Below are 42,731 nucleotides of genomic sequence, written 5' to 3' on the forward strand. Positions count from 1 at the left end.
AATACCCATACTTTGAGTAGTATGGGCATTTAAAAAGTAGAAAAAACGGTTTTGACACGAGCCGTATGTTATCGTTAATTCATTCATTAGAATGATTGATAATGAAAGTCTCATAGAAATGAATCAGTCTTATATACTTTCGAGTATATTTGGAAATTTATGTATATGAGAACCCAACGAGCTTTAGCCGTTGGAGTGTCAGTTTCTCTGTCATGTTTTCTTTCACTTTCATCGTGATTCTGGGTTACTGTTCAGAGGTAGGCACTTTTGGAACCGAAAGTGCCGTAAGATAACGTGGTGGTAGCGGGAATTTGCCGTATTTAAATGCGAAGCCACGGCAAATTCCGTTACTGGGCACGTGCGCGTGAACAGTAACGATTCTGAAGCTTCTTAAAAAAATTCCCCGCGTACAGAAACCGGAGCGATCCTGTTTTTTGAGTTTGGAAAAAGAGTTGTAAGTTTTCTGATAATTGTATACAATAGTAGAAGATATAGTTTAAAAAAGATTGAAAGAGAAGTAGAGTAATGATGGCAAAAGAAAAACAGATTAACAGACGAGCATTGTTTGCAGATGAGACACAGGATTATCGGATTCCAGAGGAACCGGATTCCGGGGAGATGACAGAACTGCGATTTCGGACGGGAGCTGGTGAGGCACAGCAGGTATTCTGCGTGGTGATGGAGACTGACGAGCGTCTGGAAATGAAAAAAATAGCTTCGGATGGACGGTTTGATTTTTTTCAGACGACGATGAACGTCGGGGAGGATGCCATTCATTATTGCTTTTTTGTGCAGGGCGAGGGTGATGCCTGCTTTTTTGGACGACTCGGGGCTTCCAAGCATGCGGAACTCTGTGGACCGTTTGTTATCACTCCCGGCTTTCATACGCCGGAGTGGGCAAAAGGCGCGGTGATGTACCAGATTTTTGTGGATCGCTTCTGCAATGGAGATCCAAACAACGATGTGAAGGAGCGGGAGTACGTCTATATCGGGCGGCCGGTTCACAAGGTTGAGAACTGGGAGCAGAATCCGTCGACGATGGATGTCGGCTGTTTCTATGGCGGAGATTTGAAGGGCGTTCGCGAGAAACTCGATTATCTTCAGTATCTCGGCGTCGAGGTCATTTACTTTAATCCACTTTTTGTATCCCCGTCCAATCACAAGTACGATAGTCAGGACTATGAGCACATTGATCCGCATTATGGAGTCATCGTGAGCGACGGCGGGGAGGTTGTTGCAGAGAATGCAGTCTCCAATGAGAAGGCAACCTGCTATCAGAGACGCAGTGCCGATCCGGCGAATCTGACGGCGAGTGATCAGCTGTTTGCGGATCTCGTGAAGGAGATGCACGAGCGCGGGATGCGTGTCATCATCGACGGCGTGTTCAATCACTGTGGTTCGTTTAACAAGTGGCTCGACAGGGAGAAAATCTATCTGCATCAGGGCGGATATGAGGCGGGCGCCTATCTGAGCGAGAAGAGCCCTTATCGCAGTTTCTTTCATTTCAATAATGAAAACGCAGATGCATGGCCGGACAATGGAAGCTATGACGGCTGGTGGGGACATGACACCCTCCCGAAGCTCAATTATGAGGAGTCTCCGAAGCTGTATGAATATGTGATGCGGATTGCGCGCAGATGGGTCTCAGAGCCGTTCTGTGTCGATGGATGGAGACTGGATGTGGCGGCAGACCTCGGTCACAGCAGTGAGTTCAATCACAAGTTCTGGAAGGATTTCCGTGCAAATGTGAAGCAGGCAAATCCGAATGCGGTGATTCTTGCAGAGCACTACGGCGATCCGAGCAGTTGGCTTCAGGGCGATGAGTGGGATACGATCATGAACTACGATGCGTTCATGGAGCCGTTGACTTGGTTCCTGACAGGAATGGAAAAGCACAGCGACAGCTCGAACAGCGCGCTCTATGGAGACGGAGAGAGCTTTTTCCGCTCGATGCACTATCATATGAGTCGGATGCAGGGACAGTCGGTGATGACGGCGATGAATCAGCTCTCGAATCACGATCACAGCCGTTTCCTTACGAGAACGAACCAGATGGTCGGGCGAATCGGGACGATGGGTGCGGAGATGGCATCGGTTGGCGTGAATTACGGAGTCTTCCGCGAGGCGGTCATGGTGCAGATGACATGGCCGGGAGCACCGACGCTGTACTATGGAGACGAGACCGGAGTCTGCGGATGGACCGATCCGGATAACCGCCGAACCTACCCGTGGGGGCATGAGGATTTTGAGCTGATTGAGTTTCATCGATATATGATCGATCTGCACAAACGTCTTCCGGCACTCAGGAGAGGTTCGGTCAAGGAACTGCTTGCGGATCGCCAGCTGATCGCTTACGGGCGGATGCGCGGGGAGAACAAGTGCGTGATTGTGATCAACAACCGCAGAGACAGCCGTGTCGTTCATGTGCCGGTCTGGGAGCTTGGAATCTCGGATCAGGAGCCATTGACGAGAATGATGCTCTCGCATGCGCAGGGCTACAATGCCGGACAGATCGCCTATCACGCGGAGGATGGCGTGCTGACGCTTGAGCTTCCGGCGAGCAGTGGAATTCTGCTGACGACCGGACGGTATTGAGATTTGGAAATCGTTCCAGTTTGTGCAATGCATGAACTGGAATTGAGATCAGAGGTTACTGTTCAGAGTGGTTGTGTTAAAAAAATTGAAAAAAACACTTGATTTTTTGAAAAATCCATGATATGATTTTACTCGCTTGTTAAGGTCAGTATGGATGGGTTCCCGAGTGGCCAAAGGGGGCAGACTGTAAATCTGTTAGCTGTGCTTTCGGTGGTTCGAATCCACCTCCATCCATTCGCAAAGCATTTCGATGCTGAGCGGTGCGCCGTAGTGGCGGAACTGGCAGACGCACAGGACTTAAAATCCTGCGGGACTAATCTCCCGTGCCGGTTCGATTCCGGCCTACGGCATTTTGATCTTGACAGCGGGCCTTGGTAGCTCAGTTGGTAGAGCAGAGGACTGAAAATCCTCGTGTCACTGGTTCGATTCCGGTCCAAGGCACTGAGGGAAACCTCAAAGGCAAGATTTGCGGGCGTAGTTCAATGGTAGAACACCAGCCTTCCAAGCTGGATACGTGGGTTCGATTCCCATCGCCCGCTTCACGAAAAAAATTGTAAAAAGTAGTTGCAATTTTCGCAAAAGTATGATACAATTCATTTCGTTGAAAACAACAGCATATGCGCGAGTGGCTCAGTTGGTGGAGCACGACCTTGCCAAGGTCGGGGTCGCGGGTTCGAGTCCCGTCTCGCGCTCTCTTAGAAGCGGATTCCGATCATTTCGGAGTCCGCTTTTTCGTTTATAGGAAATTAGAAATTGGAAATAGAAAACTAGAAATAGAAAATTAGAAATAGGAACCTGGGAAATTGCCGTATTTAATGAGAAGCTACGACAAATTCCTTTACTGGACATGTGTGCGTGAACAGTAGCAGGAAAAGAGGAAAAAGGAAAAGAAAGATGGACATCATATATTCAAAATGGAAAGAAGATCAGATTCAAATCGATAAGGTTCCGGAACCGGAGGCTGTGGTTTTGATTCCGGAGGAGGAAGAAGGGCTTCCGGTCACGGCGCTCGGCGCCTACGTCTGCTCGGGAAGTGAGATCGAGGAGGTGCACATTCCGATCGGTGTGAAAAAGATTGGCGCCTATGCGTTTTATGGCTGTCAGAAACTCAAGTCTGTTTATATGGGCGGGCGTGCTCTCGATCTTGGCACCGGGCTGTTCGCGGACACGCCGTCGATCCGTTTTCTCGATTTTACGGAGTTTGAGGGGGAGCGCTCCTGCTTTAAGGATATTCTCTCGGAGATCAGACAGACGCTTCGCGTTCGCGTGCACAAGGGTGACAAAGAGGCGCGCCTGATTTTTCCGGAGTATTTTGAGGAGTCCGTGGAAAATACGCCGGCGCGAATTCTTGTGACGGAGACGCACGGCTGTGGTCACCGCTATCGCTATTGTTTCGCAAACAGGGAGTTCCAGTTTGCGGGTTACGATGAGCTCTTTCCGCATGTGAAGGTGCAGGAGTCGGAGGAACTTGTGACTGAGCTTGCGATCGGCAGGATCCTCTATCCGTGGGGACTCTCCGAGAAGCGTCGTCAGATGTATCTCGATTATGTCCGAGAGCACTGGAAATGCGCGGGAAGCCTGCTGATTCAGGCAGACAGCCCAAAGCGGGATCAGGCCACGAATCTGGAACCGGGAATGTTGCCGTGGCTTGTTGAGACTGTGCTTGCAGATGAGACTAAGAATCCAGAAACGCTTGCAGAGAAGCTCGCAGAACTGATTGCGCTTGCACAGAAGTTTTCGGATACGGAGATGGTGAGCTGGCTGATGAATTACCGTCATTTCCACGCGGAAGCAGGCGTGGGAGTGGTTGCCGGGGAAAATGTGGGAGCAGATGCAGAAACAAACGTAAGTGCAGATGCCACAGCAAGTGCGGGGACGGTTGAGGCAGAACCGAGAACAAGAGCGCGCCGTCGCCGTTTTGAACTTTAAAGAAAAGGGAGGGGTCAACCATGATTGATCCGGTCAGACAGAGGCAGTTAGATGAGTTGAGTACCGTGGAACTCTGCACGAGAATTCTGATGAATTCAAGGAATGAGCTTTACCTGAATATGCGCTATCTCGATGTCTCTTTAAGCAGTCTCGGATTTGAGGCGGTGCCGGGATGCGGTGGGATCGGGACGGATGGTTTCATCATAAATTACGATCCGAATTACCTGTGTGGTCTCTACAAGAGCGGACGTGTGCATGTAAACCGCGCCTATCTTCATATGTTGCTCCACTGCCTGTTTTCGCATATGGATACGAGAGGAAAGAGAGAAGAGGAACTCTGGAACCTCGCGTGCGACATAGCGGTGGAGTCGGTGATTGATGGAATCTACATGAAATGTGTGCATGTCGCGATGATGCCGTTTCGGATGGACTGGTACGGGCGACTTAAGAAAAAACTGAAGGTGCTGAATGCGGAGGGAATTTATCGTGTTTTGAAAGAGGCGGATCTCAAAGACCAGCAGTACCGCAGAATGGCGCAGGAATTCTATGTCGACGATCACCGATTTTGGCAGTTGCCGGATGACGCGCCGAAGGACAGCATCGTGCGCCAGAATCAGTGGAGCGACAACCGGGACAAGATTCAGACCGAGATGGAGACGATGGGAAATCAGCAGGACGAGGACTCGAAGAGTCTTCTCGAGCAGGTTCAGGTTGAAAACAGGGAACGCTACGATTACAGGCGGTTTCTGCGCCGTTTCTCGGTGCTTCGCGAGGAGATGCAGGTTGATCCGGATTCGTTTGATTACATTTTTTATACCTACGGACTGTCACTTTACGGAAATATGCCTCTCGTCGAACCGCTTGAGTCGAAGGAGGTCAGTCGAATCGAGGATTTTGTGATCGTCATCGACACCTCAATGTCGTGCTCGGGCGATCTCGTGTGCCGTTTCCTTGAGGAGACTTACGATATTCTCTGTGAGTCGGACAGCTATTTTAAGAAGACGAACATTCACATCATTCAGTGCGATGAGGAGGTTCGGGAGGATCGGCTGATCACGAATCGCGAGGAGATGGAAGCCTACATGAGAGAGTTCACAGTGATCGGAAATGGCGGAACGGATTTCCGCCCGGCATTTGAGCATGTGAACCAGCTTGCAAACCGGGGCGAATTCCATCGGCTGAAAGGACTTTTGTATTTTACGGATGGAATGGGAATTTATCCGGTGAAGAAACCATTTTATGATACAGCTTTTGTGTTTGTCAAAGATCAGTATGTCGATATCTCTGTTCCGCCGTGGGCAATCAAGCTGATTCTTGAGCCGGAGCAGATTTTGGAGAATGATAGTCCTGTCTGAGACAGAGTGAAGGGATTTTATGAATTTCATGGATGAATTTCATGAATTAATCTCATGGATGAATCTCACGAATGAATCTCATGAATTTCGTGTTGGGACTGAGACAGGGAAAAATCACGTTTTGGAAAGTGGAGGAGAAGAATCATGAATATCAAACGTGCAAAACAGGAAATCAAGGATACAATCGAGGCGTATCTGGCGAAAGATGAGTACGGGGCATATGCGATTCCGTCGATTCGCCAGAGACCGATGCTTCTGATCGGACCTCCGGGAATCGGAAAGACGCAGATCATGGAGCAGATCTCTCAGGAATGCCAGATCGGTCTTGTCGCATACACGATCACGCACCACACGAGACAGAGTGCGATCGGACTTCCGTTTATTGAGCACAAGAATTACGGCGGAAAAGAGTATGCGGTGACGGAGTACACGATGAGTGAGATTGTCGCCTCGATCTATGACAAGATTGAGCAGACTGGACTCTCCGAGGGACTTCTGTTCATCGATGAGATCAACTGCGTGTCGGAGACGCTTGCGCCGACGATGCTCCAGTTTCTTCAGGGAAAGACGTTTGGAAATCACAAGATTCCGCAGGGGTGGATCATTGTCGCAGCGGGAAATCCGCCGGAGTACAACAAGTCAGTGCGAGAGTTTGACATCGTGACGATGGACCGAATTCGTCGAATGGATGTCGAGGCAGATCTCGGTGTTTGGATGGAGTATGCAGTGCGCGCAAATGTGCATCCGGCAATCCGTTCCTATCTGGGAATCCGCAAGGAGAATTTTTGCCGGATTGAGACGACGGTCGATGGACGGATCTTTGCGACTCCGCGAGGCTGGGAGGATCTGTCGGAACTGATCTGGATCTATGAAAAGCAGGGCAAGAAGGTTGACCGCGAGCTTGTCGCAGAGTACATTCAGTTTCCGAAGATTGCGAAGGATTTTGCGAATTATCTGGAACTCTATTACAAGTATCAGAATGATTACCAGGTCGCTGAGATCCTTGATGGAAAGATCTCGGAGCCGGTTGTGGAGAAACTTCAGAAAGCGCCGTTTGATGAGAAGATCAGTGTTGTCGGACTGCTTTTATCCGGGCTCAATGATGGCTTCCGTGAGGTTGTCCGGACGCAGGAGCGGATGCAGATTCGGATGAAACAGATGAAGGAGCTTCAGATGTCGGGAGCGTTTGAGACGTCTGTGGTTTCGGCGGTTCGCGTGTTTGCGGAGAAGGTGGAAGCCTTTCGCGCCGACTGGGAGAAGCGTCTTGCGGACGGGCTTCTCGCAAGAACGGCTCTCGCCGATTGTCGGGCAGTCTCCGCAAAGATGGAGGCGGATCTTCAGGCTGTCCGCAGTGGGGACTTTGCGAATGGTGCAAAAGCCTGGGAGGCGATTCGCGAGCGTTTCGGAGCAGACAGCGATGCGTATGAGGATCTTGTGGATCGAAGCGGGGCGCGCCTTGAGCATGCGTTTGATTTCATGGAGGCGGCGTTCGGCGGAAGCCAGGAGATGGTGCTGTTTGTCACGGAGCTGAATACGGGATTTTACAGCGTGCAGTTCTTGCAGGAGTATGAGTGCGAGAGATACTATGAGTATAATCGGAATCTGCTGTTCTCTGAGGAGGAGAAGGAGATCGGGGAGTTGCTTTCTTAAAGATTTGGTGTGTTTCGGTTGTGAGTAGAGATCTATTCGAAGAAAATTTGGAATAGATAGAATAGACAAAAGGGATAAAAGAGATAGAAGCGCTCCTCCGGCGAGATAAGTTCTGCAAACGCGCTCTCGCTCCGGGTTCAATGTAGCGGTGCGTAAGACTGCAAAATACGCAGTCTAAGCACCGACATCTCACACGGGTTTGCAGAATCTTTCTCGCCTCCGGAGCTTCAGCAACATGAAGATCACATAGGTCGTTTGACAAGTTATATATTTTGAGCTTTGACGACACGACAAAAAAGAAAACATAAAAGATACAGATAAAAAACTCAAACTGAAAAGTTTAAATTATAAAAAGGGAGAGAATAACCATGATATTTCACACAATAACAGGGTTGGGGGGACTGACGTCTTTTCTGACTGCTACTGGGGATGCGACGGAGACGAGTGCTTCAACGCTCACGGATATTTTGGCGGCGACACCGGCAAGTGCGGAGATTCAGCAGGATCTTCAGCAGTTGAAGCCGAATGTGATTCTCGAGACAATTAAGGGCTGGACGCCGGGACTTTTTGCACTTGGTTACCGAATCCTTGCGGCGGCAATTATCATGTTCATCGGAACGAGGGTTGCACAGTTTGTGCGTGGGTTCTTAAAGAGAACGTTTCAGAGAATGGATCTCGATCTGAGTGTCAGCAAGTTTTTGCTGTCCGTTGTGAATGCCGGAATCTATGCGATCTCTGCATTTATTGCCCTCGATAAACTCGGTGTTCCGTCGGCGTCGATCGTCGCTCTGCTCGGTTCTGCCGGTCTGGCAATCGGTCTCTCTCTCCAGGGAAGCCTTGCAAACGTCGCTGGCGGAATCCTGATTATGATGACAAGACCGTTTAAACTGCATGACTACATTGTATTTGGCGGTATGGAGGGAACGGTTCAGAGTATTGGACTTGCCTACACGACGCTGACGACTGTGGACAACAAGAAGATCACAATTCCGAACGGAAGTATTTCAAACGGAACGATCGTCAATGTGACGGCTCAGGAGAAGCGTCGCGTGGATGTGTCGGTTGGAATTTCTTATGAGTCGGATCTGAAGCTGGCGAAGGATGTGCTTCGTGAGATCTATGAGAATGACGAGTGGATTCTCAAGGACGAGGATATTACCGTGTTTGTGTCAGAGCTTGCAGACAGTGCCGTGATGATCGGCGCGAGAGGCTGGGTCAAGACTCCGGATTATTGGAGTGCCTACTTTGATATCACCGAGAAGATTAAGCTCGAGTTTGACCAGGCGGGAATTGAGATTCCTTATAACAAGATGGATGTGACGATTAAGAAGGAGAATTAAAAAATTTTTTTCGTACACTCTTGCAAATATGAAAAACATGTGTTATATTACGAGTAGAACATAATGATGACGGGGCTGGAAATGAACGTGATGTCCACACATAGTGCGGACAGATATTCAAGAGAAAGCCCCGTTTCTTATAAAAAATAATTATGAGAAGTTATCAGGAAACGATTTCACACAAGAGATCAATATGGACTTTCGGAATCTCGATCGCAAAAACAGGTGCGAGAGAGACTCCGGGAGTACATCAATATCAGGTAGGTGATTAAGATGGCAAAGAGAGATTATTATGAGATCCTTGGAATAGACAGAAGTGCAGATGCAGGCACGATCAAGAAGGCATACCGGAAACTTGCAAAGAAGTACCATCCGGACAGCAATCCGAACAATGCAGAGGCAGCGGAGAAGTTTAAGGATGTGACGGAGGCCTATGAGATCCTCAGCGATCCGGAGAAGAAGAAACTGTACGACCAGTACGGTTCGGCAGCTTTTGACGGAACCGGTTCAGCAAACGGCGCAGGTGGTTTCGGCGGTGCAAACGGAGGCTGGCAGGAGTTCCATTTCAATGGCGGAAGCGGTGGAATGGATGATATGTTTGGCGACATCTTCGGCAATATGTTCGGCGGTGGCGGTGGAAGCAGTCGAAAGAGCCGTGGATTCAGTGGGTTTAGCGGTTTTAGCGGAGGTCACTTCGGCGGTGGTTTCGGTCAGGAGGGATTTGGCGGAAGTCGTTCGCGTCGTGGAAGCGATCTGACGGCAGAGATGACGATCAGCTTCGATGAGGCAGTCTCTGGATGCGACAAGATGGTCAACTTAAAGGGCGCAGACGGAAGAACCCATACGCTTCAGGTTCACATTCCGGCAGGTATTGAGAGTGGAAAATCGATCCGCCTGAAAGGAAAGGGCAATCCGGGCAGTGGAAATGCCGAGGCAGGAGACCTTTTAATCAAGGTGACGGTTCTCGAACGTGCTGGATTTGAACGCAAGGGCATGGATGTCTACACGACGGTCTCGATTCCGTTCACGACGGCAGTCTTCGGCGGGGAGGCAGTGATTCAGACGCTCTCCGGAAAAGTTTCGTGTAAGATTAAACCGGGAACCCAGTCTGGCTCGAAGATTCGTCTGAGAGGAAAGGGCATTGTCTCGATGAAGGATGCTTCCGTGCATGGAGATCAGTATGTGACGGTTCAGATTGAAGTGCCTCAGAACCTGAGTCCGGAGGCAAAGCAGAAACTCAAAGAGTTTGAGGAGATCTGTGAGGGAAGCAGGGTTTCCTATTAATTAATTTTTAAATAGGAGTGGGGACATCCACTCTGAGTTATAATATCAAGAAGAGGACATAAAATGGGACAAAATCCCGGAATGTGTCCTCTTTTTCCTTTTTGTGGGAGCATCCTGTGTCCGTGCTCCGGGGAAAGAGTGACACATTTAATTTATTTTGTTCAGAATAGACAGGAAAAATGGGAAATGCGTGGAAATTTTACTTTATTTTGTAAGGGAAACCAGAAAAAGAGACCGTATTTCCCGTACAGTTGTGCGTGTGGCACACTATAATGCTTGACGAATTAAACTGTCGATGTTACAATAAAAGTCAGCGGCGAAGATTAGCTTCAGGCTATTATCTTCGCCTTTTTTTCTTTCAGCAGGAGCAGGTCTTGATATCTTTGTTTTCATATCATCAGATAGAGATCAGATAAGGGAACGATTTTGCAGAGAGAAGATGGAAAGTTACTGTTCAGAGGTAGGCACTTTTGGAATCGAAAGTGCCGTAAAATAACGTGGCGGTAGATGGAATTTGCCGTATTTAAATGCGAAGCCACGGCAAATTTTGTTACAGGGCACGTGCGCGTGAACAGCAACGATGAAGATTTTGCCAGTTTGGAGTGCGTAGGATTGGCAGAATCTGTTTTATGCAATAGAAAGGAAGGAGAATATTTGCAATGAGAAAAAACACAGCACGTCTGGCAGCACTTGCGCTCGCATCAGCTATGGCACTGACTGCATGCGGAGGAAGCTCCAGCCAGAATACCGGCAGTAATGACGGCGGAAAAACAGATGCAGGAAACACATCTGCGATCAAGGATCTGGTAACTTACGAGGCTACGATTCGTGAGCAGGAGGGATTCTTTATCCTGAACACGGAGAAGGCAGCAGATCTGAATGTACTGTGTAATATGTACTCTCCGCTTCTGGAGGTCGATGAGAACGGACAGCTTCGCGCAGCTGTTGCGAAAGAGTGGGGCACCGAGGACGGTGGTCTTACCTGGACCTTCAAACTCAGAGACGACGTAAAATGGGTAGACATCAATGGAAATGAGAAAGCAGACTGTACAGCACAGGACTGGATCACCGCAATGGAGTGGATTTTAAACTTCCACAAGAACGGCGGAAACAACTCTTCTATGCCTCTGGCACTGATCGCAGGCGCTGAGGACTACTACAACTACACGAAAGATCTTCCGGAGGCAGAGGCAAAGGCTCTCGACACTTCCAAGATGCTTGAGATGGTTGGCATTGAGGCACCGGATGACTACACTCTGGTTTACCATTGCACAACGAACGCTCCGTATTTCGATACTGTGATGACTTCTGCATGCATGTATCCGATCGCTCAGGGTCTGATCGATGAGCTCGGCGTTGACGGCATGATCGGTATGACGAATGAGAATATGTGGTACAATGGACCGTACTTCGAGACCACCTTCACGATGAACAACGAGAAGATCCTCTCCAAGAACGACGCTTACTGGGATAAGGATGCAACCCTGTTCGATACCGTTACGATCCGTATGGTCGATGCAACCCAGCAGTATCAGCTGTGGCAGAACGGCGAGCTTGACAACATCTCCCTGTCTGAGGCAGATTTGAGAACGATTTACGATGACGAGAACAACAAAGACCACGCATATCTGGCTGAGACCCGTCCGAAGAAGTTCTCCTATCAGATGCATTTGAACTATGCAAAGAACAATGAGGATGGAACTCCGGATACCAACTGGAACACCGCAGTTGCAAACGAGGCATTCCGTCTTTCTATGTACTACGGTCTGGACTTAACGAAGTACTGGTCAAGATCCAACTTCATCAACCCGCTCCACAACGAGAACGTATGCTACACGATGAAGGGTCTGTTAAAGTACTCTGATGGAAGAGACTACACCGATAAGGTTCAGGAGCTTCTTGGCATGCCGGAGTCTGACGGTGAGCACATGAGAAGATACGACAAGGAGAAGGCTGAGGCTTACAAGAAGCAGGCTATGGAAGAGCTGAGCGCACAGGGCGTTACCTTCCCGATCCAGATCGACTACTACATCGTTTCCGGTGACCAGAATGCTTTGGATACCCAGACGATCATGAAGCAGATCTTCTCTGAGTGCCTTGGCGATGACTATGTAAACTTCAACATCAAGACCTTCGTATCCAGCGTAACGAAAGAGGTTATCCAGCCGGGTATCCATTCCTACTACATCAGTGGATGGGGCGCAGACTACGGTGATCCGGCAAACTTCCTCGATCAGGAGCGTTATGACTACGACGGCGCTTACTACTCCAAGAACTACTCCAGAATCAATCAGGCAACGGATGAGAATCTGATTGCGACCTACAAAGAGTTCTCTGACATGGTAGAGAAGGCTGGCGAGATCTGCGACGATATGGATCAGCGTTACGATGCGTTTGCTGAGGCTGAGGCATATATGCTTGAGCATGCCCTGACGATCCCGGTTCAGTACGAGACCCAGTGGCAGTTGACGAAGGTCAATGATTACAGCAAGATGAATGCGATGTACGGCGCACAGAACTATACTTACAAGAATTGGGAGACTTCTACCACTCCGTATACAACTGAGCAGTATGAGGCTTTTGCAGCGGAGGCGAAGTAATAAGATATGACAAAATACACAATCAAACGACTGTTACAGTCACTTGTAACAGTCCTGGTTGTGGCAACGATTGTATTCCTGCTCATGCGGATGCTTCCGACGGACTACTACTTTACAGAGGACCAGGTCATGAAGCTCACGGAGGAGCAGAAGAACGATCAGTTGTTAGCAGCCGGACTGTTAGATCCGATCGGACAGCAGTTGCTCCGTTTTTACGGACAGCTTCTGCATTTTGACTTCGGTGTTTCCCGTCGAATTCAGACGGGTGCTCCGGTTCTGAAGGTAATCGGAACGAAATTTGCAATTTCCATGCGTCTCGGATGTACGGCGCTGGTCATCGCCCTGATCATTGGTGTGTTCTTAGGCGTGATGCAGGCCCGTCACAAGGACCGCATTTTCGACCACATTGGAACGGCATACACCATTTTTGTAAACGCAGTTCCGCCACTGGTGTCCTACTCCCTCGTGCTTGCGTTCGGTGCTCATGTGCTGAATTTACCGACGCTCTACTCCACGAGAAATGTTGGAAAATCCAGTATTCTTCCCATCGTCTGTCTCGCTCTGGCATCCATCGCCCACTATGCGCTGTGGACCAGACGTTACATGGTTGATGAGTTGAACAAAGATTATATCAAGCTTGCCCGTATCAAGGGTATGGCATTTAAGGACATCATGGTAAAGCATGTGCTCAAGAATGCATTTGTACCTCTGGTACAGTATATCCCGGCATCATTCCTGATGACGATCAGTGGTTCTCTTCTGGCAGAACGTTTCTTCTCTGTTCCGGGAATGGGCCCGCTTCTGACTGATGCCATCACCCGTTATGATTTGAATGTGGTTCAGACCCTGGTAATCATTTATGCGGCTCTGGGAGTTCTGGGCGTGTTCCTCGGTGATGTGCTGATGATGCTTCTCGACCCGAGAATCAAGCTGGCGGATAAAGGAGGCAGTCGATGAGCGAACAGAATCAGAAACAGAATCAGAATCAGAATGAGAATCCAAGTAATGGATTTGAATTTGTGGAGTATTCTCCGGAGGCAGCAGAGCGCACCGGATACTCTGATTACTCCTACTGGAAATCGGTATTTCAGAATTTCCTCAAGAAGAAATCGGCAGTGTTCATGGCATTCGTGTTCTTTGCCCTTGTTATTTTTTCCTTTATTGCGCTGAAAATCGGAAAGTACGATTATTCTTCCGCGCAGATCATGTCAGATGCGTCTCTGGCGTTCACGTCCCCGAACGGAGAGTTCTGGTTCGGAACGGATAACCTCGGACGTGACTACTGGTGTCAGGTATGGTACGCAGCTCAGATCTCGATCAAGTTGGCGCTGATTGTTGCACTCGGCGAGTGCGTGATCGGTGTGACCATCGGATGTATCTGGGGTTATGTGCGCAGTCTTGACCGCATTATGACAGAGATTTACAACGTCATCAACAACATCCCGACGATCATCTACATGACGCTCGCAGCCCTGCTCTTTGGACAGAGCTTCCGCAACATGGCGATCGCGATGATTACGGTCGGCTGGCTTGTGATGGCGAGAAACGTGAGAAACCTCGTGCTGATGTACCGCGACCGCGAGTACAACCTGGCATCGAGATGTCTCGGAACACCGGTATGGCGAATTCTTGTGAAGAATATCTTCCCGTATCTGATCAGTGTGATCATCCTGCGTCTGGCTCTGTCGATCCCGCAGACGATCGCTCTGGAGTCCACACTGTCCTACCTTGGACTCGGACTCGACGTGAATACGCCGTCCCTCGGCATTCTCTTGAGGAATGCCCGCAACTACTTCTTGCAGTATCCGTACCTGCTGATTTTCCCGGCGGTCATCGTATCCCTGATTACCATCACCTTCTATCTGGTGGGAAATGCATTCTCGGATGCGGCAGATCCTAGAAACCATGTATAAGTAATGTGCAAGCATGTACATGGATAAGAAAAAAATTATCTACGAATTTGGTAATTTGGAAAAATTTGGAGGAAACGGATATGGCAAATGCTAATATGGAAAAAGCGCCGATTCTGTCCGCCAGAGACGTTGAGATTCAGTTCAGCCTGCGTGGCAAGAAACTGAAGGCGATCCGCAAGTGCTCCCTGGATCTCTATCCGGGAGAGACGCTCGCGATCGTGGGCGAGTCTGGCTCGGGCAAATCGGTATTTACAAAGTCCTTTCTCGGCATGCTCGATGCAAACGGAAGCATTGTCGGCGGAAGCATCCAGTATGACGGAAAGGATCTTGCAACTTACAAGACAGAGAAGGATTGGATGACGATCCGCGGAAAGAAGATCTCGATGGTCATGCAGGACCCGATGACTTCGTTGAACCCGTTAAAGAAGATCGGTCGCCAGATTGAGGAGAGTATTGAGCTCAATCAGGGAATCAAGGGACCGGAGGCAAAGGCGAAAGCTCTCGATATGCTTCGTAAGGTTGGAATTCCGGACGCAGAGCGCCGTTACAACCAGTATCCGCACGAGTTTTCCGGCGGTATGCGTCAGCGAGTTGTCATCGCGATCGCGGTTGCCTGTCACCCGGAGATCCTGATCTGTGATGAGCCGACGACGGCTCTCGACGTGACGATTCAGGCTCAGATTCTTGATCTGATCCGCAATCTTCAGAAAGAGCTGAACATGACGGTTGTCTACATCACGCATGATTTGGGCGTTGTGGCAAATGTCGCTGACCGCGTTGCCGTGATGTATGCGGGACAGATTGTCGAGTACGGTATGGTTGAGGAGATCTTCTACGACGCATGGCATCCGTACACCTGGGCTCTGCTGTCTGCACTTCCGCAGCTCGGCGTCAAGGGCGAGGCACTTCCGACAATCGACGGAACTCCGCCAAACCTTTTCAACGAGGTTAAGGGCGATGCGTTCGCACCGAGAAACAAGCGTGCACTCGCAATCGACTTTGTCGAGGAACCGCCGTTCTTTGAGGTGTCCCCGACGCACAAGGCAAAGACCTGGTATCTCGATCCGAGAGCGCCGAAGATTGAACAGCCGGATTCGATCCGCAGACTGCGCGAGCAGATGAAGTTAAAGGAAAGGGGGTAAGATGCGGTGGCTGAGAAAGAGAAATTAATTGAAATCAAAGATTTGCAGATTACCTTCGGAAGCGGAAAGAAGAAGTTCGTCGCTGTTGACCATGTAAATTTTGATATTTATAAGGGAGAGACGTTCTCGCTCGTAGGAGAGTCCGGTTCCGGAAAGACGACGATCGGAAGAGCGATCACCCGAATCAATCCGGTGTCTGCCGGTGAGATTCTTTACCGTGGAAAGCGAATCAGCGGAAAGATCTCGAGAGACCTTGACCGCGAGGTTGTAAAGACCTGCCAGATGATTTTCCAGGACCCGATGGCATCCTTGAATGAGCGTGCGAAGGTCGACTACATCATCTCCGAGGGTCTGATCAATTTCCACATGTACAAGGATGAGGAAGACCGTAAGCGCAAGGTCGCAGAGGCACTTCGAGAGGTTGGACTTCTTCCGGAGTTCGCTTCCCGCTTCCCGCACGAGTTCTCGGGTGGTCAGCGTCAGCGTATCGGAATCGCGCGTGCGCTGATCATGGAGCCGGAGTTTGTCGTAGCCGACGAGCCGATCTCCGCTCTCGATGTCTCAATCCGTGCGCAGGTATTAAACCTGTTAAACAACTTAAAGAAGAGCCGTGGACTGACGTATCTGTTCATCGCTCATGATCTCTCGGTTGTCCGCTTTATCTCTGATAGAATCGCGGTTATTCACAAGGGCCGTATCGTGGAGCTTGCTGAGGCTGAGGAGCTTTTCCTCCATCCGCTTCACCCGTACACGAAGGCACTTCTGTCCGCAGTTCCGATTCCGGACCCGGAGCTTGAGAAGAACAAGAAACTTCTCGTCTACGATCCGTCGATCCATGATTACAGCGTGGACGGACCGGTCTGGGAGGAGATCCTTCCGGGACACTTCGTTTACGGAAATCAGAAGGAGCTTGACGGTTACCGAAAGGAAATTGAGGAATCAAAGTAATGAAAAAGTGGTTGTCGCATTACCGAGCATATATGGTTCGCCCGATCCTTTACAAGGTCGTGGCGAGAAGCGCGATTGCAGTTGCAGTCCTGCTTTTATGGAACCGGTACGTCAACACGAGAGGACAGCTGTCTCTGGGAAGAGACGGCTGTTTTGTTGTTGGAGTGCTGTTTCTGGCGTTCGCGTGGTTTTCCTATCTGAAATTCGACGGAGTCTCCTTCCATCATTTGTTTGAAAAGCGGGAAGGGGAGAAGAAAAAGCCGGTCCGCAGGGGAACGAGTGACATCGTTGACTTTGCCGATGAGCACATCGTGTCGTTTGCGGAGTTAGGCGAGAGAGAGCAGGCACTTTGCAGTCTGACCGCAAATCTGATTGGCGCGGTGATCTTTGTGTTCGTCTCTGTTTTATTTTAAAACATTTATGTGGGAATCAAAAAATCCCTCTGTGTGGGTGTGAGAAGGGACTCGCATCCATACAGGGGGATTTTTTGATGACGAGTTCACAAAATGTTCACAAAAAATTAGCACTCACCTCTTGACATTGCTAATAATGCGTACTATATTACAGATAGAACAAAGGAGAGGGAAACAGAGAGGAAGATCAGGAAGCCCGAGAAGATCGGGGCGAGAGATTTTCCGAAAGGTTTCTAAAATATCTGGAGTTTGGAAGATGCCGGAAGGCATCGGAGATAAAACTTGCTGATTAAGATTTTAGATAGATAAAGGAGAGATGACTTATGTTAATGCCGAGTATTTTTGGTCAGAGTTTATTTGATGATTTTATGAGTGATTTCCCGTTTGACAACAGAGATATGGAGAAGATGGAGCGTAAGCTCTATGGTCATCATGCAAAGAATGTGATGAAGACCGATATTAAGGAAGTAGAGAATGGTTACGAGTTTGAGATTGATCTGCCGGGATTCACGAAAGATGAAGTAACCGCAGAGCTCAAGGATGGTTACCTGACGATCACCGCTTCAAAGGGTGTCGACAAGGATGAGCAGGAAAAGGATACTGGCAAGTACATCCGCAAGGAGCGTTATGCAGGTGCTTGCGAGCGTAGCTTCTATGTCGGTGAAGATCTGACCGAGGAAGACATCAAGGCTCAGTTCCAGCACGGAATTCTGAAGCTGTTCGTTCCGAAGAAGGAAGCAAAGCCGGCAGTAGAAGAGAAGAAGTACATTTCGATTGAATAATCAGATCGAATTGGTTTTTAGAACCATGAGGGATCGTGATCATTCGAGTGAGATTTGCTTCTGACAAATCTGCTGGATGAAAAAGAAAAGATGAAGTGTTGATGAGACAGCCGGTTGAGGAGAAATCCAAGCCGGCTGTCTTCTCATATGAAAATTCTTACATGAAAATACTTATGAGAAGACTCTAAAAAGTGTGCGTAGTTGGCACATTCTTTTTTATAAAAAAATTAGCACTCACCGCTTGACAGTGCTAACAACATGTGTTATAGTACTGACAGAACAAAGAGACAAAGAAAAAAGACAGATAAAGAAAAAGCAACAAAAGAGTAAAACGCAATAAGAAACAATAAGAAGACAGACAACAAAGTAAGACAGAAAGAAATACAAAAGAAACAGAAATAAGGCAGGAGACACATTTCCAATTACGGAGTGTCGACTTGAGTAACAGAAGCACCGAGGAATGGAGGCGAGTGTATGAATATCAATAAATTTACCCAGAAATCCATGGAAGCAGTGCAGAATTGTGAGAAGCTGGCATATGAGTATGGCAACCAGCAGATTGAACAGGAGCATTTGTTTTACAGTCTCCTCAAGCTGGATGACAGCCTGATTTTGAAGCTGTTGACAAAGATGGGGATCAGCAAAGAGCTGATTATGAACGAGGCTGAGCAGAAGGTAGCCGGTCTGCCGAAGGTAAGCGGTGGCGGTCAGGTCTATATCAGCAACGATTTGAATAAAGTTCTGATTCATGCGGAAGATGAGTCGAAGGGAATGGGCGATGAGTATGTATCGGTTGAGCACATTTTCCTCGCACTGATGAAGTATGCAGACAGAACGATGAAGGAACTCTTCCGTCAGCACGGAATCACGAAGGATACCTTTTTACAGGCACTGTCCACGGTTCGAGGCAACCAGAGAGTTGTCAGCGACAACCCGGAGGCAACCTATGACACGCTTGAAAAATACGGATATGATCTGGTGGAGCGTGCAAGAGATCAGAAGCTCGATCCGGTCATCGGTCGAGACAGCGAGATCCGAAATGTGATCCAGATCCTTTCTCGTAAGACGAAGAACAACCCGGTTCTGATCGGTGAACCTGGTGTCGGTAAGACCGCAGTTGTCGAGGGTCTTGCACAGCGTATCGTCCGCGGGGATGTTCCGCAGGGACTGAAAGACCGCAAGCTGTTTGCGCTTGATATGGGCGCTCTGATTGCGGGTGCAAAGTACCGTGGTGAGTTTGAGGAGCGTCTGAAAGCCGTTCTTGAGGAAGTCAAGAAGAGCGAGGGCAAGATCATCCTCTTTATCGATGAGCTTCACACGATCGTCGGTGCAGGTAAGACCGAGGGATCGATGGATGCAGGCAACCTCTTAAAGCCGATGCTTGCGAGAGGTGAACTGCACTGTATCGGTGCAACGACTCTTGACGAGTACCGCAAGTACATCGAGAAGGATGCAGCGCTTGAGCGTCGTTTCCAGCCGGTTCTCGTTGACCAGCCGACCGTGGAGGACACGATCTCGATTCTTCGAGGAATCAAGGATCGGTATGAGGTTTACCACGGCGTAAAGATTACCGACTCGGCTCTCGTTGCAGCGGCAGTCCTGTCGGATCGTTACATCACCGACCGTTTCCTGCCGGATAAGGCGATTGACCTTGTCGATGAGGCATGTGCACTGATCAAGACGGAGATGGATTCGATGCCGACCGAGCTTGATGAGCTCTCGAGAAAGATTATGCAGATGGAGATCGAGGAGACCGCGCTCAAGAAGGAGACGGATCGTCTGAGTCAGGAGCGTCTGGAGGATCTTCAGAAGAACCTCGCGGAACTTCATGATGAGTTTAGTGCAAAGAAGGCACAGTGGGAGAACGAGAAGTCCTCGGTTGATAAGCTGTCTTCCCTTCGTGAGGAGATTGAGCAGGTCAACCGCGACATCGCTCAGGCACAGCAACAGTATGATCTGAATAAGGCCGCAGAGCTTCAGTACGGCAAACTTCCTCAGCTTCAGAAGGAGTTGGAGGCAGAGGAGGAGAAGGTGAAGAACCAGGATCTGAGTCTTGTCCATGAGAGTGTGACGGACGATGAGATCGCGAGAATCATCTCCCGCTGGACGGGAATTCCGGTCAGCAAGCTGAATGAGAGCGAGCGAAACAAGGTGCTTCATCTGGACGAAGTTCTGCACAAGAGAGTTGTTGGACAGGACGAGGCAGTTGAGAAAGTGACTGAGGCAATCCTGCGCTCAAAGGCAGGAATCAAGGACCCGACGAAGCCGATTGGCTCCTTCCTCTTCCTTGGACCGACCGGTGTCGGCAAGACCGAGCTGGCGAAGGCTTTGGCAGAGTCGCTGTTTGACGATGAGAACAATATGGTTCGTATCGATATGAGTGAATACATGGAGAAGCACTCTGTGGCACGACTGATCGGAGCACCTCCGGGATATGTTGGATACGAGGAGGGCGGTCAGCTTACAGAGGCAGTACGCCGGAAACCGTATTCGGTTGTTCTTTTTGATGAGGTGGAGAAAGCTCATCCGGATGTATTCAATGTTCTGCTTCAGGTTCTCGATGACGGACGAATCACCGACTCGACCGGCAAGACCGTGGACTTCAAGAACACGATCCTGATCATGACCTCCAATATCGGTTCGCAGTACCTTCTTGACGGAATCGATGAGAACGGAGAGATTCGTCAGGACGCAAGAAACCTTGTCATGAATGACCTTCATGCACACTTCCGTCCGGAGTTCTTGAACCGTCTCGATGAGACGATCATGTTCAAGCCGTTGACGAAGGACAACATCGGTCATATCGTTGACCTGATGCTTGCCGATGTCAACAAGCGTCTGGCTGATCGCGAGCTGACGATCAAGCTGACTGACCGTGCAAAGGTTTATGTCACGAACAATGGCTACGATCCGGCTTATGGTGCACGTCCTCTGCGCAGATATTTGCAGAAGAATGTGGAGACTCTGGCAGCAAGAATCATTCTCGAGGGTGAGATCAGTGAGGGTCAGACGATCCTGATTGACACGACCGAGGATGGAAGCGCTCTGACTGCGAAAGTGGAGCAGGAAGCAAAGTAAGATTTAGATTTGAGATCGTTTAAGATTGATTTATTGATTTAAGACAAAGAGATTTGGCTAAAAAAATCCCCTGTACATCGCGATGGTGTGCAGGGGATTTTTTGTATTTTAAAAATTGCAGAAGATTTGATGATATCTCTGTAAATTTGGGGGCTTATTATTTGATCTCGGTGTACGGGATTCGGCTGATGCCCTCTTTCTCAGCTTCCTTTGCAACTGCGTTTGCGACAGCGAGTGCCACGCGCTTGTCAAAGGAGGACGGGATTACGTACTCGGTTGTCAGCTCTTCCTCCGGAATAACAGCTGCGATTGCGTGAGAAGCGGCAACCTTCATGCCCTCGGTGATGTCCTTTGCGCGGACAGCGAGAACGCCCTTGAACAGACCCGGGAATACGAGAACGTTGTTGATCTGGTTCGGGAAATCGGAACGACCGGTGCCGACAACGACAGCTCCGCCTTCCTTTGCCTCGTCCGGCATGATCTCCGGAACCGGATTTGCCATTGCAAAGACGATACCATTGTTCATCGTTGCAACCATCTCCTTGGTCACGAGCTTCGGCTTGGAAACGCCAACGAAGATATCAGCACCCTTGAGAGCGTCAGCCAGCTTGCCGTGCTCCTTGTTCTTGTTGCTGATATGGGAAATCTCCTCCTGACCGGAGTTTAAGTTCTCGTCACCCTCGCAGATGATGCCGTTGATGTCGCACATGATGATGTTGCCAAAGCCCATAGAGATCAGCTGTTTGCCGATTGCAACGCCGGCAGCACCTGCACCGTTGATGACAACGCGCAGTTCGCCCATCTTCTTACCGGTTACTTTTACAGCGTTTAACAGGGCAGCACCTACGACGATGGCAGTTCCGTGCTGGTCATCGTGGAAGATCGGGATATCGCAGACTTCTTTCAGCTTGCGCTCGATCTCGAAGCAACGCGGTGCGGCGATGTCCTCCAGATTGATTCCACCGAAGCTCTTGGAGATCAGGGCAATCGTTTGTACGATTGTGTCGGTATCTTTGGAATTTACGCAGATCGGGAAAGCATCGACATCAGCGAATGCCTTGAACAGAGCACATTTTCCCTCCATAACCGGCATTCCGGCAGAAGGACCGATGTCGCCAAGTCCGAGTACAGCGGTTCCGTCGGTGATGACAGCGACGAGGTTGCCCTTGCGGGTGAACTCGTAAGCGCGCTCCTCATCCTCTGCAATCAGAAGGCAAGGCTCTGCAACACCCGGGGTGTAAGCGATCGACAGATCCTCCGGAGTCTTTACGTCAACTCTGGAAACGACCTCGATTTTTCCTTTCCATTCTCTGTGTTTCTCAATCGCAAGCTGTTTCTTATCCATGAAAAAACTTCCTCCTCTTTAATGTATCTCATGATTTTACTCGTAGGGATCACAAGTAAATGAAAGGTTCCAATAAGTATTTCAATTAAGCACTTCAAGTAAGCGTTTCAATAAGTTCTTAAATAAGTGTTTAAGCGTTTATTTGGATAAATATTTATTTGGATTTTACGAGTAATCGATGGGAATTATAAAAGTATTTTAATCCACAATCAGGAAAGCGTCAATGACCGCTGTTTAAATCATAGTAAAAGATATATTGCTGAAGAACACCCTCGTATCCCGCATAGGAGTCAAATGGAAATCCGTCCGGATAGTGGGCGGTCAGCACCTGACGGATGTGGGTGTCGATCGGGAAGGCTTCGAGATGATGGAGTCCGAAGAGGCAGATGCAGTCTGCGACTTTTGCGCCGACTCCACAAAGTTTTAAGAGCTCTGCACGGGCAGAAGGATAGTCCATCTGGCGCAGTGCATCGAGGGAGACCTCACCGGAAACGATTGATCGCGCAGTCTCGACGAGATAACGACTCCGGTAGCCGAGCCCGAGTGCGCGAAATTCCTCCTCTGTCGCAGTTGCAAGCTGTTCTGGTGTCGGGAAGAGGTAAAAAGAGTCTGAGCAGGTGTCGGTGTCATTTGTAGGATCAATTTTTGTGCCGTAGTGGGTGCAGATCGTCTCGATGCACTTGCGGATTCGGCGGATGTTATTCTGCTGGGAGATGATGAAACTGATGATCATTTCCCAGAGATCCTGACGCAGAATCCGGATTCCATGGCCGTAAGCGACCGCGGAGCGGAGATAGGTGTCATCGGGATCGATGCTGGTCAGAAAACGGCTGTAATCGGTGTCGAGATCAAAATAAGATTTCCAGATTGTCTGAAAATCTTCCTCGGAACAGTCCATCAAAATGACGCTGTTTTTTTGGAATTCCTTAGAGGTTGAGAGCTCGTCACCGGATGTCTGTGGCTGGTTCTGTGACGGACTTTGTGCTTGATATGGACTTGGTGTCTGATAGGAGGGCTGTTCTTGCTTTAAGCGAAGGCGCCGTCCGTTTGCGATCACCTGAAAGGAGCCGTCTTCCTGCTCTGTCATGCGGAAACACTGACCGGAGGCGCTGATCTGATTGATCGAGAAATTAGTTCCGTCTACACGGATATATTTGTCGGATTTATGAGGCTGTGCGTGAGTTGTCATGGTTGTAATCTTCCTCCTGTTTGCTTGTAAAATGAGTGATGAATGGCTGTGGTTCAAAAATAATGGTTATGGTTCAAGAATGAAGAATGTAGTTCAAAAATATTGTTAAAAAATTGTGGTTGTTGTTTGAGAATACGTATCGGCAAAACAAATCGCCACCTGGTAGTAGTAGTAGTTGTTGTTGCTTGAGAGTTAAGGATCATGGGGAGGTGTGTCCTCGATTTTCGGGTAACAAAAAAGGAGCTCCCTTCCCCCACAGAAGGTTGCTCCTATTCACGATCAGAAACCGTTACATGATATAGTTTTTCTGGTATCCCCACACCAGCTACGGAAAGAAAAAGCGCCGGTCATCCGGTGCTTAAAGGGTTTCATTATGGAAACTCTTATCTGGCTTACCATTCCCCAATAGAAAACCAGAATGTCGCTCTCTTCGTACAAGAAATAATATACCATTTTTAAACAAAAATGTCAATGTGGTTTTGTGCAAAATATTGTATACATGAAAAACGCATTGACAAAAAACTGCAAAAAATGCATAGCGCAAAACTGGGATTTAATTATGCAATGTATAAAAAAATCAAAAACGGGCACACTGGAACCGATACCACGGTTTAACAAAACTCAGAAAAACATTGAAAAAAGATTAACGAAAAAGTGCAAAAAGAGCTAGGAAAAGTGAGGGAGATTCGATGGAGTTTTCGGCAGATCTGACAGCGAATCTGGATCATCTCAAACAGGTGCTCCAGACAGATAAAAATTTTGATGTTGTGTACCGGATGGCGGAGTTCGGTGGGCGCAGAGCCTGCCTGTTTTTCGTGGATGGATTCACGAAAGATGAGGTGCTCTTGAAGATGCTTCAGTCATGGTGGAGCATAAAACCGGAGGAAATGCCTTCGGATGCCAAGGGATTTTCGGAAAAATATGTGCCTTACGGGGAAGCGGGACTGGTCAAAGAGGATACGGAAATGATTGTTCAACTTCTCTCTGGCGTGACCTGTCTCTTTATCGACGGTTATGAGGAGTGCATGACGATCGACTGCCGGACGTATCCGGCGCGCGGAGTCGGGGAACCGGAGAAGGATAAGGTGATGCGCGGTTCGAGAGATGGATTTGTCGAGACGCTGATTTTCAATACAGCTCTGATCCGCAGGCGAATCCGCGATCCGAAACTCACAATGGAGATTCTGACTGCGGGGGAGAGTTCCCACACGGATATTGCGGTCTGCTATATGAAGGGACGAGTCGATGAAGATCTTCTCGATCGAATCCGAAAGCGGATTCAGTCCTTGAAAGTGGATGCGCTGACGATGAATCAGGAGAGCCTTGCGGAGGGAATTTTCCCGCATAAGTGGTACAATCCGTTCCCGAAGTTCAAGTTCTCAGAGCGCCCAGATACTGCGGCGGCGTGTATTCTTGAGGGAAATATTGTGATTCTCGTGGATAATTCCCCGGCGGCGATGGTGCTTCCGTCTTCGGTGTTTGATATTATCGAGGAGGCGGATGACTATTATTTTCCGCCGGTGACCGGAACGTATTTGCGCCTGTCGCGCATGATGACGGCATTCTTGTGCCTGTTTCTGACACCGACGTGGCTGTTGCTGATGATGCATTCGGACAGTCTTCCAAAATGGTTGGAATTTACAAAACTCTCAGACCAGGTTTATGTGCCGTTGATTTTTCAGTTGTTAATTCTTGAGTTTGCGATTGATGGTCTGCGTTTGGCGGCTGTCAATACGCCGAGCATGCTGACAACCCCACTGAGTGTGATTGCAGGTATCGTCCTCGGAGAATATTCGGTGAAATCCGGGTGGTTTAACTCGGAGACGATGCTTTACATGGCGTTTGTGACGATCGCCAATTACAGTCAGGCGAGTTTTGAGCTTGGATATGCACTCAAGTTTATGCGAGTGCTGATTTTGATTCTGACGAGCCTGTTTGATTTCTGGGGATTTTGGATTGGAGTTGTGGTCTCTGTGTGCGCGATTGTGTTCAATAGGACGATTGCGGGAAAGAGTTATATCTATCCGCTGATTCCGTTTCATTGGAAGGAACTCAAGAAGCGTTTCTTCCGCGGAAGATTGCCGGTGCTGAAGAAGAGTGAGGAGCGGTGATGGAAAAATTGCATGATGAGGAAGTAATCTAGGCTCCGCCGGCGAGTAAAGTCAGGCAAACTCGTTCTCACTCCGGGTTCGACGTAGCGGTGCATAAGGTTGCAAACTACGCAACCTAAGCGCCGACGTCTCACACGGGTTTGCCTGTACTTTCTCGCCTTGCGTCGCCATAGTAAATGAAGCAGGTGCAAAAAGATTGCCATTCAGACAAAAGTTTTGTAAACTAGAGCTTGTGAAGATATTGGATAGTTACAAAGGAACAGAATTAAAATACAGAGGAGGAGACAAATGAGCAGTATTCCGAAAGATCCGGTGATGTTGATGAGTTACTTAAATACACAGCTTCGCGATAATTATGCGTCCCTGGAGGAGCTGTGTAGAAGTCTTGATCTCGATCAGGCTGAGGTGGAGAAGAAACTTGCACAGATTGATTATCATTATGAGGCAGAGGCAAACCAGTTCAAATAAGTGTGAGGGTAAAAGTGTGAAAGTCCTCAAAAAGCCGGAAGCTGCAAAATCAGGGTGTAAAATATAGCGCAAACATTTAAGGCGATGGATGTATAAAAAACTCCTCCATGTCACATATTAAGGACATGGAAAGGATAAAGAGATTACCAGCAGATTTTTTGAAATGTGGGATTACGGGATGGTGTCTGGAAGTGATTTTTACTTCTGTGGAGTCGATTCTGAATCACGATTGGAGGTTGATGGGGCGGACTTCGCTTCTGATGTTTCCGATTTATGGATGCGGGGCGCTTTTAGGACCACTCGGAAGTCTGGCTGATCGGTGGATCGGGGAGAGTGATCTTCGGGTCACGGATCGGATGATTCGCCATGGGATGATTTACATGGTCCTGATTTTTACAGCGGAGTACATCTCAGGGAGTTTTCTGAGAGCGAGAGGAATCTGCCCGTGGGATTACACGGGGAAGGCCGCAAATGTAGATGGACTTATCCGTCTGGATTTTGCACCACTTTGGTTTGGCGCAGGGCTTTTGTTTGAGCAAATCACAAAAAAGAGAGGCAGATGACTTGTTTTTGCCTTTCTTTTTTTATATACTGAAGATTAAAATAGTGCTGAATTTCAAAGGGAAAACGTTCTTTTGAAATAGATTTTTTTTAGGGATGAGAACGGATTTTTCAGAAAGAATCTGTCAATGATGGGGATTGGATTGGTTTGAAATTCGGTAGAAAAACAAAGGGAAAGGATTTATTATGATACGCTTAATTCTGGTTGCATTTTTTCTCATCGCATTTTTGATTCTGAGTGCGATTCCACTTTTGATTGGAGAGCGTCTGGTCTACAAAAATGATGAGAAAAAACAGCAGGAATATTGTCTGAAAGTGGCTCAGGCAATGTTTCGTATGCTTCTGCGTCTGACCGGCAGTAAAATTACGGTCAAGGGAAGGGAGAGAATCCCGGAGGGAGCGGTGCTCTATGTGGGAAATCACCGCAGTTATTTTGATATTCTCGTCGGATATACGATGGTTCCGGGACTGACTGGATTTGTCGCAAAGAAGGAGATGGAGACCTGGCCGATCCTTGCGGATTGGATGCGCAATGTAAATTGTCTGTTTTTGAATCGTAAGGATATTAAAGAAGGACTGAAAACGATTCTCGAAGGAATCGAGAAAGTAAAATCAGGCGTTTCGATCTGGATTTTCCCGGAGGGAACGCGCTGTCAGGAGAAAGATCCGCTCAAGATGCTTCCGTTTAAGGAGGGAAGCATGAAGATCGCGGAGAAGTCCGGTTGTCCGGTGATTCCGGTTGCAATTACCGGAACGAGAGATATCTGGGAGAATCATCTGCCGTTTATCCGTCCGTCAAAGGTAACGATTGAATTTGGCGAACCGATTTACATAAAAGAACTGCCGTTGGCAGATCGGAAACATCTTGGAGCGCTGGCGCAGAACCGCATTCTTGAGATGCTGGAAAAGGAACAGAAGATACGGAGGGCATAATTGTGGACTTACAGGAATGCAGAAAAGAGTTGGACGGAATTGACCGTCAGTTGACAGAATTATTTGAGCGCCGGATGGAAATCTGTGGGCAGGTGGCACAGACTAAAATTGCTTCTGGAAAGGCTGTCTATGATGGGGAGCGAGAGAAGCAGAAACTTGATGCTGTGGAGGCGATGGCACACGGGGAGTTTAACCAGACCGCAGTGCGTGAGCTTTTTTCTCAGATCATGACGATCAGCAGACGGTACCAGTATCGCCTGCTTGCCGAGCACGGAAAGGGAGTGGATCTCGGATTTGAGAAGATTCCTGCGCTCAAGATGAAAGATGTTCGTGTCGTCTATCAGGGCGTGGAGGGTGCGTACAGTCACGGTGCGGCGCTTCAGTTTTTCGGGGAGGACGCAAATGTTTACCATGTGGAGCGTTTTCAGGACGCAATGAAGGAGGTCTCTGAGGGACGCGCTGACTATGCAGTTCTTCCAATCGAGAATTCTTCTGCCGGAGCTGTTGTGGATATGTATGATCTTCTGACTGGATTTAACAATTATATTGTTGCAGAGACATTTCTTCCGGTTAATCATGCTCTGCTTGGTCTGCCGGATGCAGAGCTTTCTGATATTCGCACGGTTTATTCGCATCCGCAGGCATTGATGCAGTCTTCGCGTTTTCTGAATGCACAGGAAGGATGGCGTCAGGTGAGCTGTCTGAACACCGCAGTCGCTGCGTGCAAGGTCGTTGAGGATAAGGATAAGAGTCAGGCAGCGGTGGCAAGCGAGATTGCCGGAAAACTGTACGGACTCAAAGTGCTCAAACCGTCCATTCAGAATAATCAGGGAAATACAACTCGATTTGTCATTCTTGCAAACCGCCCAATTTATCGTGAGGGCGCATCTCGAATCAGTCTTTGCTTTGAACTTCCGCATCACAGTGGAACACTTTACAACATGCTCGGCAATTTCATCTTCAATCATGTCAACATGGTCATGATCGAGTCGAGACCGATCCCGGGACGAAATTGGGAGTACCGTTTCTTTGTTGATATTGAGGGAAGTCTTGAGGATTCCGCTGTCGCTAATGCACTCAAGGGAATTTCCGCAGAAGCGTTAAATATGCGTATTTTGGGAAATTACTGATATTATTTTTTTAAAATTTCTTTGCTATTTTCTACTTGGATTTTACAGAGATTTAACAATGCTTCGGAATATTTCAGGTATAATGATAATTAATGCACTATGAATCACATAACTCAGAATAGATGTCCCCATAAATATCCTTTTCTATGGTAGATGGAGGATGACAAGATTTCTCGCAGGGGAGACACAACATAACGATTCGGGGAGGGAAGGATATGGTACGCACATTTGCTGCGATTGATGTGGGATCGTTTGAACTGGAACTTGGGATTTTTGAGATTTCCGACAAGAATGGAATTCGGGCTGTGGATCATGTAAAGCACATGATTGCGCTTGGAAGAGATACGTTCCGGGACGGAAAGATCAGCTACCGTCTCGTGGAGGAGACTTGCAGTGTCCTGGAAGACTTTGTTCGGATCATGAAGGAATATCAGGTCGAGGATTACCGCGCCTACGCGACGAGTGCGATGCGTGAAGCGCGCAACAGCCAAATCGTGCTTGAACAGATCCGTGTGCGGACAGGCATTGAGGTCAAGATTATCAGTAACTCTGAACAGCGTTTTATCAGCTACAAGGCGATCGCGGCGAAGGAGACGGAATTCCAGAAGATCATCCAGCAGGGAACAGCGATCGTGGACGTCGGTTTCGGAAGCATGCAGGTATCTCTGTTTGACAAGGATGCGCTTGTCACGACGCAGAGCCTTCCTCTCGGTGTTTTGCGCCTGAAAGAATTTCTTGCAAATGCGCGTGTGAGCGCGGAAGTGGAGCACTCTCTTGTCAAAGAACTTGTGGACAATGAACTGATGACGTTTCGCAAGATGTACTTAAAAGACCGGGAATTTAAGAATGTGATTGCAATCGGAGAGCCGATTCTGACCCTCTATTACAAGACCGAAGCAGGAAAGCGAAAAGAACAGCTGACTGCGGAGGAGTTTGATCATTTTTATGCGAGAATCAAGTCGATGACGAAGGATCAGCTTGAGGATGCATTTGATGTCAACGGGGAGTACGCACAGATGCTCTTCCCGACGGCGTCGATTTACAAGCGGATGCTCGACATCACCGGCGCACAGATGATCTGGGTTCCGGGAATTCGCATGGTTGATGGCATGGCGGCGGAGTACGCTGAGGACAAGAAAATGCTGAAATTTAACCACGATTTCTCGAACGACATCATTGTGGCATCGAAAAATATCGCAAGACGATACAAATGTCAGATGTCACACATTCAGGCGGTTGAGGATTCTGCACTGAAGCTGTTTGACACGCTCAAGCGTTATCACGGAATGAAATCGAGAGAGCGACTCCTGCTTCAGATTGCTGTGAATCTGCATGCATGCGGAAAATTTGTGACGATGCGAGATCCTTTGGATTGTGCATACAACATCATCATGTCGACGGAGATCATCGGTCTGTCCCATGTTGAGAGAGAGATCGTCGCAAATGTGGTCAAGTATCACGATCAGAAGTTCCGCTATAACGAGGTAGAGGTCTCCGCGAAACCGTCGAGGGATAGTCGTCTGGTAAACCCGGAGAACCTGACGTTGATGATCGCGAAGCTGACTGCGATTCTTCGACTCGCAAACTCGATGGACCGCAGTCACTTAAATAAGCTGGCGGACTGCAAATTGAATGTGCGGGAGAATCAGCTTGTGATCTCAACGGATTACAGTGGGGATGTGACACTTGAGGCGATTTCCATTGCGGAGAAAGGCGATTTCTTCGAGGAAATTTTTGGAGTGCGTCCGGTACTTCGGCAGAAAAAGAAAGTGTAGGAAATGAAGATGGCGGAGAAGATGGCAGAAAAAATGGTGGAAAAGCTGACAGAGACAGAAAAGCTGGAAAAGACCGATAAGACAGAAAAAACCGAGAAAGCTGAGAAGACCGAGAAGGTAAAGAAGACAGCAAAGTCGGGCAAGACGGAAAAGAGTGCAAAGGCAGAGAAGATGGAAAAAGTAGAAAAGGTCGATAAGGCAGAGAAAGCAGATAAAGATAAAGTAGACAAGGAAGAAAAAGCAGAGAAAACAGAAAAGACAGAGAAGACCGGAAAACAGGAAAAGCCGGAGAAAGCAGGAAAAGTGGACAAGATGGAGTCGGCAGAGAGAGATTACACCGATCCGAAAAACTACGTAAACCGTGAGCTCAGCTGGCTGGAATTTGATTTCCGAATCCTGAATGAGGCTCGTGACAAGTCGATTCCGCTGTTTGAGAGACTGAAATTTTTGAGCATCACTGCCTCAAACCTCGATGAATTTTTCATGGTTCGTGTGGCATCTCTGAAAGATCAGGTGCATGCGCGCTATAAGAAGCCGGATATTGCGGGGCTCAGACCGGAAGAACAGCTTGTAAAAATCGGGAAAAAGACGCATGAGTTTGTGAACCTTCAGTACTCGACATACAGCCGTTCTCTGCTCCCGGCTCTGAGACAGCAGGGACTCTGCGTCGTCTGGGAGCACGAGGATCTCGATGAGAAGGATGGTGAGTTTGTCGACCGTTTCTTCCACGAGAACGTCTATCCGGTGCTGACACCGATGGCTGTGGACTCCTCCCGCCCGTTCCCGCTGATCCGCAATAAGTCGTTGAATATTGCAGCTCTCGTTCAGAAGAAGGGCGATGAGAACGAGACAGATCTGGAATTTGCGATGGTTCAGGTTCCGTCCGTGCTTCCGCGTATCGTGGAACTGCCGGAGGGAGAGAATGGAGAGCGCCGTGTGATTCTTCTCGAGGAGATCATTGAGCGCAACATGAAAGATCTGTTCCTGAACTACAACATTGTGAGCGCGCATCCGTTCCGCATCATGAGAAATGCCGATTTTACCCTCGATGAGGAGGAGGCAGAGGATCTGCTTGTGGAGATCCAGAAACAGCTCAAGAAACGCCAGTGGGGCGAGGTCATCCGTCTTGAGGTCGAGGAGAAAGTTGACCGCCGTCTGTTGAAGATTCTCAAGCGCGAGCTCTCCGTCGGTGAGGAGGACATTTATGAGATCAATGGACCTCTCGATCTGACCTTCCTGATGAAAATGTACGGAATGGCAGGATTTGAGGGACTGAAATCCCCGTCCTACACGCCTCAGCCGGTTCCGGAGTTGATGAACGACGACGATATTTTTGCAAACATCCGAAAAGGGGATATTCTCCTTCATCATCCATATGAGACCTTCGATCCGGTTGTGAACTTCGTGCGCTCCGCATCGAAAGACCCGAATGTGCTCGCAATCAAGCAGACGCTTTACCGTGTCAGCGGTCATTCTCCGATCGTTGCAGCTCTTGCCGAGGCAGCAGATAACGGTAAACAGGTGTCCGTTCTCGTTGAGCTGAAAGCGCGATTCGATGAGGAGAACAACATCAACTGGGCAAAGATGCTTGAGAAGGCAGGATGCCACGTTATCTATGGTCTTGTCGGCTTGAAGACCCACTGCAAGATCACGCTTGTTGTCAGACGTGAGGAAGACGGAATTCGTCGCTATGTTCATCTTGGAACCGGAAACTATAACGATTCGACCGCAAAACTCTACACAGACTGTGGACTCATGACCTGTGCTCCTCAGTATGGAGAGGATGCAACCGCAGTCTTCAACATGCTTTCTGGATATTCCGAGCCACCGACATGGAACAAGCTGTCCCTTGCACCGCTTTGGCTTCGCAGTCGTTTTATCAAGATGATCCGCAGAGAGACCGAGCATGCGCGTCAGGGACGTTCGGCACATATCATGGCGAAGATGAATTCTCTGTGTGATAAGGAGATCATTGCAAATCTCTATGAGGCTTCGTGTGCAGGCGTGAAGATTGAGCTTGTCGTGCGAGGAATCTGCTGTCTGCGGGCAGGGGTTCCGGGACTTTCAGAGAACATCAGCGTGCACTCGATCGTCGGAAACTTCCTCGAGCATGCAAGAATTTTCTACTTTGAAAATGACGGTTCCTCCGAGGTTTACATGGGAAGTGCAGACTGGATGCCGAGAAACCTTGACAAGCGTGTCGAGATCATGTTCCCGGTTGAAGATCCGAAGCTCAAGGAACGCGTGATTCACATTCTCAAAGTTCAGCTTGAAGACAATGTGAAGGCACATATTTTACAGCCGGATGGAACGTATGAGAAGGTAGACAAGCGCGGAAAGACGCTTGTGATGGCACAGAATCAGTTCTGCGAGGAAGCGATTGCAAATGCCAAAGCGCACAGTGCCGGAAATGATGTTCACAACACGAGAGTTTTTGTGCCGGCAGAGGCATAGAAAAAGAGAGATCCGATTAATTTCAGAGTATTTGACAGATTTAGGGGAAGATGGAAAATCTTCCCCTTTTTGTTAGAAAAAAGTAAGGCACAGGCGGTTGTTTTATGTTAAAATTAAAGAGCAAATTATGACAAAAATACAAAATCATTGCGATACATAAATAGGATTAAATTTAAAAAGTAAAAAGATTAAGAAGATTAAGAAGATAGAGAAAAACAGCCGAGTATGTTCGGTTGCATTTGTATGGGGAGGAAATCAGAGATGGCAGAGACGAGCATTCTGGTAGTGGATGATGAGCAGGAGATCGCGGATCTCGTGGAGATTTATCTGGTCAGCGACGGCTATAAGGTATTTAAGGCAAACAATGCGCAGGAGGGACTGGAGATCCTCGACAAGGAGGACATTCAGCTCTGTCTTCTGGACATCATGATGCCGGGGATGAACGGACTTGAGATGTGCAAGAAAATCCGTGAGACGAACAACATTCCGATCATCATGCTGAGCGCAAAGTCCACGGATCTCGATAAGATTCTGGGGCTTGGAACGGGAGCCGACGACTATGTGGTCAAACCGTTTAATCCGCTTGAGCTGACTGCGAGAGTTAAGTCCCAGCTTCGCCGTTACACGCAGTTCAATCCGAACAGCACGGTGCATGAGACGGTGAAGAATGAGATCAGCATCCGCGGTCTGACGATTAACAAGGACAATCATAAGGTGACGGTCTATGGGGAGGAAGTCAAGCTGACACCGATCGAGTTCGACATCCTCTATCTGCTGGCGTCGAATCCGGGAAAAGTCTTCAGCACCGATGAGATTTTCGAGAAAGTCTGGAATGAGAAGGTGTATGAGGCAAATAACACCGTCATGGTACATATCCGTCGTCTGCGTGGCAAGATGAAGGAAGATGAACGTCAGGATAAGATTATCACCACCGTTTGGGGGGTAGGATACAAAATTGAAAAATAAAAAGAACAGCCGGCAGGATTTCTCACACCGCTACCAGACGAGGATGATTGCGAACATTGTATACAGCACCCTTCTCGCCTGTCTCGTGGAGATGTTTCTCGTGACGAATCTGACGATGCTGGCAGGATATGCGAAAAAATCGGAGTGGGACAATGCACTCCTTGGCATGATCGGGGAATCGGATGTGATCATTGTGCTCGGCTATGTGCTGGTTGGAATTCTTGTGTTCTCCGTCACATTTCTGATGCTTCAGGATCGGTCTGTCCGATATGTGGGAAAGATTTCCGATGCGATGAACAGCATTGCGGAGGGGGATTTAAACACGACGGTCGATGTGGTCGGAGACGATGAGTTTTCATCGATGGCGGAGAGTCTGAACAAGATGGTTGAGGAGATCCGCAAACTCATGGACAAGGAGAGGGAGTCGGAGCGGACGAAAAATGAGCTGATCACGAACGTCGCCCATGATCTGCGAACGCCTCTGACCTCGATCATCGGCTATCTCGAACTGCTGTCGGGAAAGGTACAGCTTCCGCCGGAGATGCAGAAGAAATATATCGATATTGCATATAGCAAATCGAGACGGCTTGAAAAACTGATTGAGGATCTGTTTGGATTCACGAAGATGAATTACGGAAAAATTGCGATGCATGTGTCTCAGGTGGACATCGTGAAACTCTTGGGACAGCTTCTCGAGGAATTTTATCCGAATTTTGCGGACAAGGGACTCTCCTATGAGCTTCAGAGCAATGTGCCGGCGAAGATCATCACAGCAGATGGAAATCTGCTCGCAAGACTTTTTGACAACCTGATCAACAATGCGATCAAGTACGGAGCAGAGGGAAAGCGGATCATCGTGAAGATCAATGCGGAGGATGAGACGGTTCAGATCTCGGTGACGAACTACGGATATGTGATTCCGGCGGAGGAACTTCCGCTGATTTTTGAGAAATTCTACCGCGTGGAGCAGTCGAGATCCACCCATACCGGAGGCACCGGACTGGGGCTTGCGATTGTAAAGAATATCGTGGATATGCACGGCGGAACGATCAGCGTAAAGAGTGACCTTGATGGAACCGTGTTTACGGTTGTGCTTCAGGTGAATTTTGATGTAAACCGGGAGCATTTTGGGTGAGTCAAGAAGAGAGTCTGAAAAAAGCAAAAAAAGCGAGAAGTAAAAAGTAGAAAATAAAAAGCAGGAAGCAAAGAGCAAGAAGCAGGAAACAAGAAGCAAAAAGCAGGAAATAAAAAGCAAGGAGCAGAAAGTAAGTAGCAAGTTGCAAGTTAGAAAGAGGTGAGAGGGGTTGAACCTTCAAACATATTTCAAATCGGCAAAATCAGGGAGAAGGAAGATGGCTAAGGTGGTAGCTGTCTTCCTCCTTTGTGGTTTTGCGATCGGAATAGCAGGAAAATGGGAAACGAGTTATGGAATGACGGCGGAAACACTTGTGCCGTCTTTTACAGAGACGAGAGGGACAAAAACGGTCCCCGGGTCAGAAGAAACAGAAACAGCTGGAAATGGGACGAATCAGGTAGGAACAAACAGTGACGGTGTCGAGAATACACAGGCAGAAAATGCGGGAATCTCGATGGAGATCGCCTACGGCTATGACAATACTGCAAAGGGAGGTCGTTACCTGCCTCTCGCCGTCAAGATCGTCAATGAGCGGGATACGAGTCTGAGTGGGACGATTCAGGTAAAGTCAGCGGAGTCGGACGGAACTGTTTATCGCTATGACTATGAAATTGAAGTTGCGGGATCGGAGACATGCAAGGAGACGTACTACATTCCGGTCGGAACCGGAGCGAGTCGTCTCTATGTGACACTCCTTGAGGAAGATGGGACGGAGCTTCTGACAAAGACGGTGAAACTCAATGTAAACCGGGATGTGCCGGAGATGTTTATCGGAATTCTGTCCGATCATCCGGAGGAGCTTGAGTATTTCAACGGAGTCGGGATTCGTTACAGCACGCTTCGCACGAGAACCTTTGATCTGCCCGAGGAGGAGTTTCCGGAGGATGATGTAGGATTAAATCTTCTCGATGTGCTGATTGTCAATGATTATAAGCTGAGAAAACTCTCGGAGCGCCAGACTGCGGCGATCATGGACTGGGTGCACGACGGAGGACTTCTGATTCTCGGAACCGGAGCGAGGGTCGATGATACGCTCGGTCGTTTTGCGCCGGAGCTTCTCGATGATTCCTACGGAACCCCGAGTCTTCGCCACATCAATCTCGGGGAGGGATTTGCACTCGAAGATCCGAGTGAGGGAATGCTTGCGCTCTCGTGCGTGGATTTCTCGCTTCACGGCGGAAATGTGATTCTCTCAAGCAATGGACTTTCACTTTTGACGGCGACGGCGAAGGAGCAGGGAGTCATTGCGGTCGCCTCGTTTGATTTGGGGGACATCCAGTCATTCTGTGAGGACCATCCTTCCTATGTGGATCACCTTTTTACGAGTCTGCTCGGGGATAGCCGGATCAATCAGCTTGCAGAGCTGGTTTACAGTGGAAATTCCTCGAAATTCTGGTCGATGCAGAGTCTGATCAATACCGGAGATGTGAATAAACTGCCGAATCTCGCACTCTATGTCTGTGTCGTTGTCGTCTATCTCGGCGTTCTCGGACCGGGCATGTATCTCTTTTTGCGAAATCGGGAATTGCAGGGCTATTACAGAAGGGGAGTTGTCGTGCTCTCGGTTGTGTTTGCTGGGCTGATTTATCTGCTTGGGAGCCGGACGCGTTTCCGCTCGACATTTTATACCTATGCGTCGATTCGCGATGTGACGGCGGACTATGTGACGGACAATACATACGTCAATATTCGCAATCCCTACAATCGACCGTACACCGTTGAGCTCAGTTCGGACTACTCCATTCTTCCGATTACGCGAAGTTCACTTTACAACGACTCATCGGAGCAGTCGGATTTTTCCAGCGCGACGCAGAGTCAGATTGTTGTGAGCTATTTAGAGGATGAGACGAGAATCCAGGGACAGGGGATCTCTGCTTTTGCCCCGCGCTATTTCCAGCTTGAGCGCAAGCAGGAGAACAGCGAGCAGGTTGGAATCACGGGTGAGGTTCGCTATTTTGAGGGAAAACTCAGCGGAAGTATCACGAATCACTTCCCGTTTGCACTCGAAAATACGACGCTGATGCTCTACGGAACGATGGTGAAAATCGGTCCGATGGAGGCAGGGGAGACGAAAAAGTTAAATGATTTGGAACTGATTCGTTTTCCGCTCGGAGACTCTTATGTGGTTGCCGATCAGATCTCGGGAGAGAGCGCATTTACCGCGACGGATATCCGGAATAAGGAGTATCTGCTGGCGCTCGAGCGCTCAAATCTCCTCAAATTTTATCTCGACAATTATTTAAACGGTTACACGGCGGATGCGCGGGTGCTCGCGTTCAGCACGGAGAAGGAGGAGTCTGCATTTTTGAAAACTCCGTCTGACGATACCTATGGTCTGACGCTTCTGACCTCGTCGCTGGCAGTCAATTCTTCAAGTGACCCGATGCTGTATCGCTCGGCACTGATGAAGGCTCCGACTGTGCTCAGCGGAACGTATGAGGAGCAGACCAACACGATGGGCGCTTCGGAACCGCTGACGCTTGAGTACCAGCTTGGCGGGGATATTGAGGTGGAAAGCCTGACGCTTGAACCGATCTCGGAGATTTTCCTCAAAGATGGAGGCGGATACAGCGAGGCATTTTCCGGTGGAATTTATTTCTACAACTACGGAAGTGGAAACTATGATCTCGTTGATCTCGACGGACAGACGATGACGGTTGACCAGCTCAAACCTTATCTGTCACCGGCAAATACGATCACGGTGCGCTACGTCTATGACGGATCGGGAGGATACAGTTCCATTCAGCTTCCGATGCCGATGGTAGCGGGAAAGGAGCGCTGATCAGAGATGGCAGAAACAGATACAATAAATATGTTAAAGATACGAAACTTAAAGAAGAAATTTGGAAATTATCGCGTCCTTGAGGACATGAATATGGAGATCAAGGCGGGGGCACTCTATGGCTTTGTCGGTCCGAACGGAGCCGGAAAGACGACGACGATCCGTATTATGAGTGGGCTTCTCTTGCCGGATTCAGGGGAAGTCGAGATCGACGGTGTCGATGCGATCAGGGAACCGGAGCGGGTAAAAGAGAAATTTGGATATGTGCCGGATCATTTTGGCGTGTATGACAATCTCAAGGTTTCGGAGTATATGGAGTTCTTTGCATCCTGTTACGGGATGGAGGGACTCAAGGCGAGGAAGCGGGCGGAAATTCTGCTTGAGCAGGTGGGACTTGGAGACAAGAGGGATTTCTTTGTCGACAGCCTTTCAAGAGGAATGAAACAGCGTCTCTGCCTTGCGAGGGCGCTGATCCATGATCCGCAGTTTCTGATTATGGATGAGCCGACGGCGGGGCTTGATCCGCGGACGCGACTCGAATTTCGGGATACGGTGCAGGAACTTCATGAGCAGGGAAAGACGATTCTGATCAGTTCTCATCTGCTCTCGGATCTCTCGGAACTCTGTACCGATATCGGAATCATCGATTCTGGAAAACTTGTCTTAAGCGGAACGATGGATCAGATCATGAACCAGATTCACACGTCGAGACCGCTGATCATCACGGTTCAGGAAAATCTTCCGATCGCGATGCAACTGCTCAAGGAGGAGGTTCTTGTGCGGACGATCAGTGTGCGCGATCAGGAGATTGTTGCCGGATTTGATGGGGACGCCGAGGCGGAGTGTGAGCTTCTTCGCAGACTCGTCGAGGCAGGCGTAAAAATTCGGGGATTTGTGCGCGAGGCGGGAAGTCTTGAGGCGCTGTTTATGCAGATCACAAATCACCAGAAGGAAAGGGTGGTGCTCTCTTATGAAGACGAATCCGGTCTATAAACGCGAGATTATGGTCAGTGCGAGAAGTTTTAAGCTCGCGCTGATGTTGCTGGTCTTTAACGGGATTCTGGCGCTGGTGGCACTGCTCAATATGTATTCCAATTTGGCGCAGGTGCGGATGACGGCGGAAGTTCAGTACTCGAGTTTTCTGGATCTCTATCTGTTTGTCGCGGTTCTGGAATTTATGATGCTGATTTTTATCATGCCGGCGATCACCTCCGGGAGCATCAGTGGAGAGAGAGAACGGCAGACGCTTGAACTGATGCTGACGACGAAAATGAAGCCGTCGGAGATTGTGCTTGGAAAGCTCGCGTCAGCGCTGAGCACGGTTTTTCTGATGATTGTGTCGAGTTTTCCGATCGTGTCGCTCGTCTTTGTCTATGGAGGAGTGACGCTGAAGGATATCGGGCTTTTGCTGATCTGCTATCTGGCATCGGCGCTCTTTGTCGGAAGCCTTGGAATCAGCTGTTCTGCGATCTTTGGGCGTTCGACGCTGGCGACGGCGGTTTCGTATGGGCTGACGGCTCTGATTGTTGTCGGGACTTATGGAATCAATGAGTTTGTCTATTATCTGAGCGGGATGAATATGGATAGTTATCTCGTCTCGATGGGGCGGAGTGTAGGTTCGGCAAGCTCTGGAAATTTCCTGTATCTGATGCTGATCAATCCGCTTTCAACGTTTCTTTTGACGATTGCGCGCCTGACCGGAAGAGAACAGCAGGCAGTGAATGTGACGGATTGGTTTGGCGATCATGGGTGGAATCTGGTGACGGCAAATTGGACGGTGATCAGTGTTGTCTTGCAGTTTGTGTGTGCGGGGCTTTTGATTCTGGTGGCGATTCGATGCGTGGAGTCGTGGAAGAGGAGATAAAGGTGTTTGGCTTCGGATGTTTATTTAGTTTCGAATGTTTGTGTTAGAAGGCAGGGATTAGAAATCAGAACTCCGGGGAGAGAGGGAAGAGAAAGGAGCGGGAGAGAATAACCTTTCAAGGGAGTTTTCAGGGGTGGCTTTGAGGGAGTTTTGGAGTTTTTAAGGGGGCTTTTAAGGGGATTTTTGAGGGGCTTTTAAGGGGCTCCTCGGACAAGATAAGTCCCGCAAACACGCTCTCGCTCCGGATTGAAGCGTAGCGGTGCGTAAGGTTGCAAAAGACGCAACCTAAGCACCGACGGTTCAAACGGGTTTGCGTGATCTTTCTTGCCCTCGGAGCCCGCACTTCCCTTTTCTGTGATGTAAGAAGTTAATTTGTTCGAATCACTGCGGTTGGTGTAATCCATGAGCGGTAACAAAAAACAGGTTGCGGGAAAAGATAGATCAGAGTAAAATAGAGACAGGATGTAACTGGGAGGGGGACATCCACTCTGAGTTATAACGGGATCAAACAAAATACGAAAAAAGGAAGGAACGAACATGAAAGACGTAAATTGCGCATATTGTATGCAGGGAGAACTGGTTGCAAAGTTTGCATATCCGGTTTGCAAGATGGACACAGGTTTTCTGTATGTATTTAAGGAGCAGAGCCATCCGGGTCGTCTGATTCTTGCTCATGACAAGCACATCAGTGAGATGATCGAGCTGACCGATGAGGAGAGAAATGCGTTTTTCGCAGATGTTGCAAAGGCTTCCCGTGCAATTCATAAAGTATTCCATCCGGACAAGGTAAACTATGGCGCATACGGTGATACCGGTTGCCATCTGCATATGCATTTGGTTCCGAAGTACAAGGATCAGTATGAGTGGGGCGGTACATTTGAGATGAACCCGGGCAAGGTAACTCTGACGGATGCTGAGTATGAAGAGATCGCAGAGAAGATTCGTCAGGCACTTTAAAATCTAAAAAAATATAGAAATATAAAAAAGTAGCAGATTCCGCCGGGAATGCGGGTCTGCTACTTTTTCTTTGGGAAAGAGTCTGTTATCAAATCAAAATATGTGGTGGGATGGCCACATGTTTGCTAACAGCTAAGTGGAATGTGGTGGACAATCTTGCGGTAGATTTTCCACACGACGATTGCAGGAATTCCGATCACCATGAAAAGTGTTGAAAGACCACCAATGATACCATACAAAATTAAAATAAGCCACAGTCCAATCATGTCGCGCCTCCTGTCAATCATCTGTCGAATAGAGAATGGGATATATTTCATAAATATGTATCTCTTTTCGACCCAGTTCCTATTGTACATGAAAAACAAAAAAATAAAAGAGATTTTGACACTTCTTAACGAAATTCACACACAATATAAAGAAAATATAAAAATAGTCTGTTAAAAATTTGTTAAAGAAACGCTAAGATAGTATAAAGATTTTGAGAAGGAGAATATTTAAAGATGGTTTGAAATTTACCTACGATCAAAGAATTAAGAATAGTTCCATTTTAGTTCCAGACAAAAAAAGAACCCTTGTAAAATAAGGGTTCTTCTGGCATATGAAGCAGATAACGGGAATCGAACCCGCCTCCTCAGCTTGGGAAGCTGATGTTCTACCGATGAACTATATCTGCATTTGGAACTTTTTTATTGTATCATAAAAGAGGGGGAATTTCAACCGAGAAAAAACGAGAAAACTGTTTGGAAAACGGGGATTTTGGTGTATACTGAATCAGACATAAGAAATCGACATAGTGACATAGGAAATCTTGGAGGCGATTTGTGATGGAAAGAGTATCGAAACTGACGAGGGAAGAGGCTTTGGCGCTTCTTCAGAAATACAACAAGGAACCATTTCACATTCTGCATGGTCTGACCGTGGAAGGTGTGATGAGATGGTATGCGGAAAAACTCGGTTATGGCGATGAGGTAGAGTACTGGGGAATCACAGGACTGCTTCACGATGTGGATTTTGAGCAGTATCCGGAACAGCACTGCATCAAGGCACCGGAGCTTCTGCGTGAGGCGGGAGTGGGCGAGGATATGATTACCTCGATCTGTTCTCATGGATATGGAATCTGCTGTGATGTGGAGCCGAAACATGAGATGGAAAAAGTGTTGTTTGCGTCGGATGAGCTGACCGGTCTGATCGGTGCAGCGGCAAAGATGCGTCCGTCAAAGAGCACGAAGGACATGGAAGTTTCCAGTCTGAAGAAGAAATTCAAGGACAAAAAGTTTGCAGCGGGATGCTCCCGTGATGTGATTCGTACCGGCGCAGAGCGTCTGGGATGGGAGCTCGATCAGCTCTTTGCCGATACGATCGAGGCAATGCGCTCCTGCGAGGATTCTGTAAATGAAGAGATGGAGCGTTACGGTACACAGGCAGGCGTTTTCTGATATCATGTCTCATAATTCCACAAAGATTTCACCGACTGTCTCCCGACGCAGTGCGATAACGGATTCCTTGATCCGATAGGCACTCATTCCGTGACGGGTCGGTTTCAGAACGCAGATCAGGCAGGCTCCCGGAGCAATCCCCTGATCTGCAAGGCGCTGGCGCATAAGCAGATCGCTGGCAATCCAGACTACGCGCCCTTTCTCGCCGGATTTTAAATAGGTGAGCGGAAGGACCATACCAGTCTCCTCTTGAAAGCCGTGTTGGAATCAGAATATGCTGGATCATGGAGGAATGTGCGGGTCATACTCTGTCCCTGCTTATAAAAAGAAAAAAGTAGGCAGGAATCAAACGAGACGAAAAGTTTGTTACTGTTTGTGCAATGCGTGGACGGTAACGGATGTTCTTAATGAAATCAGCTATGAGGGGATTTCATGGGGACATATATGAATGAAGAAAAAAGTCCAGCTAATAAATGTCAATAGATAAAAGAAAAAATATTTTTTCTAAGAAAAGGGCAAACTTGCCCCTTGGTGAAAATATCATCAAAAAAGATATTGATTCAGTAGGTGGTACTATTTTACGCAACTACGTTGCA

32 protein-coding genes and 6 tRNA genes are annotated in these 42,731 nt (G+C 48.5%); 33 read left to right on the top strand and 5 right to left on the bottom strand.

The window, feature by feature from the left end; translation table 11 throughout:
- Positions 1-525: 525 nt before the first annotated feature.
- The 19 genes from ACR0QT_RS11385 (at position 526) to clpB (ending at position 21,029) form a co-directional block, all read left to right on the top strand.
- Complete coding sequence (locus ACR0QT_RS11385; protein WP_432630890.1) at positions 526-2,595, top strand: glycoside hydrolase family 13 protein; 2,070 nt, start codon at positions 526-528, stop codon at positions 2,593-2,595.
- A 152-nt stretch (positions 2,596-2,747) separates the two neighbouring features.
- A tRNA-Tyr gene (locus ACR0QT_RS11390) sits at positions 2,748-2,829 on the top strand.
- Between the two features lie 30 nt (positions 2,830-2,859).
- Positions 2,860-2,945, top strand: a tRNA-Leu gene (locus ACR0QT_RS11395).
- An 18-nt stretch (positions 2,946-2,963) separates the two neighbouring features.
- A tRNA-Phe gene (locus ACR0QT_RS11400) sits at positions 2,964-3,036 on the top strand.
- A 27-nt stretch (positions 3,037-3,063) separates the two neighbouring features.
- A tRNA-Gly gene (locus ACR0QT_RS11405) sits at positions 3,064-3,134 on the top strand.
- 80 nt (positions 3,135-3,214) lie between these two features.
- Positions 3,215-3,287 (top strand) — tRNA-Gly (locus ACR0QT_RS11410).
- Positions 3,288-3,489: 202 nt separating this feature from the next.
- Positions 3,490-4,524 (top strand): leucine-rich repeat protein, encoded by a 1,035-nt coding sequence (locus ACR0QT_RS11415; RefSeq protein WP_432630891.1) that lies wholly within the window; start codon positions 3,490-3,492, stop codon positions 4,522-4,524.
- A 20-nt stretch (positions 4,525-4,544) separates the two neighbouring features.
- Positions 4,545-5,879, top strand: a complete 1,335-nt coding sequence (locus ACR0QT_RS11420; protein WP_432630892.1) for a vWA domain-containing protein — start codon at positions 4,545-4,547, stop codon at positions 5,877-5,879.
- 144 nt (positions 5,880-6,023) lie between these two features.
- Complete coding sequence (locus ACR0QT_RS11425) at positions 6,024-7,529, top strand: ATP-binding protein (protein ID WP_432630893.1); 1,506 nt, start codon at positions 6,024-6,026, stop codon at positions 7,527-7,529.
- A gap of 368 nt (positions 7,530-7,897) precedes the next feature.
- A complete protein-coding gene (locus ACR0QT_RS11430) occupies positions 7,898-8,869 on the top strand; it encodes a mechanosensitive ion channel family protein (protein WP_432630894.1) in 972 nt (323 codons plus the stop codon).
- Positions 8,870-9,142: 273 nt separating this feature from the next.
- Complete coding sequence (locus tag ACR0QT_RS11435; protein WP_432630895.1) at positions 9,143-10,153, top strand: DnaJ C-terminal domain-containing protein; 1,011 nt, start codon at positions 9,143-9,145, stop codon at positions 10,151-10,153.
- Between the two features lie 659 nt (positions 10,154-10,812).
- Positions 10,813-12,753, top strand: a complete 1,941-nt coding sequence (locus ACR0QT_RS11440; protein ID WP_432630896.1) for an ABC transporter substrate-binding protein — start codon at positions 10,813-10,815, stop codon at positions 12,751-12,753.
- Between the two features lie 6 nt (positions 12,754-12,759).
- Positions 12,760-13,710 carry an ABC transporter permease gene (locus tag ACR0QT_RS11445; protein ID WP_177977735.1) on the top strand — a complete coding sequence of 317 codons (951 nt, stop codon included), beginning with the start codon at positions 12,760-12,762 and terminating at the stop codon, positions 13,708-13,710.
- The gene (locus tag ACR0QT_RS11450) at positions 13,707-14,666 is read left to right on the top strand and encodes an ABC transporter permease (protein WP_432630897.1); all 960 of its coding nucleotides are present in this window, start codon (positions 13,707-13,709) and stop codon (positions 14,664-14,666) included. The genes ACR0QT_RS11445 and ACR0QT_RS11450 overlap by 4 nt, the downstream gene beginning before the upstream one ends.
- Positions 14,667-14,761: 95 nt before the next feature.
- Positions 14,762-15,808 (top strand): ABC transporter ATP-binding protein, encoded by a 1,047-nt coding sequence (locus ACR0QT_RS11455; protein ID WP_432630916.1) that lies wholly within the window; start codon positions 14,762-14,764, stop codon positions 15,806-15,808.
- A gap of 6 nt (positions 15,809-15,814) precedes the next feature.
- Positions 15,815-16,756: an ATP-binding cassette domain-containing protein gene (locus tag ACR0QT_RS11460; RefSeq protein ID WP_432630898.1), complete on the top strand. Its 942-nt coding sequence runs from the start codon at positions 15,815-15,817 to the stop codon at positions 16,754-16,756.
- Positions 16,756-17,169 carry a hypothetical protein gene (locus ACR0QT_RS11465; RefSeq protein ID WP_432630899.1) on the top strand — a complete coding sequence of 138 codons (414 nt, stop codon included), beginning with the start codon at positions 16,756-16,758 and terminating at the stop codon, positions 17,167-17,169. The genes ACR0QT_RS11460 and ACR0QT_RS11465 overlap by 1 nt, the downstream gene beginning before the upstream one ends.
- Before the next feature lie 323 nt (positions 17,170-17,492).
- Positions 17,493-17,951 carry an Hsp20/alpha crystallin family protein gene (locus ACR0QT_RS11470; protein ID WP_432630900.1) on the top strand — a complete coding sequence of 153 codons (459 nt, stop codon included), beginning with the start codon at positions 17,493-17,495 and terminating at the stop codon, positions 17,949-17,951.
- A gap of 474 nt (positions 17,952-18,425) precedes the next feature.
- On the top strand, positions 18,426-21,029 hold the full coding sequence (gene clpB / locus ACR0QT_RS11475) for an ATP-dependent chaperone ClpB (RefSeq protein WP_432630901.1): 2,604 nt from the start codon (positions 18,426-18,428) through the stop codon (positions 21,027-21,029).
- A gap of 157 nt (positions 21,030-21,186) precedes the next feature.
- Here clpB and ACR0QT_RS11480 read toward each other — a convergent pair whose 3' ends face one another.
- Both ACR0QT_RS11480 and ACR0QT_RS11485 read right to left on the bottom strand, forming a co-directional pair.
- Positions 21,187-22,374: an NAD(P)-dependent malic enzyme gene (locus tag ACR0QT_RS11480; protein WP_432630902.1), complete on the bottom strand. Its 1,188-nt coding sequence runs from the start codon at positions 22,372-22,374 to the stop codon at positions 21,187-21,189.
- Positions 22,375-22,594: 220 nt separating this feature from the next.
- The gene (locus ACR0QT_RS11485; protein ID WP_432630903.1) at positions 22,595-23,563 is read right to left on the bottom strand and encodes a DNA glycosylase; all 969 of its coding nucleotides are present in this window, start codon (positions 23,561-23,563) and stop codon (positions 22,595-22,597) included.
- Positions 23,564-24,252: 689 nt separating this feature from the next.
- Here ACR0QT_RS11485 and ACR0QT_RS11490 point away from each other — a divergent pair.
- The 13 genes from ACR0QT_RS11490 to ACR0QT_RS11550 all read left to right on the top strand — a co-directional run bounded on the left by ACR0QT_RS11490 (position 24,253) and on the right by ACR0QT_RS11550 (position 40,699).
- Entirely contained in the window at positions 24,253-25,674 is a 1,422-nt protein-coding gene (locus tag ACR0QT_RS11490) for a spore germination protein (protein ID WP_432630904.1), read from the top strand.
- Between the two features lie 288 nt (positions 25,675-25,962).
- Complete coding sequence (locus ACR0QT_RS11495) at positions 25,963-26,142, top strand: DUF4250 domain-containing protein (protein WP_432630905.1); 180 nt, start codon at positions 25,963-25,965, stop codon at positions 26,140-26,142.
- Positions 26,143-26,249: 107 nt separating this feature from the next.
- The gene (locus ACR0QT_RS11500) at positions 26,250-26,705 is read left to right on the top strand and encodes a putative ABC transporter permease (protein WP_432630906.1); all 456 of its coding nucleotides are present in this window, start codon (positions 26,250-26,252) and stop codon (positions 26,703-26,705) included.
- 184 nt (positions 26,706-26,889) lie between these two features.
- The gene (locus tag ACR0QT_RS11505) at positions 26,890-27,636 is read left to right on the top strand and encodes a lysophospholipid acyltransferase family protein (protein ID WP_432630907.1); all 747 of its coding nucleotides are present in this window, start codon (positions 26,890-26,892) and stop codon (positions 27,634-27,636) included.
- A gap of 2 nt (positions 27,637-27,638) precedes the next feature.
- Entirely contained in the window at positions 27,639-28,766 is a 1,128-nt protein-coding gene (locus ACR0QT_RS11510) for a bifunctional chorismate mutase/prephenate dehydratase (protein ID WP_432630908.1), read from the top strand.
- Positions 28,767-28,981: 215 nt separating this feature from the next.
- Positions 28,982-30,541 carry an exopolyphosphatase gene (locus tag ACR0QT_RS11515; protein WP_432630909.1) on the top strand — a complete coding sequence of 520 codons (1,560 nt, stop codon included), beginning with the start codon at positions 28,982-28,984 and terminating at the stop codon, positions 30,539-30,541.
- A gap of 312 nt (positions 30,542-30,853) precedes the next feature.
- Positions 30,854-32,995: an RNA degradosome polyphosphate kinase gene (locus ACR0QT_RS11520; RefSeq protein ID WP_432630917.1), complete on the top strand. Its 2,142-nt coding sequence runs from the start codon at positions 30,854-30,856 to the stop codon at positions 32,993-32,995.
- Between the two features lie 261 nt (positions 32,996-33,256).
- The gene (locus ACR0QT_RS11525) at positions 33,257-33,961 is read left to right on the top strand and encodes a response regulator transcription factor (protein ID WP_177978493.1); all 705 of its coding nucleotides are present in this window, start codon (positions 33,257-33,259) and stop codon (positions 33,959-33,961) included.
- Between the two features lie 43 nt (positions 33,962-34,004).
- Complete coding sequence (locus tag ACR0QT_RS11530) at positions 34,005-35,096, top strand: sensor histidine kinase (RefSeq protein ID WP_432630918.1); 1,092 nt, start codon at positions 34,005-34,007, stop codon at positions 35,094-35,096.
- 217 nt (positions 35,097-35,313) lie between these two features.
- A complete protein-coding gene (locus ACR0QT_RS11535; RefSeq protein ID WP_432630910.1) occupies positions 35,314-37,878 on the top strand; it encodes a hypothetical protein in 2,565 nt (854 codons plus the stop codon).
- A 30-nt stretch (positions 37,879-37,908) separates the two neighbouring features.
- Positions 37,909-38,871: an ABC transporter ATP-binding protein gene (locus ACR0QT_RS11540; RefSeq protein ID WP_432630919.1), complete on the top strand. Its 963-nt coding sequence runs from the start codon at positions 37,909-37,911 to the stop codon at positions 38,869-38,871.
- Complete coding sequence (locus tag ACR0QT_RS11545; RefSeq protein ID WP_432630911.1) at positions 38,849-39,742, top strand: ABC transporter permease; 894 nt, start codon at positions 38,849-38,851, stop codon at positions 39,740-39,742. The genes ACR0QT_RS11540 and ACR0QT_RS11545 overlap by 23 nt, the downstream gene beginning before the upstream one ends.
- 537 nt (positions 39,743-40,279) lie before the next feature.
- The gene (locus ACR0QT_RS11550) at positions 40,280-40,699 is read left to right on the top strand and encodes an HIT family protein (RefSeq protein ID WP_432630912.1); all 420 of its coding nucleotides are present in this window, start codon (positions 40,280-40,282) and stop codon (positions 40,697-40,699) included.
- Between the two features lie 125 nt (positions 40,700-40,824).
- Here ACR0QT_RS11550 and ACR0QT_RS11555 read toward each other — a convergent pair whose 3' ends face one another.
- Both ACR0QT_RS11555 and ACR0QT_RS11560 read right to left on the bottom strand, forming a co-directional pair.
- A complete protein-coding gene (locus ACR0QT_RS11555) occupies positions 40,825-40,965 on the bottom strand; it encodes a hypothetical protein (protein ID WP_432630913.1) in 141 nt (46 codons plus the stop codon).
- Positions 40,966-41,301: 336 nt separating this feature from the next.
- Positions 41,302-41,372: transfer RNA gene (locus ACR0QT_RS11560), tRNA-Gly, on the bottom strand.
- Positions 41,373-41,523: 151 nt separating this feature from the next.
- Here ACR0QT_RS11560 and ACR0QT_RS11565 point away from each other — a divergent pair.
- On the top strand, positions 41,524-42,135 hold the full coding sequence (locus ACR0QT_RS11565; RefSeq protein ID WP_432630914.1) for a hydrolase: 612 nt from the start codon (positions 41,524-41,526) through the stop codon (positions 42,133-42,135).
- Positions 42,136-42,144: 9 nt separating this feature from the next.
- On the opposite strand, the gene ACR0QT_RS11570 is transcribed toward ACR0QT_RS11565, so the two are convergent.
- Positions 42,145-42,372: a FeoA family protein gene (locus ACR0QT_RS11570; RefSeq protein WP_432630915.1), complete on the bottom strand. Its 228-nt coding sequence runs from the start codon at positions 42,370-42,372 to the stop codon at positions 42,145-42,147.
- Positions 42,373-42,731 lie beyond the last annotated feature (359 nt).

The organism is Brotaphodocola sp. (genome assembly GCF_050873365.1).
Taxonomy (GTDB): domain Bacteria; phylum Bacillota; class Clostridia; order Lachnospirales; family Lachnospiraceae; genus Brotaphodocola.

Coding starts and splice junctions, on each gene's coding strand:
- ACR0QT_RS11385 (WP_432630890.1), top strand. CDS start 526: ATGATGGCAAAAGAAAAACAGATTAACAGACGAGCATTGTTTGCAGAT.
- ACR0QT_RS11415 (WP_432630891.1), top strand. CDS start 3,490: ATGGACATCATATATTCAAAATGGAAAGAAGATCAGATTCAAATCGAT.
- ACR0QT_RS11420 (WP_432630892.1), top strand. CDS start 4,545: ATGATTGATCCGGTCAGACAGAGGCAGTTAGATGAGTTGAGTACCGTG.
- ACR0QT_RS11425 (WP_432630893.1), top strand. CDS start 6,024: ATGAATATCAAACGTGCAAAACAGGAAATCAAGGATACAATCGAGGCG.
- ACR0QT_RS11430 (WP_432630894.1), top strand. CDS start 7,898: ATGATATTTCACACAATAACAGGGTTGGGGGGACTGACGTCTTTTCTG.
- ACR0QT_RS11435 (WP_432630895.1), top strand. CDS start 9,143: ATGGCAAAGAGAGATTATTATGAGATCCTTGGAATAGACAGAAGTGCA.
- ACR0QT_RS11440 (WP_432630896.1), top strand. CDS start 10,813: ATGAGAAAAAACACAGCACGTCTGGCAGCACTTGCGCTCGCATCAGCT.
- ACR0QT_RS11445 (WP_177977735.1), top strand. CDS start 12,760: ATGACAAAATACACAATCAAACGACTGTTACAGTCACTTGTAACAGTC.
- ACR0QT_RS11450 (WP_432630897.1), top strand. CDS start 13,707: ATGAGCGAACAGAATCAGAAACAGAATCAGAATCAGAATGAGAATCCA.
- ACR0QT_RS11455 (WP_432630916.1), top strand. CDS start 14,762: ATGGAAAAAGCGCCGATTCTGTCCGCCAGAGACGTTGAGATTCAGTTC.
- ACR0QT_RS11465 (WP_432630899.1), top strand. CDS start 16,756: ATGAAAAAGTGGTTGTCGCATTACCGAGCATATATGGTTCGCCCGATC.
- ACR0QT_RS11470 (WP_432630900.1), top strand. CDS start 17,493: ATGTTAATGCCGAGTATTTTTGGTCAGAGTTTATTTGATGATTTTATG.
- clpB (WP_432630901.1), top strand. CDS start 18,426: ATGAATATCAATAAATTTACCCAGAAATCCATGGAAGCAGTGCAGAAT.
- ACR0QT_RS11480 (WP_432630902.1), bottom strand. CDS start 22,374: ATGGATAAGAAACAGCTTGCGATTGAGAAACACAGAGAATGGAAAGGA.
- ACR0QT_RS11485 (WP_432630903.1), bottom strand. CDS start 23,563: ATGACAACTCACGCACAGCCTCATAAATCCGACAAATATATCCGTGTA.
- ACR0QT_RS11490 (WP_432630904.1), top strand. CDS start 24,253: ATGGAGTTTTCGGCAGATCTGACAGCGAATCTGGATCATCTCAAACAG.
- ACR0QT_RS11495 (WP_432630905.1), top strand. CDS start 25,963: ATGAGCAGTATTCCGAAAGATCCGGTGATGTTGATGAGTTACTTAAAT.
- ACR0QT_RS11500 (WP_432630906.1), top strand. CDS start 26,250: ATGTCACATATTAAGGACATGGAAAGGATAAAGAGATTACCAGCAGAT.
- ACR0QT_RS11505 (WP_432630907.1), top strand. CDS start 26,890: ATGATACGCTTAATTCTGGTTGCATTTTTTCTCATCGCATTTTTGATT.
- ACR0QT_RS11515 (WP_432630909.1), top strand. CDS start 28,982: ATGGTACGCACATTTGCTGCGATTGATGTGGGATCGTTTGAACTGGAA.
- ACR0QT_RS11520 (WP_432630917.1), top strand. CDS start 30,854: ATGGAGTCGGCAGAGAGAGATTACACCGATCCGAAAAACTACGTAAAC.
- ACR0QT_RS11525 (WP_177978493.1), top strand. CDS start 33,257: ATGGCAGAGACGAGCATTCTGGTAGTGGATGATGAGCAGGAGATCGCG.
- ACR0QT_RS11530 (WP_432630918.1), top strand. CDS start 34,005: ATGATTGCGAACATTGTATACAGCACCCTTCTCGCCTGTCTCGTGGAG.
- ACR0QT_RS11535 (WP_432630910.1), top strand. CDS start 35,314: ATGGCTAAGGTGGTAGCTGTCTTCCTCCTTTGTGGTTTTGCGATCGGA.
- ACR0QT_RS11540 (WP_432630919.1), top strand. CDS start 37,909: ATGTTAAAGATACGAAACTTAAAGAAGAAATTTGGAAATTATCGCGTC.
- ACR0QT_RS11545 (WP_432630911.1), top strand. CDS start 38,849: ATGAAGACGAATCCGGTCTATAAACGCGAGATTATGGTCAGTGCGAGA.
- ACR0QT_RS11550 (WP_432630912.1), top strand. CDS start 40,280: ATGAAAGACGTAAATTGCGCATATTGTATGCAGGGAGAACTGGTTGCA.
- ACR0QT_RS11555 (WP_432630913.1), bottom strand. CDS start 40,965: ATGATTGGACTGTGGCTTATTTTAATTTTGTATGGTATCATTGGTGGT.
- ACR0QT_RS11565 (WP_432630914.1), top strand. CDS start 41,524: ATGGAAAGAGTATCGAAACTGACGAGGGAAGAGGCTTTGGCGCTTCTT.
- ACR0QT_RS11570 (WP_432630915.1), bottom strand. CDS start 42,372: ATGGTCCTTCCGCTCACCTATTTAAAATCCGGCGAGAAAGGGCGCGTA.